This is a genomic window from Shimia fortis, from assembly GCF_040225985.1.
GTDB lineage: Bacteria > Pseudomonadota > Alphaproteobacteria > Rhodobacterales > Rhodobacteraceae > Shimia.
In genome coordinates this window covers 1-55625 of the sequence record NZ_JBBPEU010000002.1, presented here as the reverse complement: position 1 = coordinate 55625, position 55625 = coordinate 1, and the positions used below count along the sequence as shown (strand labels likewise).

59 protein-coding genes and 1 other RNA gene (1 of these 60 running past the window's edge) are annotated in these 55625 nt (G+C 61.6%); 41 read left to right on the top strand and 19 right to left on the bottom strand.

The window, feature by feature from the left end:
* The 16 genes from WNE31_RS03475 to WNE31_RS03400 form a co-directional block, all read left to right on the top strand.
* Positions 1 to 977, top strand: the 3' portion of a protein-coding gene (locus WNE31_RS03475) for a phage portal protein (protein WP_349978312.1). It extends 205 nt beyond the left edge of the window; the window shows 977 of its 1182 coding nt (coding positions 206–1182); the start codon falls outside the window, past its left edge; it ends in the stop codon at positions 975 to 977.
* Entirely contained in the window at positions 970 to 1197 is a 228-nt protein-coding gene (locus WNE31_RS03470) for a GTA head formation protein, RCAP_rcc01685 family (protein ID WP_349978311.1), read from the top strand. Before WNE31_RS03475 ends, WNE31_RS03470 begins: the two co-directional genes overlap by 8 nt.
* Positions 1198 to 1220: 23 nt before the next feature.
* Entirely contained in the window at positions 1221 to 1775 is a 555-nt protein-coding gene (locus WNE31_RS03465) for an HK97 family phage prohead protease (RefSeq protein WP_349978310.1), read from the top strand.
* 33 nt (positions 1776 to 1808) lie between these two features.
* Positions 1809 to 2990, top strand: coding sequence for a phage major capsid protein (locus WNE31_RS03460; protein WP_349978309.1), 1182 nt, complete (start codon positions 1809 to 1811; stop codon positions 2988 to 2990).
* A 146-nt stretch (positions 2991 to 3136) separates the two neighbouring features.
* Entirely contained in the window at positions 3137 to 3727 is a 591-nt protein-coding gene (locus WNE31_RS03455) for a head-tail connector protein (RefSeq protein ID WP_349978308.1), read from the top strand.
* An 11-nt stretch (positions 3728 to 3738) separates the two neighbouring features.
* Complete coding sequence (locus WNE31_RS03450; protein WP_349978307.1) at positions 3739 to 4077, top strand: head-tail adaptor protein; 339 nt, start codon at positions 3739 to 3741, stop codon at positions 4075 to 4077.
* Complete coding sequence (locus WNE31_RS03445; protein WP_349978306.1) at positions 4074 to 4484, top strand: DUF3168 domain-containing protein; 411 nt, start codon at positions 4074 to 4076, stop codon at positions 4482 to 4484. The genes WNE31_RS03450 and WNE31_RS03445 overlap by 4 nt, the downstream gene beginning before the upstream one ends.
* An 18-nt stretch (positions 4485 to 4502) precedes the next feature.
* Positions 4503 to 4916, top strand: a complete 414-nt coding sequence (locus WNE31_RS03440) for a phage major tail protein, TP901-1 family (RefSeq protein WP_349978305.1) — start codon at positions 4503 to 4505, stop codon at positions 4914 to 4916.
* Positions 4917 to 4918: 2 nt separating this feature from the next.
* A complete protein-coding gene (locus WNE31_RS03435; protein ID WP_349978304.1) occupies positions 4919 to 5242 on the top strand; it encodes a gene transfer agent family protein in 324 nt (107 codons plus the stop codon).
* Positions 5239 to 5448 (top strand): rcc01693 family protein, encoded by a 210-nt coding sequence (locus WNE31_RS03430; protein ID WP_349978303.1) that lies wholly within the window; start codon positions 5239 to 5241, stop codon positions 5446 to 5448. Before WNE31_RS03435 ends, WNE31_RS03430 begins: the two co-directional genes overlap by 4 nt.
* A complete protein-coding gene (locus WNE31_RS03425; protein WP_349978302.1) occupies positions 5435 to 6097 on the top strand; it encodes a phage tail tape measure protein in 663 nt (220 codons plus the stop codon). The genes WNE31_RS03430 and WNE31_RS03425 overlap by 14 nt, the downstream gene beginning before the upstream one ends.
* A gap of 15 nt (positions 6098 to 6112) precedes the next feature.
* Complete coding sequence (locus WNE31_RS03420; protein WP_349978301.1) at positions 6113 to 6745, top strand: DUF2460 domain-containing protein; 633 nt, start codon at positions 6113 to 6115, stop codon at positions 6743 to 6745.
* Positions 6745 to 7632 (top strand): DUF2163 domain-containing protein, encoded by an 888-nt coding sequence (locus tag WNE31_RS03415; protein WP_349978300.1) that lies wholly within the window; start codon positions 6745 to 6747, stop codon positions 7630 to 7632. Before WNE31_RS03420 ends, WNE31_RS03415 begins: the two co-directional genes overlap by 1 nt.
* Positions 7629 to 8066 carry a C40 family peptidase gene (locus tag WNE31_RS03410; protein WP_349978299.1) on the top strand — a complete coding sequence of 146 codons (438 nt, stop codon included), beginning with the start codon at positions 7629 to 7631 and terminating at the stop codon, positions 8064 to 8066. Before WNE31_RS03415 ends, WNE31_RS03410 begins: the two co-directional genes overlap by 4 nt.
* A 1-nt stretch (position 8067) precedes the next feature.
* A complete protein-coding gene (locus WNE31_RS03405; RefSeq protein WP_349978298.1) occupies positions 8068 to 11994 on the top strand; it encodes a baseplate multidomain protein megatron in 3927 nt (1308 codons plus the stop codon).
* Between the two features lie 3 nt (positions 11995 to 11997).
* Entirely contained in the window at positions 11998 to 12306 is a 309-nt protein-coding gene (locus WNE31_RS03400; protein WP_349978297.1) for a DUF7742 family protein, read from the top strand.
* Here the strand turns inward: WNE31_RS03400 and WNE31_RS03395 are convergent.
* Complete coding sequence (locus tag WNE31_RS03395; RefSeq protein WP_349978296.1) at positions 12287 to 12625, bottom strand: TraR/DksA family transcriptional regulator; 339 nt, start codon at positions 12623 to 12625, stop codon at positions 12287 to 12289. The genes WNE31_RS03400 and WNE31_RS03395 overlap by 20 nt on opposite strands.
* 86 nt (positions 12626 to 12711) lie before the next feature.
* On the opposite strand from WNE31_RS03395, the gene cysE reads away from it, so the two are divergent.
* The gene (cysE, locus tag WNE31_RS03390) at positions 12712 to 13515 is read left to right on the top strand and encodes a serine O-acetyltransferase (RefSeq protein ID WP_349978295.1); all 804 of its coding nucleotides are present in this window, start codon (positions 12712 to 12714) and stop codon (positions 13513 to 13515) included.
* Positions 13516 to 13581: 66 nt separating this feature from the next.
* Here the strand turns inward: cysE and WNE31_RS03385 are convergent, their stop codons facing one another.
* From WNE31_RS03385 to pdhA, 3 genes are read right to left on the bottom strand one after another with little or no spacing between them, the layout of a single operon-like run.
* On the bottom strand, positions 13582 to 14901 hold the full coding sequence (locus tag WNE31_RS03385; RefSeq protein ID WP_349978294.1) for a pyruvate dehydrogenase complex dihydrolipoamide acetyltransferase: 1320 nt from the start codon (positions 14899 to 14901) through the stop codon (positions 13582 to 13584).
* Positions 14902 to 14913: 12 nt separating this feature from the next.
* The gene (locus WNE31_RS03380) at positions 14914 to 16281 is read right to left on the bottom strand and encodes a pyruvate dehydrogenase complex E1 component subunit beta (protein ID WP_349978293.1); all 1368 of its coding nucleotides are present in this window, start codon (positions 16279 to 16281) and stop codon (positions 14914 to 14916) included.
* Between the two features lie 22 nt (positions 16282 to 16303).
* A complete protein-coding gene (pdhA, locus tag WNE31_RS03375; protein ID WP_349978292.1) occupies positions 16304 to 17293 on the bottom strand; it encodes a pyruvate dehydrogenase (acetyl-transferring) E1 component subunit alpha in 990 nt (329 codons plus the stop codon).
* Between the two features lie 289 nt (positions 17294 to 17582).
* Between pdhA and WNE31_RS03370 the strand changes: the two genes are divergently transcribed.
* Positions 17583 to 19409, top strand: coding sequence for an amidohydrolase (locus WNE31_RS03370; protein ID WP_349978291.1), 1827 nt, complete (start codon positions 17583 to 17585; stop codon positions 19407 to 19409).
* Positions 19410 to 19418: 9 nt separating this feature from the next.
* Here the strand turns inward: WNE31_RS03370 and WNE31_RS03365 are convergent, their stop codons facing one another.
* Positions 19419 to 19721, bottom strand: a complete 303-nt coding sequence (locus tag WNE31_RS03365) for an FtsB family cell division protein (RefSeq protein WP_349978290.1) — start codon at positions 19719 to 19721, stop codon at positions 19419 to 19421.
* A gap of 176 nt (positions 19722 to 19897) precedes the next feature.
* Here WNE31_RS03365 and WNE31_RS03360 point away from each other — a divergent pair, with 176 nt between their 5' ends.
* Both WNE31_RS03360 and WNE31_RS03355 read left to right on the top strand, forming a co-directional pair.
* Positions 19898 to 21517, top strand: coding sequence for an acyl-CoA dehydrogenase family protein (locus WNE31_RS03360; RefSeq protein WP_349978289.1), 1620 nt, complete (start codon positions 19898 to 19900; stop codon positions 21515 to 21517).
* A gap of 50 nt (positions 21518 to 21567) precedes the next feature.
* Entirely contained in the window at positions 21568 to 22050 is a 483-nt protein-coding gene (locus WNE31_RS03355; protein ID WP_349978288.1) for a bacterioferritin, read from the top strand.
* 75 nt (positions 22051 to 22125) lie between these two features.
* On the opposite strand, the gene WNE31_RS03350 is transcribed toward WNE31_RS03355, so the two are convergent.
* The gene (locus WNE31_RS03350) at positions 22126 to 22290 is read right to left on the bottom strand and encodes a hypothetical protein (RefSeq protein WP_349978287.1); all 165 of its coding nucleotides are present in this window, start codon (positions 22288 to 22290) and stop codon (positions 22126 to 22128) included.
* On the bottom strand, positions 22287 to 22538 hold the full coding sequence (locus tag WNE31_RS03345) for a YdcH family protein (RefSeq protein ID WP_349978286.1): 252 nt from the start codon (positions 22536 to 22538) through the stop codon (positions 22287 to 22289). Before WNE31_RS03345 ends, WNE31_RS03350 begins: the two co-directional genes overlap by 4 nt.
* 134 nt (positions 22539 to 22672) lie before the next feature.
* On the opposite strand from WNE31_RS03345, the gene WNE31_RS03340 reads away from it, so the two are divergent.
* Positions 22673 to 23611, top strand: coding sequence for a hydrogen peroxide-inducible genes activator (locus WNE31_RS03340; protein ID WP_349978285.1), 939 nt, complete (start codon positions 22673 to 22675; stop codon positions 23609 to 23611).
* On the opposite strand, the gene WNE31_RS03335 is transcribed toward WNE31_RS03340, so the two are convergent.
* Together WNE31_RS03335 and WNE31_RS03330 are read right to left on the bottom strand one after the other, a co-directional pair.
* Positions 23608 to 24501 carry a fructose bisphosphate aldolase gene (locus WNE31_RS03335; protein ID WP_349978284.1) on the bottom strand — a complete coding sequence of 298 codons (894 nt, stop codon included), beginning with the start codon at positions 24499 to 24501 and terminating at the stop codon, positions 23608 to 23610. The genes WNE31_RS03340 and WNE31_RS03335 overlap by 4 nt on opposite strands.
* A 141-nt stretch (positions 24502 to 24642) precedes the next feature.
* Positions 24643 to 25833, bottom strand: coding sequence for a phosphoglycerate kinase (locus WNE31_RS03330; protein WP_349978283.1), 1191 nt, complete (start codon positions 25831 to 25833; stop codon positions 24643 to 24645).
* Positions 25834 to 25962: 129 nt separating this feature from the next.
* On the opposite strand from WNE31_RS03330, the gene WNE31_RS03325 reads away from it, so the two are divergent.
* The 4 genes from WNE31_RS03325 to rnd all read left to right on the top strand — a co-directional run bounded on the left by WNE31_RS03325 (position 25963) and on the right by rnd (position 29336).
* A complete protein-coding gene (locus WNE31_RS03325; RefSeq protein ID WP_349978282.1) occupies positions 25963 to 26475 on the top strand; it encodes a peptidylprolyl isomerase in 513 nt (170 codons plus the stop codon).
* Complete coding sequence (locus WNE31_RS03320) at positions 26462 to 27016, top strand: peptidylprolyl isomerase (RefSeq protein ID WP_349978281.1); 555 nt, start codon at positions 26462 to 26464, stop codon at positions 27014 to 27016. Before WNE31_RS03325 ends, WNE31_RS03320 begins: the two co-directional genes overlap by 14 nt.
* Positions 27017 to 27106: 90 nt before the next feature.
* Positions 27107 to 28090, top strand: a complete 984-nt coding sequence (locus tag WNE31_RS03315; protein ID WP_349978280.1) for a DUF3179 domain-containing protein — start codon at positions 27107 to 27109, stop codon at positions 28088 to 28090.
* A gap of 88 nt (positions 28091 to 28178) precedes the next feature.
* Positions 28179 to 29336 carry a ribonuclease D gene (gene rnd, locus WNE31_RS03310; protein WP_349978279.1) on the top strand — a complete coding sequence of 386 codons (1158 nt, stop codon included), beginning with the start codon at positions 28179 to 28181 and terminating at the stop codon, positions 29334 to 29336.
* A 17-nt stretch (positions 29337 to 29353) separates the two neighbouring features.
* Here the strand turns inward: rnd and WNE31_RS03305 are convergent, their stop codons facing one another.
* On the bottom strand, positions 29354 to 29848 hold the full coding sequence (locus WNE31_RS03305) for a hypothetical protein (RefSeq protein WP_349978278.1): 495 nt from the start codon (positions 29846 to 29848) through the stop codon (positions 29354 to 29356).
* A 126-nt stretch (positions 29849 to 29974) separates the two neighbouring features.
* Here WNE31_RS03305 and WNE31_RS03300 point away from each other — a divergent pair, with 126 nt between their 5' ends.
* Positions 29975 to 30385: a SufE family protein gene (locus WNE31_RS03300; protein ID WP_349978277.1), complete on the top strand. Its 411-nt coding sequence runs from the start codon at positions 29975 to 29977 to the stop codon at positions 30383 to 30385.
* A gap of 56 nt (positions 30386 to 30441) precedes the next feature.
* On the opposite strand, the gene WNE31_RS03295 is transcribed toward WNE31_RS03300, so the two are convergent.
* The 9 genes from WNE31_RS03295 to WNE31_RS03255 all read right to left on the bottom strand — a co-directional run bounded on the left by WNE31_RS03295 (position 30442) and on the right by WNE31_RS03255 (position 36420).
* Positions 30442 to 30672: a ribbon-helix-helix domain-containing protein gene (locus WNE31_RS03295; protein ID WP_349978276.1), complete on the bottom strand. Its 231-nt coding sequence runs from the start codon at positions 30670 to 30672 to the stop codon at positions 30442 to 30444.
* A complete protein-coding gene (locus tag WNE31_RS03290) occupies positions 30669 to 30848 on the bottom strand; it encodes a DUF4169 family protein (RefSeq protein WP_349978275.1) in 180 nt (59 codons plus the stop codon). The genes WNE31_RS03295 and WNE31_RS03290 overlap by 4 nt, the downstream gene beginning before the upstream one ends.
* Positions 30848 to 32242: a class II fumarate hydratase gene (gene fumC, locus WNE31_RS03285; RefSeq protein WP_349978274.1), complete on the bottom strand. Its 1395-nt coding sequence runs from the start codon at positions 32240 to 32242 to the stop codon at positions 30848 to 30850. Before fumC ends, WNE31_RS03290 begins: the two co-directional genes overlap by 1 nt.
* Positions 32243 to 32380: 138 nt before the next feature.
* Entirely contained in the window at positions 32381 to 32860 is a 480-nt protein-coding gene (locus WNE31_RS03280) for an SspB family protein (protein ID WP_349978273.1), read from the bottom strand.
* A gap of 84 nt (positions 32861 to 32944) precedes the next feature.
* Positions 32945 to 34195 carry a chromate efflux transporter gene (gene chrA, locus WNE31_RS03275; RefSeq protein WP_349978272.1) on the bottom strand — a complete coding sequence of 417 codons (1251 nt, stop codon included), beginning with the start codon at positions 34193 to 34195 and terminating at the stop codon, positions 32945 to 32947.
* A gap of 63 nt (positions 34196 to 34258) precedes the next feature.
* Positions 34259 to 34684, bottom strand: coding sequence for an ester cyclase (locus tag WNE31_RS03270; protein WP_349978271.1), 426 nt, complete (start codon positions 34682 to 34684; stop codon positions 34259 to 34261).
* 92 nt (positions 34685 to 34776) lie between these two features.
* Positions 34777 to 35126: a transfer-messenger RNA gene (ssrA, locus tag WNE31_RS03265) on the bottom strand.
* Between the two features lie 68 nt (positions 35127 to 35194).
* Complete coding sequence (locus WNE31_RS03260; RefSeq protein WP_349978270.1) at positions 35195 to 35686, bottom strand: P-loop nucleotide/nucleoside kinase family protein; 492 nt, start codon at positions 35684 to 35686, stop codon at positions 35195 to 35197.
* Positions 35683 to 36420, bottom strand: a complete 738-nt coding sequence (locus WNE31_RS03255) for a FadR/GntR family transcriptional regulator (RefSeq protein WP_349978269.1) — start codon at positions 36418 to 36420, stop codon at positions 35683 to 35685. Before WNE31_RS03255 ends, WNE31_RS03260 begins: the two co-directional genes overlap by 4 nt.
* Before the next feature lie 146 nt (positions 36421 to 36566).
* Between WNE31_RS03255 and WNE31_RS03250 the strand changes: the two genes are divergently transcribed.
* The 15 genes from WNE31_RS03250 to WNE31_RS03180 all read left to right on the top strand — a co-directional run.
* The gene (locus WNE31_RS03250; RefSeq protein WP_349978268.1) at positions 36567 to 37082 is read left to right on the top strand and encodes a DinB family protein; all 516 of its coding nucleotides are present in this window, start codon (positions 36567 to 36569) and stop codon (positions 37080 to 37082) included.
* Positions 37073 to 38176 carry a dimethylsulfoniopropionate demethylase gene (locus WNE31_RS03245; RefSeq protein ID WP_349978267.1) on the top strand — a complete coding sequence of 368 codons (1104 nt, stop codon included), beginning with the start codon at positions 37073 to 37075 and terminating at the stop codon, positions 38174 to 38176. Before WNE31_RS03250 ends, WNE31_RS03245 begins: the two co-directional genes overlap by 10 nt.
* Positions 38177 to 38263: 87 nt before the next feature.
* Positions 38264 to 39256, top strand: a complete 993-nt coding sequence (acuI, locus tag WNE31_RS03240) for an acryloyl-CoA reductase (RefSeq protein ID WP_349978266.1) — start codon at positions 38264 to 38266, stop codon at positions 39254 to 39256.
* A gap of 96 nt (positions 39257 to 39352) precedes the next feature.
* Positions 39353 to 39922: a peroxidase-related enzyme gene (locus WNE31_RS03235; protein WP_349978265.1), complete on the top strand. Its 570-nt coding sequence runs from the start codon at positions 39353 to 39355 to the stop codon at positions 39920 to 39922.
* Positions 39923 to 40036: 114 nt separating this feature from the next.
* The gene (locus WNE31_RS03230) at positions 40037 to 40453 is read left to right on the top strand and encodes an HIT family protein (RefSeq protein WP_349978900.1); all 417 of its coding nucleotides are present in this window, start codon (positions 40037 to 40039) and stop codon (positions 40451 to 40453) included.
* 166 nt (positions 40454 to 40619) lie between these two features.
* Positions 40620 to 41054: a DsrE family protein gene (locus tag WNE31_RS03225; protein ID WP_349978264.1), complete on the top strand. Its 435-nt coding sequence runs from the start codon at positions 40620 to 40622 to the stop codon at positions 41052 to 41054.
* Positions 41055 to 41185: 131 nt separating this feature from the next.
* Positions 41186 to 42406, top strand: coding sequence for an aminotransferase class V-fold PLP-dependent enzyme (locus tag WNE31_RS03220; RefSeq protein ID WP_349978263.1), 1221 nt, complete (start codon positions 41186 to 41188; stop codon positions 42404 to 42406).
* A gap of 93 nt (positions 42407 to 42499) precedes the next feature.
* Positions 42500 to 43708 (top strand): cyclopropane-fatty-acyl-phospholipid synthase family protein, encoded by a 1209-nt coding sequence (locus WNE31_RS03215; protein ID WP_349978262.1) that lies wholly within the window; start codon positions 42500 to 42502, stop codon positions 43706 to 43708.
* Entirely contained in the window at positions 43708 to 44148 is a 441-nt protein-coding gene (locus tag WNE31_RS03210; protein ID WP_349978261.1) for a TrgA family protein, read from the top strand. Before WNE31_RS03215 ends, WNE31_RS03210 begins: the two co-directional genes overlap by 1 nt.
* Positions 44149 to 44152: 4 nt before the next feature.
* The gene (locus WNE31_RS03205) at positions 44153 to 45277 is read left to right on the top strand and encodes an NUDIX domain-containing protein (RefSeq protein ID WP_349978260.1); all 1125 of its coding nucleotides are present in this window, start codon (positions 44153 to 44155) and stop codon (positions 45275 to 45277) included.
* Positions 45278 to 45334: 57 nt separating this feature from the next.
* Positions 45335 to 46366 (top strand): cysteine synthase A, encoded by a 1032-nt coding sequence (locus WNE31_RS03200; RefSeq protein ID WP_349978259.1) that lies wholly within the window; start codon positions 45335 to 45337, stop codon positions 46364 to 46366.
* 4 nt (positions 46367 to 46370) lie between these two features.
* Positions 46371 to 48779: a DUF3772 domain-containing protein gene (locus tag WNE31_RS03195; protein WP_349978258.1), complete on the top strand. Its 2409-nt coding sequence runs from the start codon at positions 46371 to 46373 to the stop codon at positions 48777 to 48779.
* Complete coding sequence (locus WNE31_RS03190) at positions 48776 to 49495, top strand: alanyl-tRNA editing protein (protein WP_349978257.1); 720 nt, start codon at positions 48776 to 48778, stop codon at positions 49493 to 49495. Before WNE31_RS03195 ends, WNE31_RS03190 begins: the two co-directional genes overlap by 4 nt.
* 786 nt (positions 49496 to 50281) lie before the next feature.
* Positions 50282 to 50506: a hypothetical protein gene (locus WNE31_RS03185; RefSeq protein ID WP_349978256.1), complete on the top strand. Its 225-nt coding sequence runs from the start codon at positions 50282 to 50284 to the stop codon at positions 50504 to 50506.
* Between the two features lie 14 nt (positions 50507 to 50520).
* Positions 50521 to 55625, top strand: a 5105-nt coding sequence (locus WNE31_RS03180; protein WP_349978255.1) for a beta strand repeat-containing protein, incomplete at its 3' end; no start/stop codon positions are given.

Sequence of the window (55625 nt, the reverse complement as noted above, 5' to 3'; positions counted from 1 at the left end):
CGCTTGTTTTGCAGGACGGGCGCCAGCGGTTTGATGCGCATCCTGTGCTGTCTTTGCTGGCGGCCCCGAACCCCGCGCAGGGGCGGGCCGAGCTGTTCGAGGCACTGTTCGGGCAATTGTTGCTGTCGGGGGATGGCTATCTTGAGGCCGTGGGCGGCGAAGATACGATGCCTGCAGAACTGCATGTGCTGCGCTCGGACCGGATGCGGGTTGTGCCGGGGGCGGATGGTTGGCCGGTCGCCTATGAGTACAAGGTCGGCGCGCGGGCGCACAGGTTTGACGTGTCCGAGACACCGACCGTGTGTCACCTGCGCAATTTCCACCCGCAGGATGACCATTACGGGTTTTCGCCCTTGCAGGCGGCGGCGATGGCGGTGGACGTGCACAATGCGGCTTCGCGCTGGTCAAAGGCGTTGCTGGACAATGCGGCGCGGCCTTCGGGGGCGATTGTCTACAAGGGGATGGATGGCGCGGGCAGCCTGTCGTCGGACCAGTATGACCGCTTGGTAAACGAGATGGAAAGCCACCATCAGGGCGCCCGCAATGCGGGGCGACCGATGTTGCTGGAAGGGGGGCTGGACTGGAAACCGATGGGGTTCTCGCCCAGCGACATGGAATTCCAGAAGACCAAGGAATCTGCAGCGCGCGAGATCGCGCTGGCCTTTGGGGTGCCGCCGATGCTGCTGGGGATCCAGGGGGATGCGACCTATGCCAATTACCAGGAGGCGAACCGTGCGTTTTACCGTTTGACGGTGGTGCCGCTGGCGACGCGGGTGGCGGCGACGGTTGGGACGTGGCTGTCGCGGTTCGCGGGTGAAGCACTGGAGCTGAAACCTGATCTGGATCAGGTGCCGGCGCTGGCGGGGGAACGGGATGCGCAATGGGCACGGGTGCGCGAGGCGGATTTCCTGAGTACGGCCGAAAAACGCCGCCTGTTGGGCCTGCCGGCGCAGGCGGATGGGGCTGCGGATGGGTGAGCAGAAATATGGGTTCGAAGCCTTTGATTGCGCGCCGGCGCTGCGGCTTGAGGCGCATGAGAGAGTGGCCAAGTTGCAGTTCGACAGTTTGAACCGGCGGCTCGACAAGATTGAAGAGCTGATCGAGCGGCTGGAGCGGCGGTTGTGGCTGACGGTGTATGGCGTGGTCGGGGTGATATTGGCACAGGCGTTCCAGTCTTTGTTGAACGCGACGCCCTGAAAGATTTCGGGAAAGGATCGAGAATGGATATGCAAGAGCGGCTTGAACACAAGTTCGCGCGGTTCGGCGACGGGCTGGACGTGACCGACGGCACCCGGATCGAGGGTTATGCCAGCCTGTTCGGCAAAACCGACCAGGGCGGCGATATCGTCCAGACGGGGGCCTATGCAGCGTCGCTGGCGCGGTTGGCGGCGTCGGGGCGGGCGGTCAAGATGCTGTGGCAGCATGATCCGGCCCAGCCCATCGGTATCTGGGACGAGGTGCGCGAGGACGCGCAGGGCCTCTGGGTCAAGGGGCGGCTGCTGAGCGATGTCGCGAAAGGCCGCGAGGCGGCGGCGCTGATCGGGGCGGGGGCCATCGACGGGCTGTCGATCGGATACCGCACCGTAAAGGCGGGCAAGGATGAAAAGGGCCGCAGGCTCTTGCAGGAACTGGAGCTTTGGGAAGTGTCGCTGGTGACATTTCCGATGCTGCCCAGTGCGCGTGTGGCGGCCAAGGGCGAAGCCCCGGATGCCGAGACATGGCGCGAATTGGCGGCGGCCTTCGAGGGCGCCCGTCAGGAATTGAGACGCCGCTAGGGCGTTTCGAACAACCAAATCAAGGAAGAACCGATGGGTAAGACCGAGACCAAGTCTCGGACCGGGGAAGATGTGTCTCCGGTCACCGAGGTGAAGTCTGCCGTGACGGGTTTCATGAGCGACTTCAGTGACTTCAAAGATGATATTCACGCACGATTTCAAAAACAGGAAGAGCGACTGACCATGCTTGATCGTAAATCGCAACATTTTGCACGCCCGGCGCTGGCCGTGGAATCCGAGTTTGATGCGCCGCACAAGAAGGCGTTCAATGCCTATCTGCGCTCGGGCGAGGATGACGGCCTGCGCGGCCTTGAGATCGAAGCCAAATCCCTGTCGACTGCGGTCAACAGCGATGGCGGATATCTGGTGGACCCGCAGACCAGCGACGAGATCAAGTCGGTGCTGAACGCTACGGCCTCGGTGCGGGCGATTGCCAATGTGGTGAATGTCGAGGCGACCTCGTATGATGTGCTCATTGACTCGACCGATGTGGGCGCGGGCTGGGCGGATGAAACCTCGGCCACCTCGGAAACCGGCACGCCAACGATCGAGCGGATCACCATTCCGCTGCATGAATTGTCGGCCCTGCCCAAGGCGTCGCAGCGTCTGCTGGATGACAGCGCGTTTGACATCGAGGGCTGGCTGGCGGGCCGCATTGCCGACAAGTTTGCCCGCGCCGAGGCCGCGGCCTTTGTGAACGGTGACGGTATCGACAAACCGACCGGGTTCCTGACCCATCCGGATGTGGCCAATGCAAGCTGGGCCTGGGGGCAGCTGGGCTATGTGGCGACCGGTGCCGACGGGGCGTTCAATGGCGGCGATGCGCTGATCGTCCTGGTTTATGCGCTGGGGGCGGAATATCGCGCCAATGCGAGCTTTGTCATGAATTCGAAAACTGCGGGTGCGGTGCGCAAACTCAAGGACAATGACGGGCGCTTCCTGTGGTCGGACGGTCTGGCCGCCGGTGAACCGGCGCGTCTGCTGGGCTATCCGGTGCTGATTGCCGAGGACATGCCGGACATTGCGTCGGGTGCAAACGCGATTGCCTTCGGGGATTTCTCGGCCGGGTACACCGTGGCCGAACGCCCCGATCTGCGCGTGCTGCGTGATCCGTTCTCGGCCAAGCCGCATGTGCTGTTCTATGCCACCAAACGCATCGGCGGCGACGTGAGCGACTTTGCCGCGATCAAGCTGCTGAAGTTCTCGGTCGCGTAAGCGGTCGGGTGGGGCAGGCGGCATCGGTCGCCTGATCCCGGGGGCGCGTGTCCGCTGATTTGCGTTGTCTGGCTGTCCCCTCCGTTCGAGCGGCGCACAGGACACGCGCCCGATCTGTCGGAGGGGCGCATATTCGGAGTAATTCCATGATGTTAGTCGAAGAGACCCCGGTGCCGTCGGCGGCGCTTCCGGTTGAAGAGTTCAAGGCGCATCTGCGGCTGGGGAGCGGATTTTCCGATGACAGCCTTCAGGACAGCGTATTGGAGAGTTTTCTGCGTGCTGCACTGGCGGCCATCGAGGCGCGCACCGGCAAGGTGCTGATCGAGCGGTCGTTTAGCTGGGCGCTGACCGAGTGGCGCGATCCCACGCGCCAGCCCTTGCCGGTTGCACCGGTGAACGCGATTGAAAGCGTGACGCTGGAAGACCGCGCGGGCGAGCAGGCGATTGTCGCGCCGAGTGCCTATCGATTGTTTCCCGATCTGCAGGCGCCCGAGTTGCGCCCTGCGGGGGCGTGTTTGCCGACGGTGCCAACGGGCGGGCGCGTGATCCTGGCCTTTATGGCGGGCTATGGCCCCGAGTGGTGGGATCTGCCTGCGGATTTGCAGCAGGCGGCGCTGCTGCTGGCGGCGCATTACTATGAATACCGCGACGACACGGCGCTGAGCGGGGGATGTATGCCGTTTGGCGTGACCTCGTTGATCGCGCGCTATCGTCCGGTGCGACTGGGGGCGATGTGATGAGAGATGTGATGAGAGATGTGCACCTGTCGCGAAAACTGGTTCTTGAGGCGCCCGCGCGTGTGCCGGACGGGGCCGGTGGCTTTGCCGAAAGCTGGACCGTGCTTGGCACGGTTTGGGCCGATATCCGCGCCCGCACGGGTCGCAAGCGCGATGGCGGAGAAGTGTCCCTGTCCAGCACCGCCTATCGGATCGTGTTGCGCGGCGCCCCTCAAGGTGCGCCGTCCCGTCCGGTCGCGGGGATGCGGTTTCGCGAAGGCACGCGCCTGTTCGCCATTGACGCGGTGTCCGAGCGCGACCCGCAAGGGCGGTACCTGACCTGTTTTGCAACCGAGGAGGCAGCGCGATGAGCTATGCCCTGGCCGAGCCGCTGCAGGCGGCGATCTATCAGCATTTGCAAGCCGATGCGACCCTTGCCGCCCTGATCGGGGATGCGATTTACGATGCGGTGCCTGCGGGTGATCTGCCCGAGACTTATGCGGTTTTGGGGGCTGAAACCGTGCGCGACCGCTCGGACGGCAGCCATGCGGGGGCGCTGCATGCTTTGACCGTGTCGGTGATGTCGTCGGTGGCGGGGTTCACGGTGGCCAAATCGGTAGCCGGACGGATCAGCGACCTGTTGCACGAGGCCGATCTGGGCCTTGCGCGGGGGCGCCTTGTTTTCCTGAAATTCGACCGTGCCACGGCCCGGCGCGAAGGCAGCGCCAATGCGCGGCGGATCGACCTGCGTTTTCAGGCGCGTGTCGAAGACAATTAACTAAGTGGAGTAGATGATATGGGTGCACAGAACGGCAAGGACCTTCTGATCAAGGTGGATCTGACCGGCGACGGCCAGTTCGAGACAATCGCGGGGCTGCGGGCCACGCGGATCAGTTTCAACGCGGAAAGCGTGGATGTGACCAGCCTTGAAAGCCAGGGCGGCTGGCGTGAACTGCTGGCGGGGGCCGGTGTGAAATCGGCAGCGATTTCGGGCTCGGGTATCTTCAAGGACGAAAGCACGGATGAACGCGCGCGTCAGATCTTTTTCGACGGGGAGATGCCGGATTTTCAGGTCATCATTCCAGATTTCGGCACCATCGAAGGGCCGTTTCAGGTCACCGCCATCGAATATGCGGGCAGTCATAACGGTGAGGCCACATATGAATTGTCGCTGGCGTCGGCTGGCGCGCTGAACTTCGTGGCGCTGTGACCATGGCCAACCCTTACGCAGGCGAGGTCGCGCTGGTGATCGACGGGCAGCGTCACGTTCTGAAACTGACGCTTGGGGCGTTGGCGGAACTGGAGGCGGGGCTGGACAGTGGATCGCTGGTCGATCTGGTCGAGCGGTTCGAAGGCGGGGCGTTTTCCTCGCGCGATGTGGTGGCGCTGATCGTGGCGGGCCTGCGCGGGGGGGGCTGGCAGGGCGACGCGGGGGCGCTGTTGCAGGCCGATATCACGGGTGGGCCGATGCAGGCGGCACAGGTGGCGGCACAGCTTCTGGCGCGGGCCTTTGCGTTGCCCGGTGATGCGGCATGAGCCTGTTTGACTGGCCCGCCCTGATGCGGGCGGGGATTGCGGGGTTGCGCCTGTCCCCGCAGGCGTTCTGGGCGCTGACCCCTGCGGAATTGCGCATGATGCTGGGGCAGGGGCAGGCGCCTGCGGCCCTGTCACGCGCGGGGTTGGACGCCCTTTTGGCGGCCTACCCGGACAAGACGGAAGGATCACGAGATGAGCGAGACTGAGGCAATTGGCGATTTCGAGGCGCAGGTGGATGCGCTGGAGATGTCGCTGGCGCAGGCCACCACGGTGGCGGCGGTGTTCGACACCGAGCTGCGCAATATGCGCCGGGCGCTGGCCGACACCGGTAAGGACGCCAAGACACTGGAGCGGGGCCTGAGCCGTGGTTTGCGCCGCGCTTTTGATGACGTGGTGTTTGACGGGGCCAAGCTGTCGGATGCGCTGCGCGATGTCGGGCGGTCGCTGATGAACACGGCCTACAACGCCGCGATGAAGCCCGTGACGGACCATATCAGCGGATCGATTGCCAACGGGATTGGCACGTTGATGCAGGGCATCCTGCCCTTTGCCGACGGGGGCAGTTTTTCGCAGGGCCGTGTCATGCCCTTTGCCAATGGCGGCGTGGTCTCGGGGCCTGTGACCTTTCCGATGCGGGGCGGGATCGGCTTGATGGGTGAGGCGGGCCCCGAGGCGATCATGCCGCTCAGCCGTGGCAGTGACGGCAAACTGGGGGTGCGCGCGGCAGGCGGCGGACGGCCCATCAATGTGGTGATGCACATCCAGACGCCGGATGTCGAAGGGTTCCGGCGCAGCCAGGGACAGATGGCTGCGCAGATGGGGCGCATTCTGGGGCGCGGACAGCGCAATCGGTAACAGGGGAGAACAGACATGGGATTTCACGAGGTCCGGTTTCCGGCAAATCTGAGCTTTGGCTCGATCGGCGGTCCCGAGCGGCGCACCGATGTGGTGACACTGGCCAACGGGTTCGAACAGCGCAACACGCCTTGGGCGCATTCGCGCCGGCGCTATGACGCGGGGATCGGGCTGCGGTCGCTGGATGATATCGAAACGCTGATCGCGTTTTTCGAGGCGCGGCGCGGACAGATGTATGGCTTTCGCTGGAAAGACTGGTCGGATTACAAATCCAGCAAGGCCTCGGGAGAGGTGGAATACCGCGACCAGGTCATCGCGGTGGCCGATGGTGAAAGTGCCACTTTCCAGTTGCACAAGACTTATGTCTCGGGCGATGCGCGTTATGCCCGTCCGATTGCCAAACCCGTGGCAGGCACGGTGAAGGTGGGTATCGCGGGTGATGAATTGCAGGAAAGCCTGCATTTCACGGTGGATTACGCCACCGGCAAGGTCCGGTTTATCGAAATTCCCCCGCCAGACGCTGAGATCACAGCGGGGTTTGAATTCGACGTGCCGGTCCGCTTTGACACGGACCGCATCCAGACCAGCGTGGCCAGTTTCCAGGCAGGGGATGTGCCAAATGTGCCGGTGGTGGAGGTGCGGGTCTGATGGCGGTTCAGAATGCCCTTGTGCAGCACATGAAATCCGGGCTGACCACCGTCGCGCGCTGTTGGAGCGTGCGCCGCAAGGATGGTGTCGGGTTCGGATTTACAGACCATGATTGTGATCTTGTCTTTGAAGGTATCACCTTTCGCGCCGAAACCGGCGTGACGGCGGCGGCGCTGGACCAGTCGACGGGTCTTTCGGTGGACAACACCGAGGCGCTTGGCGCGCTGAGTGATGCCAGCATCAGTGAAAAAGACATCGAGGCGGGCCGGTTTGACGGGGCCGAGGTGGTCTGTTGGCTGGTGAACTGGGCGAATGTCGCCGAGCGCAGCATCCTGTTTCGCGGGGCCATCGGAGAGCTGCGGCGCGCGGGTGGCGCGTTTCACGCCGAGCTGCGGGGCCTGACCGAAAGCCTGAACCAGCCGATGGGGCGCGTGTTCCAGAAAGCCTGTGCTGCTGGCGAAGACTGTGCCTGTCGTCGCAATTTTTCGGAGACGCCGGGGTATTTCGACCTGCGCGACGTGGTCGACGTAACGGACAACTGGATTCTGACCTGGGACAACATGGCGGGTTTTGAGCCCGGTTGGTTCCAGCGTGGCAAGCTGACGGTGTTGTCGGGCGAGGCCGTGGGTCTGACCGGCAGCATCAAGGCCGATACGTTCGCGGATAACAAGCGCATCATCGAGCTGTGGGAGCCGATCCGCGCGCCGCTGGTGCCGGGGGATCGCGTGCGGCTGGACGCGGGCACGGACGGGCGGTTTGAAACCTGCCGTCTGAAATTCGGTAATGCGGTCGATTTCCGCGGCTTTCCCGACATTCCCGGCGATGACTGGATGACTGCCTATCCGTCGCGCAACGGCGTGAATGATGGCGGGAGCCTGCGCGAATGAGAGAGGACGTTGTCACCTTGGCGCGCCGCTGGATCGGTACGCCTTATCTGCATCAGGCCGCGTGTCAGGGGGCAGGGTGCGATTGTCTGGGGTTGATCCGCGGGGTGTGGCGCGACCTGATCGGGCAGGAACCCGAACCTGTGCCCGCTTATAGCATGGACTGGTCCGAACCACAGGGCGACGAGGTGCTTTGGCGTGCTGCTGCGCGGTGGTTGCGCGCCAAGCCCCTGGTTCACGAGGCCCCTGGGGATGTGCTTTTGTTCCGGATGCGCGCGCGCGGCGTGGCCAAGCATCTGGGGATTGCGGGCCGGATCGGGCCAGAGGCAAGTTTCATCCATGCCTATTCGGGCCATGCGGTCATGGAAAGCCCGCTTGGCCCCGCGTGGCGCCGCCGGATCGTGGCGCGGTTTGCATTTCCAGTGAAAGGAGAGTGATATGGCGACCATGTTGTTGTCGGCTGCCGGGGCAGCCATTGGCGGGTCCATCGGGGGCACTGTTGCCGGATTGTCGTCGGTCGCTCTTGGGCGGCTGGCGGGGGCCACGTTGGGGCGGGCCATCGACCAGCGTATCCTCGGGCAGGGCGGCGAGGTCGTGGAAAGTGGCCGCGTGGAACGTTTTCGCCTGTCCAGTGCCGCCGAAGGCACCGCCATTCCGCGCGTCTTTGGACGGATGCGGGTGGCCGGTCAGGTGATCTGGGCCACGCGGTTCAAGGAAAGCGTCACGCGTCGTGGCGGTGGCAAGGGCATGGCCCCCCAGCCGGAGGTTGCGGAATACAGCTACTCCGTGTCGATCGCGCTGGCCCTGTGTGAGGGGGTGATTTCGCATGTGGGCCGGGTCTGGGCCGACGGGCAAGAAGTATCGCCAGAAGACTTGAACATGCGGGTCTACAAGGGCAGCGAGGACCAGATGCCCGATGCGCTGATGGAGGCGGTCGAAGGCGCTGGCAAGGTGCCGGCCTATCGCGGCACGGCCTATGTGGTCATGGAAGATCTGCCGCTGGCCCAGTTCGGAAACCGGGTGCCGCAGTTTTCCTTTGAGGTCAGCAAGCCCGCGCAGCGCACCCAGACCGATGCCGAGTGGGAGCCGACCCATGCCGTGCGCGGTGTTGCGCTGATCCCCGGCACGGGGGAATACGCCCTTGGCACTACACCCGTACATTACGGCAAAGGACCGGCCAGCACCGCCGTGGCGAATGAAAACACCCCTGCGGGCATCACCGACTTTTCAAGCTCTTTCAAAGCGTTGGAGAACGAACTTCCGAATTGTGACGCGGTTTCCCTCGTAGTCAGCTGGTTCGGAAGTGATCTGCGCTGTGGCGCTTGCGAGGTGCAGCCCAAAGTCCTGCAAGATGAACACGATGGGCGCAAGGCGCCCTGGCGTGTGGCAGGGGCAACCCGTGCGCAGGCAGGCGCGGTGCCCCGCCAGAATGACCGCCCCGTCTATGGCGGCACGCCGTCAGATGCGTCGGTGATCGAGGCGATCCGGCACATGAATGACGCGGGCAAGGACGTGATGTTCTATCCCTTCATCCTAATGGAGCAGCTTCCCGGAAACGGCCTGCCTGACCTATGGAGCGACGCGGTCGACCAGCCGGTTCTGCCCTGGCGCGGGCGGATCACGCTGGACAAGGCGCCGGGGCAGGCGGGCACGACCGACCAGACAGGTGCAGCCCTTGCCGAGGTCGAGGCGTTTTTTGGCAGCGCTTCTGCCGCCGATTTTGCGGTTTCGGACGGCAAGGTGACCTATTCCGGCCCGCAAGACTGGCGGTATCGCCGGTTTATCCTGCATTACGCGGCGCTGTGTGCGGCGGCGGGCGGGGTATCGTCGTTCTGTATCGGATCCGAGATGCGCAGCCTGACCCAGGTCCGCGACGGGCGGACCAGTTTCCCGGCCGTGGCCGCGCTGCGGGATCTGGCCGCCGAGGTGCGTGCGATCCTAGGGCCGGACACGAAAATCGGCTATGCCGCCGATTGGAGCGAATATTTCGGCTATCACCCGCAGGACGGGACGGGCGATGTGCTGTTCCATCTCGATCCGCTTTGGTCGGATGACAATATCGACTTTATCGGTATCGACAATTACATGCCGCTGTCCGACTGGCGTGACGGGGATGCGCATGCCGATGCCGAATGGGGCAGTCTTTACAATCCCGACTACCTGCGGGCCAATGTGGCCGGCGGCGAAGGATATGACTGGTACTATTCTTCGGCCGAGGCCCGCGATGCCCAGCGGCGCAGCCCGATCACAGATGGCGCGCATGGCGAGCCTTGGGTTTTTCGTTACAAGGACATCGCGAACTGGTGGCGCAACGATCACCATGACCGGATTGACGGGGTACGGCAGGCTGGGGCGACGGGCTGGGTGCCGCAATCCAAACCGGTCTGGTTCACCGAACTTGGCTGTGCTGCGGTCGACAAGGGCACCAACCAGCCCAACAAGTTTCTGGACCCTAAATCCTCGGAGTCGGCCTTGCCCCATTATTCCAACGGGCAGCGGGATGATTTTATCCAGCAACAGTATCTGCGCGCCATGCTCAGCTATTGGGAGGCATCCGAGAACAACCCGATTTCCGAGGAATATGACGGGCCCATGGTCGACATGTCACGTGCCCATGTGTGGGCTTGGGACGCGCGACCCTATCCGTTTTTCCCGAACCTGTCCCAGCTTTGGGACGATGGGGAAAACTATGCGCGTGGGCATTGGTTGAATGGGCGGTCCACCTCGCGGCCCCTGGCGTCGGTCGTGCGTGAAATCTGTGATCGCGCCGGGGTGACGCAGTATGATGTGAGCGGTCTTTACGGCGTGGTGCGTGGCTTTGTCCTCAGCCAGACGGCGGATGCGCGGGCGGCGTTGCAGCCACTCATGTTACGCTATGGGTTTGATGCGGTCGAACGGGACGGCCAGTTGCAGTTCCGGATGCGCAAACACGCGGATATCTTCGATGTCGATCCTGAAATATTGTGCGATACAAATGCGTTACACGGGGGTATTGAATATACCCGCGAGGCCGAAGCTGAGATTTCCGGCCGTGTGCAGCTGAGTTTCATACAGGCGGATGCGGATTTCGAGGTGATCTCGGAAGAGGCGTCCCTGCCGGGCGAAAAAAACGTTAGCCTTGCCATCACCGATCTGGCCCTGTCGATGAGCCGGGCCGAGGGGCGCCAAACTGCCGAACGCTGGCTAATCGAGGAACGCGTCGCGCGTGACGGCGTGCGCCTGTGTCTGCCGCCATCGGAAATCACGATTGGGGCCGGAGATGTGCTGTCACTGCCGTCCGAGAGTGACTCGGCGCGCAACCTTTATCGCGTGGATCGTCTGGAACAGGGGCCTTACCTGATCGCCGAGGCAGTACGTATCGATCCGTCGGTGTACCAGCCGTCGGACCTAGCCGAGGATCTTTTGACCCTGAAACCCTTTGCTGCGCCGACACCGGTGCAGCCGCTATTCATGGATCTGCCGCTGTTGACCGGCGACGAGGTGCCCCATGCACCCTATCTGGCGGTGACGGCAAGTCCATGGCCGGGCAGCGTGGGCGTTTACGATTCCGCAATTGATTCCGATTATCGTCTGAATAAGGTTGTGTCGTCCCGCGCCACGGTTGGCGTCACAGAAACACCGCTCAGGAGGGCGGCAAGCGGTATCTGGGATATGGGTGCGCCTTTGCAGGTGCGTCTTGTGTCCGGCGCCTTGGAAAGTGTGTCGCCGGCTGCGGTGTTGGGGGGTGCCAACCTTGCCGCGATCGGGGATGGCTCGCCCGATGGCTGGGAAGTGTTCCAGTTCGCTCAGGCCGAGCTTGTGGACGCGCAAACATGGCACTTGGGCCAAAGACTGCGGGGGCAGGGTGGCACGGATGCGTTCATGCCGGATGTCTGGCCTGCGGGGTCGTGGTTTGTCTTGCTGTCCACCGGTGTGGAGCAGATTGATCTTGCAGCGTCGCAACGCAATCTTGCACGCCATTTCCGAATTGGGCCTGCACGCCGGGGCTATGATGATCCGAGCTACGAGCATCAGGTACACGCCTTTGCCGGCAATGGCCTGCGCCCCTATGCCCCGTGCCATCTGCGGGCAGAACCGAACGGGACGGGCGGGGTTGACCTGAACTGGATCCGGCGCACGCGGATGGATGGCGACAGCTGGGATCTGCCCGAGGTACCGCTCAATGAAGAGCAGGAGTCCTATTCCCTGCGTGTGCTGCGCGGCGGCCAGTTGCTTCGGGAAGCGGTGCTAAACGTGCCCTTTTGGACCTACACTTCCACCCAGATCGCGGCGGATGGGGCGTCGGGCGGTATCACGGTGCAGGTGGCGCAGAACTCGGCGCGCTACGGGCCGGGTGCCTGGGCAGAGATTGCGCTGCAGGTCTAGGTCATGCGTAGGGTCATGCACGGGGATGTTGTGGCGGTGGCGCGGGTTTTGCTGACCTGCGCCCCACCGGTCCGGCAAGGGCTATGTCGGACGCTGATCGAAAAGGCCGACGCGGCGCATCGGTTTTTCAAGCGCAAGGGCCGCGCGCATCCGCTCTGGGGCGACGGGTCGCTGATGGTGCTGGCGCATTGTTATCCGATGCGGCCCGAACCGGGGTTCAGCGATACCGATTATTGCACCTGTATGGAGATGGTGCTCAGCGAACTTGTCGCGTGGCGCACCGCCCGCCAGATCACCCGGCGGCACAGCTGATACAGCGCAGGGCGGCGGGATCGAATTCCAGCCGCTTTAGTGCAATTTCTTCGCCACAATCCTCGCAATAACCGAAATCTTCGGTGTTGATCCGTGCCAGTGCAGCTTCCAGTGCCTTCGCCAGCGCATCGCGACGTGTTTGGTTGGCCTTGGCCATCGCCTGCGATTGCAGTGCGTCCATCCGGCTTAGCCGTCCGACCGCCTGCTGATCGAGTGTCACAACCGCCTGTGCCTCTTGCCCCAGTCTGTTTTCCTCGGTCAACGCGGCCAGTTTTTCAAGGATCACCGCGCGCAAATGTAATTTGTCTTTTTCATTCATGGCCGTGATCCTGACGTTCATCTCTTTGAATTTGTGTCCCCTGCATTATGTAGTGTACCCTGACATCAGCAAAGGACGGAAAAACCATGGCTGAAACGCGCGCACATATCACCGAGATCGATCCGGTCTGGCAACGCATCACCACCGAAGCCGAAGAGGCGGTCCGGCAAGAACCCCTGATGGGCGGGTTGGTGCATGCCTGCGTTCTGCACCACAAATCCATTGAGCGCGCGCTGAGTTACCGCTTTGCCGCCAAGCTGTCGTCGAACGAGATGTCGATGGTGATCCTGCGGGAAATCGCGGACGAGGCCTTTGCGGCCGATGCCAGCCTTGCAAAAGCGGCGCGCGCCGATCTTATGGCCGTGCTGGAACGCGATCCGGCCTGTCACCGCCTGTTGCAGCCGATTCTGTATTTCAAAGGGTTCCAGGCGATCCAGGCTTATCGCATCGCGAATTGGCTCTGGCGTCAGGGGCGGACCGATCTGGCCTATTTCATCCAGATGCGCACCTCAGAGATTTTCGGGATCGACATTCATCCCGGTGCAAAAATCGGACGCGGGATCATGATCGACCATGCCCATTCGATCGTGATCGGCGAGACCGCCGTGGTGGGCGACAACGTGTCGATGTTGCATTCCGTGACACTTGGCGGCACCGGCAAGGAAGAAGAGGACCGGCATCCGAAAATTGGCGATGGAGTCTTGATCGGGGCCGGGGCCAAGGTGCTTGGCAATATCAAGGTCGGCCATTGCAGTCGTATCGCCGCTGGATCTGTCGTATTGCAGGACGTGCCGCCCTGTTCCACCGTGGCAGGGGTGCCGGCCAAGATCGTGGGCGAGGCGGGCTGCGATCAGCCGTCGGTCGAGATGGACCAGCTTCTCAAGCACTGAACCGCTTCAATCCTCATATGAAAAAAGCGCCGCAAGATGTTGCAGCGCTTTGTTTTTTCATAGGGATCATACCAGCATGGTCATCGGGTTTTCCAGCAGATCAACAATGTGCTTGAGCAGTTCCGCCCCCAGCGCACCGTCGATCACGCGGTGATCCACAGACAATGTGACGGACATGACCGTCGCCACCTCAAGCGCACCGTCCTTGCCGACGACGGGTTTCTTGACCCCGGCCCCGACGGCCAGAATGGCGCCATGGGGCGGGTTGATCACGGCGTCGAAATTGTCGATCCCGAACATGCCGAGGTTTGAAATGGCAAAGCTGCCGCCCTGGTATTCGTGCGGCGCGAGCTTGCGGTCACGGGCGCGGGTGGCAAGGTCTTTCATCTCGGCGCTTAGCGCAGAGAGAGATTTTGTCTCGGCATCTTTCAGAACCGGCGTAAACAGACCGCCTTCGATCGCCACGGCCACGGCCACGTCCGAGGGTTTCAGCTTGAGCATCCGGTCCCCCGCCCAGACCGCGTTGGCATCGGGCACAGCCTGAAGCGCAAGGGCACAGGCCTTGATGATGAAATCATTGACCGACAGCTTCACGCCACGGCTTTCCAACTGGGCATTCAGGTCACCCCGGAATTTCAAAAGCGCGTCCAGACGGATGTCGCGCCGCAGATAGAAATGCGGGATGGTTTGCTTGGCCTCGGTCAGGCGCGCAGCGATGGTTTTGCGCATCCCGTCAAGCGACACTTCTTCATAGTCGCGCCCTTCATACATGCGCGCCACACTGGCGGCATCGGCGCTTTGCGGCAGGGCTGCCGGGGCGGCAGGGGCCTGCGTCGCAGGGGCGGCGCTGTCGGTTTTGGGGGCGGGTTTGGCGGCGGTCCCGCCTGCAATGGCCGCTTCGACATCCTTTTTCACGATCCGCCCACGCGGGCCGGTGCCGGAGATGCTGCCCAGATCAACACCCGCATCGGCGGCGATCCGGCGCGCAAGGGGCGAGGCAAAGACACGTTCACCGCTTGCCGAAACGGGCGCCACGGGCGCTGCAGCAGGGGCGGGTTGGGGTGCGGAGCCGGAGTCCGGCGCGGGGCTTTCCTCTTTGGCCATGCTGGCAGGTGTAGCGGCCGCAACATCCCCGGCGTCCTCGCCGTCTTCCAGCAAGAGCGCGATCACCGTGTTTACCTTGACCGCCTCGGTGCCTTCGGCCACCAGGATTGGGCCCATGATGCCCTCGTCCACGGCTTCGAATTCCATCGTCGCCTTGTCGGTTTCGATCTCGGCAATCACGTCGCCGGATTGGACTTCGTCGCCCTCTTTGACCAGCCACTTGGCCAGGGTGCCTTCCTCCATGGTTGGCGACAGGGCAGGCATGAGAATTTCTACTGGCATTGTCCTGTCTCCTTACCGATAGGTGACGTCTTTGACGGCGGCGATCACCTCGTCGGTGGTCACCAGCGCCATTTTCTCGAGATTGGCGGCATAGGGCATCGGCACGTCCTTGCCCGTGCAGTTGATCACCGGCGCATCAAGGTAGTCAAAGGCGCGCTGCATGATCGTCGCAGACAGGTGATTGCCAATGGATCCGACCGGCCAGCCTTCCTCGACCGTTACGCAGCGGTTGGTTTTCATGACCGAGTTGATCACCGTGTCATAATCAATCGGGCGCAGGGTGCGCAGGTCGATCACCTCGGCGCTGATCCCATCTTCTTCAAGCTTTTCAGCGGCTTCCAGTGCATATTGCATCCCGATGCCAAAGCTGACGATGGTCACGTCCGAGCCTTCCCGCCAGATCTTGGCCTTACCGAAGGGGATGGTGAAGTCCTTCATCGCGGGTACATCGAAAGACCGACCATAGAGGATTTCATTCTCAAGGAAGATCACCGGATTGGGATCGCGGATCGCCGATTTCAGAAGGCCTTTCGCATCGGCGGCGGAATAGGGCATCACCACTTTCAGTCCCGGAATCTGCGCATACCATGCGGCGTAATCCTGAGAGTGTTGCGCGCCCACGCGGGCGGCAGCCCCGTTCGGGCCGCGGAACACCATGGGGGCGCCCATCTGGCCGCCGGACATATAGAGCGTCTTGGCGGCGGAATTGATAATCTGGTCAATGGCTTGCATGGCGAAGTTGAACGTCATGAACTCGACAATCGGCTTCAATCCACCAAAGGCCGCACCCACTGCGATTCCGGCAAAGCCGTGTTCGGTGATCGGGGTGTCGATCACCCGTTTCGATCCGAATTCATCCAGCAAGCCCTGGCTGACCTTGTAGGCGCCCTGGTATTCGGCGACCTCTTCGCCCATCAGGTAGACGTCTTCGTCCTCGCGCATTTCCTCGGCCATGGCATCGCGCAGCGCTTCGCGCACGGTCTGTTGTTTCATCGGGGTGCCTTCGGGCCAGTCCGGTGTCAGATCCGCCGGGGCCGCGGTTTCGGGCGCGGCGGGGGCAGCGGCCTGTGCGGGGGCCGACGGGGCATCACTGGCTGCGGCGGGTGCAGAGGCAGCAGGGGCTTCACCCGCCTCTTCGCCTTCTTCCAGAAGGGTAGCGATCGCGGTGTTGACCTGCACGTTCTCGGTGCCTTCGGGCACAAGGATATGCCCGATCACACCATCATCAACCGCCTCGAACTCCATGGTGGCCTTGTCGGTTTCGATCTCGGCGATAATGTCGCCAGAGGACACGCTGTCCCCTTCTTTCACCAGCCATTTGGCCAGTTTGCCTTCTTCCATCGTGGGCGACAGGGCGGGCATCAGGATTTCGGTTGCCATCTCTCAAATCTCCTCTGTCAAATCACGCATAGATATCTGTCCACAGCTCTTCGGCTGCGGGCAGGGGGCTTTCCTTGGCAAAGTCGGCGCTGGCGCTGACGATGGCCTTGATGTCCTTGTCGATCGCCTTGAGATCGTCCTCGGTCGCGTGTTTGCCTTCGATCAGCATATGGCGCACATGTTCGATTGCGTCGCGTTCCGAGCGCATTTTCTGCACCTCTTCGCGGGTACGGTACTTTGCCGGGTCCGACATGGAATGGCCGCGATAGCGATAGGTCTTTACCTCGAGGATGTAGGGCCCTTTGCCCTTGCGGCAGTGCGCGACGGCGCGTTCGCCGGCATCTTTGACGGCCAGCACGTCCATGCCGTCCACGGCTTCGCCCGGGATGCCGAAGCTTTCGCCACGGGTATAGATATCGGGGGTCGAAGTTGAACGTTGCTGCGCCGTGCCCATGGCGTACTGATTGTTTTCAATGACAAAAATCACCGGCAAATCCCAGAGCGCGGCCATGTTGAAGGTCTCGTAAACCTGGCCCTGGTTGGCGGCGCCATCGCCGAAATAGGTAAAGGTCACGCGACCGTTGCCCTTGTATTTGTCTGCGAATGCCAGCCCGGCACCCAGCGGCACCTGCGCACCCACGATGCCGTGGCCGCCGTAGAAATGTTTCTCTTTCGAGAACATGTGCATCGAGCCGCCCTTGCCCTTGGAATAGCCGCCCGCGCGGCCCGTCAGTTCGGCCATGACGCCGTTCGGGTCCATCCCGCAGGCCAGCATGTGCCCGTGATCGCGATAGGACGTGATGCGCTTGTCGCCTTCCTCGGCGGCGGCCTCAAGGCCGACCACCACGGCCTCTTGCCCGATATAGAGGTGGCAGAACCCCCCGATGAGCCCCATGCCGTAAAGCTGGCCCGCCTTCTCCTCGAAACGGCGGATCAATAGCATGTCGCGGTAATATTGCTTGAGTTCGTCGCCCGACACATTGGTCTTGGCGGCAGGTTTCTTGGCAGCCATCCAGAGCCTCCCAGCAGATGGAACAAATGCACCGTCATGGGGCCGGACCCTAGGGGGAAAAGGGAGCATCCCTTGAAAAAGCCCATGAGGCCGACCCGCCCCGGAGCATTTTAGTTTAGTATTAAACAATATGTTAACGCATTCCGTGAGAGCGTGCGAGGGGAAAGTTCTGATTTTTTTTCGACGGTTCAGTCTGCGCCATGCCACGTGTTTTTCTTGCCAAAGGCAGGCGGCGGCCCCACCATTCCCCCGATAACTGCCCGTTTTTGGTCTGTGAGAGGAACATCCCATGCCCCGAATGCCTGCCTGTCTGGCGTCTGTCGCCCTTATCTCGGCCCTGTCCGGACCTGCCCTTGCGCAAGAAATGGCTGATACGATTTATCTAGGTGGGCCAGTTCTGACGATGAATGACGCCGCGCCGCGTGCCGAGGCGGTTGCCGTGCAGGACGGGCGCATTCTGGCGGTCGGGTCCGAGGCCGAGATCATGGGCCTGAAAGATACAAACACCAAAACGGTGGATCTTGACGGACGCGCCCTGTTGCCGGGATTCGTCGACAGCCACGGCCACGTGATCCTTGGCGGGCTTCAGGCGCTTTCGGCAAACCTCTTGGCGCCGCCAGATGGCGAGGCGCGCGACATCGCAGGGGTGCAGAAGGCGTTGCGCGACTGGATGGCGGATCAAGAGACCAAGGGCCAAAGCGTGACGATGGTGATCGGCTTTGGGTATGACGAAAGCCAGCTGGCCGAACAGCGCGCGCCCACCCGCGACGACCTTGATGCCGTGTCCGCCGAACTGCCGGTCTATATCGTGCACCAGTCGGGCCATTTCGGCGTGGGCAACAGTCGCGCGCTGGAACTGGCCGGGCTGACCGCCGACAGCATGGACCCGCCGGGCGGCGTGATCCGGCGGCAAGAGGACGGCAAGACCCCGAACGGCGTGCTGGAAGAGAACGCGCATTTCATGGCACTTGGGGCGATGCTGGGCGATTTGGGGGAAAACGGGTTCAAGACCTTTGCCCGCGCCGGCAGCGCGCTGTGGGCGCGGTTCGGTTATACCACGGCGCAGGAAGGGCGCGCCTCGCCGGGGTTGCTGGCGGTGGCGCAATCTGTGGCGGCCGATGGCGGGCTGCTGAATGATGTGGTGATTTATCCCGACGTGCTGATCGACCGCGACAGCATCAAGGCCACCGCCTCGCGCACGTACGACAACGGGGTGCGGGTCGGTGGGGCCAAGCTGACCATCGACGGCTCGCCGCAGGGGTTCACGGCGTGGCGCGACCGGCCCTATTATGATCCCATCGGGAATTTCCCGCCCGCCTATGCCGGCTATCCCGCAGCCACCAACGAACAGGTGATTGATGCCGTGGATTGGGCGTTCGAGAACGGCATCCAGATCCTGACCCATTCCAATGGCGAGGCCGCGTCGGACCTTTTGATTGCCGCGATTGATGCAGCCACGCGCAAACATGGCGCGGCGGACCGGCGCGCGGTGCTGATCCACGGCCAGTTCCTGCGCGAGGATCAGGTCGCCGATTTCCATCGGTTGGACGTGTTCCCGTCGCTGTTCCCGATGCACACGTTTTACTGGGGGGATTGGCACCGGGATCGCACGGTGGGGCCGGTGCTGGGCGATGACATCTCTCCGACGGGCTGGGTGATGCAGCGGGGCATGAAATTCGGCACGCACCATGACGCGCCGGTGGCCTTTCCCGACAGCATGCGCGTGCTGGATGCAACTGTGACGCGGCGCTCGCGCTCAGGTGACATCATCGGCCCCAGTCACCGCGTCGACGTGATGACCGCACTCAAGGCGATGACCCTGTGGCCTGCGTGGCAGCATTTCGAAGAAGATCGCAAAGGGTCGATCGAGGTGGGCAAGCTGGCGGATTTCGTGATCCTGTCGGACGACCCGACCGCCGTGAATCCAGAAGAGATCGACCGGATTTCGGTCGAAAAGACAATCAAGGAAGATCGCGTTGTCTATGATTCCGGCGCCGAGGACACAAGCGCGCCCGCAGCGTTGAGACACGCGGGCTATGTGCCGGTCGGCCCGCACGCGGCGCACCATCTGATTGCGTTGGCAAGCCAGGCCAGCCGCACGGCGTCGGAAAAATAACGGGGGGGATCAGCGGATGACCATCTCGTCCGAGCGGATCAGGCCCAGCACGTCACGGGCCTGCTGGTCCAGAAGGTCAAGGTCAAGATAGGTGTCCGAAAGGCGCTGGGTCAGGTTCTCCATGCGGGCCACCTCGGCCTGCAACACGGCCAGTTCGGCGGCCAGATCCTGTTTCTGCGCCTCGATTTCCACACGGCGGAACAAGCCGTAATCGCCCTGAACCGCGGCAAAGGTGAAATAGGAGGAAAGCGCAAAGGCAATCGCGAAAAACGCGAACACGCCAAGTGCCGGACGGGATTTCTGTGTCGTCATGTCTGCCTCAAACTGCACCCGTTTGCCGGATGTCTGCGGGCACTATGCCACAGGCGGCGGGGCCTGTGAATCAAAAAATCATGCGCGCGGCGCAGGTGGTTGTGACGCAACGGTGTTCTGGCGCAATGGGAAATTCCGCGCTTACCCTGTCGCCATGAGGGAGAGGAGATTTCATCATGACACAGCCACAGGCGACGCGTGATCTTGGCACGCACGAGGTCAGCAACCAACCCGAGTTTCGCACCTCCTGCGATTACTGGGCGGATGATCTGCCGCTGCGCGAGGCCGCGCTGGCCGCAGGGGCGCGAGGGGATCATCTGGCGCGATCAGGCGCGCGGCTGGGTGGGTCCGACATGCAGGAGGCGGCGGCGGATGCGCGCCGTGATCTGCCACGTCTGAAACTGTTTGACCGGGGCGGGCGGCGACTGGACGAGGTCGCCTTTCATCCCGGTTATCATCAGGTGATGCAGGCCGGTCTGGAAGAAGGCTATGCCGCCGTCGCCTGGGACGGGCAGCCGGGCGGGCACGCGACCCACGCCGCGCTGGTTTACATGCAGATGCAACTGGAACCGGGCGCGGGCTGTCCGATGACCATGACCTATGCCGCCGTGCCTGCGCTGCGGCACGATCCGGCGCTTTTTGACCAGTGGGCGCCCAAACTGGCCTCGGGGCTTTATGATCCCGCGACGCGCCCCATCTGGGAAAAACAGGGCGCGACGCTGGGCATGGCCATGACCGAGAAACAGGGCGGGTCCGACGTGCGCGCCAACACCACGCGGGCGGTGCGCGACGGCGACCAGTATCGCCTGACCGGACACAAGTGGTTCTGCTCGGCCCCGATGTGCGACGGGTTCCTGACATTGGCGCAGGCCGAGGGCGGGTTGACCTGTTTCCTCGTGCCGCGCTGGCTCGAGGGCGACCGCAACGGCATCCGCCTGCAACGGCTCAAGGACAAGCTGGGCAATCAGGCAAATGCCAGTTCCGAAATCGAATACCACAACGCGCTGGCCTATCGGCTGGGCGAGGAAGGGGCCGGAGTGCGCACGATCATCGAGATGGTGCATCACACGCGGTTGGATACCGCGATTGCACCTGCCGCCCTGATGCGCGCGGCATTGGCCGAGGCGCATCATTGGGTCAGCCACCGCAACGCGTTTCAGCGCCGCCTGATCGACCAGCCCCTGATGCGCACCGTACTGGCCGATCTGGCGCTGGATTGGGAGGGCGCGCTGGCGGTGGCGATGTATCTGGCCCGCGCCTTTGACCGCGACGACGATGCATCGCGCGCGCTGGCCCGGATCGGCGTGGCGCTGGCCAAGTACCTGTCGAACAAGCGCTGTATCTCCGTGGTGGGCGAGGCGATGGAGGTGCTCGGCGGCATGGGCTATGTCGAGGACACGCCGATGCCGATGTATTACCGCGAGGCGCCGCTCAACTCGATCTGGGAAGGATCGGGGAATGTGATCTGTCTGGATATTCTGCGCACGCTCGCGCGCGAGCCCCGCGCCGCCGAGGCGCTGGATCTGGTGCTGGACGGCGCGCGCGGACAGGACCGGCGCTATGACGCCGCGCTGGCCGACCATCGCGCCCGGTGGCCTGCCATCCCGCCCGAGGCCGAGGCGCGCTGGTTTGCGGAAAGCCTTGCGTCCCTGATGACCACGGCCGCCCTGATGGAAACCGCGCCCGCCGCCGTGGTGGACGGGTTCGTGACCAGCCGGATTGCTGCGCAACGCGGCTTTGCGCCGGGTGCAATTGCAGGGCTCGACACCGACACTATATTAGGTCGACTAGCTTGAAACGCCGCTTTGGCGGCGAGATTTGCAACAGTTTGGACAAGGAGATTTCCATGACGGACAAAGCGACGAGCCTTGAAAACCTGCAAAAGGCCCTTTCGATGGAGCTGACCGCAGCGAACCAGTACCTTCTGCACGCCCATGTGCTCGAGGATTGGGGGCTTGACCTGCTGGCGGCCAAGATGCGCGAGGAAATGCAGGAAGAACTGGGCCATGCCGGGCTGTTCATCGAACGTATCCTTTTCCTGGGCGGGGACCCGATCCTGACGCCTGAAAAGACCCCACAACGCGCGCAATCGCTTAAAGACATGTTCGAGGCCGACCGCGCTGATGAAAAAGACGCGATTGCCTTTTACACATCGGCCGCTCGCGCGGCCTATGAGGGCGATGATATCGGCAGCCGCAAACTGTTCGAGAGTATCGCGCTGGATGAGGAAGGGCACTGGGGCTGGCTGGACCTGCAGCTTGACCTTCTGGACCGCATGGGGGAGCCGGCGTTTATCTCGAAATACATGAGCATCGATTCGGAAGCATAAGATATAAAAGAAAAACTCCCGCCGGGGGCGATCCGGCGGGAGTGTAGGGGGCAAGTGGCGTTCGAAGGGGGGACTTTACGAACGCCGGGCTGCAGGCTGTTGGCCCTTGGCACGCTTGCGGTGCAGGGCGCTGCCCCCATCGGGACCGTCATCATCTTCGTTCAGCGCGTCGAACAGTTCGTCGATGTTGCGACTTTGGAACAGGCGGCTGGCGGTCATAAGATCATCAAGACGCATCATGCCAGACCACCTTTCCGAGCCAGCGCATGCCCCGCGAGTGGCTTCACGTTCTTGAGCAGGCTTTCATAGTGACGCAACTGGTCGCGCAGCACGAGACGTCGGGCCTTAAGCCAGCGCAGCTTGGCATGGTCGGGGGCCGGGCGGGTGTGCTCCTGCATGATCTCCGAGTCGAGCTTGCGATGCCGCTTGCGTAGCGACGTCACATGCGACGAAAGAGATGCGGCACGCTGGAGTAGTCTGTTGGACATGGTTTGGCCTCCTGTTCTTGTATGATCCAAACGGCGTTTTTCACCGTTGTCATCAACATGGGGTTGAAAAGAGATAAGTGAATGCAAAACTTCCATTAAGTACGATAGGAAAATCCAATACGTGATATGCGCCGATGAGTGATGCCCAACCGACCCTGAAACAGCTGCGTTATTTCGTGGCGCTGGCCCATGGCGGGCAATACCGGCGCGCGGCGGAACAGCTGGATCTGAGCCAGCCCTCGCTGAGCCAGCAGATCGCCGCGCTGGAATCGGTGCTGGGCCTCAAACTGGTGGAACGGGGGCGGCGGGGCGTGATCCTGACCCCTGCAGGGCGCGAGGTGTTGGCGCAGGCGCAGTCGATCCTTGACGGGGTCGAACGCCTGATGGGATCAACCCAGACCTTGCAGGAAGGCATTTCCGGCACGCTGCGCCTGGGGTCCACCTCGACCATCGGGCCCTATGTGCTGCCCCGGTTCCTGCGCCATTTGCATGCCGAACATCCCGACCTGAAACTGGTGGTGCGGGACGGCCCGCCGCGTGACCTTTTGGACGAACTGGCCAGCGGCGTGCATGACGTGGTGATTTCAGAGGTGCCGGTGCGGGCCGAGGATTTCCAGTCAGTGCCGCTCTATCGCGAACCGTTGTTGCTGGCCGTGGCGCGTGATCACCGGCTGGCGGGGCAGGCGCTGGTCACGGTCGAGGATCTGGCGGACGAGGATTTGCTGGCGCTGGGGTCGGCCTATGCGCTGCGCGCGCAGGTGGCCCGTCTGGGTGCGGCGTCGGGGGCACGTCTGCGCGACGACTACGAAGGCACCAGCCTTGATGCACTGCGCCAGATGGTGTCGATGAATATGGGGGTGACGCTGTTGCCGTCGCTTTATATCCGCTCAGAAGTGCCGGGCGATGGCGGCGACGTGGCGGTGGTGCCGGTCAAGGGCGGGCTTTATCGCACGGTCGGCCTGATCTGGCGGCGGACCACGGGCAAACCCGCGTTGTTGGAACGGTTCCGCGAGATCGCGGAAACCGTCATTTCAGAGGTCTTCAAAGACCGTGTGCAACCGATGCGGCGTTAGCCCGCGACCGAGGCGTCATAGATCGTTTTGATCGTGCCCGCGATGGCCGCGTTGAACGCGTCGTCGGACTGTTGGGCCGACAGGCCTTCGGTCAGGGCGCGGCTGAACGAGGCGATGACGCCAGTATTCTTGGACAGGCGGTCATTGGCTTCTTCGCGCGAATAGCCGCCCGACAGCGCCACGACACGCATCACGCGCGGGTGGTCAACCAGCGGCTTGTAGTGGTTGGCGGTCTCCGGCAGGGTCAGCTTCAGCATGATCTGCTGATCGGCGGGCAGGGCGTCGAGCTGTTTGGTGATCTCAGCCAGCAGGATGTCTTCGGCTTCGGCCTTGTCGGCGATCGAGATGGTCACCTCGGGCTCGATGATCGGCACAAGGCCGTGACCCAGGATCTGTTTGCCTACTTCGAACTGTTGCGCAACGATGGCGGCGATGCCTTCCGCGTTGGCCGCGTTGATGACCGAGCGCATCTTGGTGCCGAAAATCCCGGCCTTGACCGCACGTTCACACAGCGCGTCGAGATCCGGCATCGGCTTCATCAGCTGCACGCCGTTTTCCTCGTCGGCCAGACCTTTGTCGACCTTCAGGAACGGCACGACGCCACGCTCTTCCCACATGTAGGTGGCGGTGGGCTTGCCGTCGATTTCTCGGTCCATGGTCATTTCGAACAGGATCGCGCCGATCACCTGATCACCGGTAAAGGCCGGAGCCTTGGCAATGCGCGAGCGCATGGCGTGGATCATGTCGAACATTTCTTCTTCGCCGTTATAGGCGTCTTCTTCGACGCCATAGAGGCGCAGCGCCTTGGGAGTCGACCCGCCGCTCTGGTCAAGGGCGGCGATAAAGCCTGCGCCAGAGGTCATCTTGTCGATTTGTGCTTGATTGGACATGTCGTGTTCCGCCCTTGTAAATGTCAGTTTCCGCAGCTGCATAATGAATGCGCTCCGCTTCTAGGCCAGCGGGGCGCGCGTTGCAATCGTGGTGGCGCTAACGAACGGTCGGACCGTCCGAATTTCGCGCAACCGTCACGTTTATTGGTCAAGCGCCGCCACGCCGGGCAGAACCTTGCCTTCCATCCATTCAAGGAAGGCGCCGCCTGCGGTCGAGATATAGGTGAAATCGCCCGCCGCGCCCGAGGCGTTCAGTGCCGACACCGTGTCGCCGCCACCGGCGACCGAGATCAGCTGACCCGCGCGGGTCAGGGCCGCCGCCTTGAGCGCCGCCGCATTGGTGGCCGCGTCAAACGGTTCTTTCTCGAAGGCACCGAGCGGGCCGTTCCAGATCAGGGTCTTGCTGTTTTTCAAGACCTCGGTAATCGCAGTCACGCTTTCGGGACCGGCATCAAGGATCATCGAATCCGACGGGCAGGCATCCAGCGCGACGGTTTCATGTGCGGTGTTGGCCTCGAATTTCTTGGCGACGACGATATCGACGGGCAGAACGATGTTGCAGCCGTTGGTTTCGGCCTTGGCCATGATCTCGTTCGCGGTATCGACCATCAGGCGCTCGGCCAGCGAGATGCCGATGTCATAGCCCTTGGCGGCAAGAAAAGTGTTCGCCATGCCGCCACCGATGACGAGGTTGTCGACCTTCTCGATGAGGTTCGACAAGAGTTCAAGCTTGGTCGAGACCTTGGCGCCGCCGACAACGGCGGTGACCGGGCGGACCGGCTTGCCCAGGGCACTTTCGAGCGCGGTCAGTTCGGCCTGCATCAGGCGCCCGGCACAAGCGGGCAGCAGACGCGCCAGACCTTCGGTCGAGCTGTGCGCGCGGTGGGCGGCGGAAAAGGCGTCGTTGCAATAGACATCGCCCAGCTTGGCCATGCCCGCGGCAAGGTCGGGGTCGTTTTTGGTTTCGCCCGCGTGAAAACGGGTGTTTTCCAGCAGCAGCACATGGCCCGGTTGCAGGGTCTCGGCGGCCATCTCGGCTTCGGTGCCAACACAATCGGCGGCGAACTTGACCGGCGCTTCAAAGGCGCGTTCCAGCGTCGGGATCAACTGTTTCAGCGACAGATTCTCGCGGCGTTCGCCCCCGGGGCGGCCGAAATGGGCCAGCAGGATCGGGCGACCGCCAGCCCCGAGGATATGTTTCACGGTCGGCGTGATGCGGCGGATACGGGTCGAGTCGGTCACGATGCCGTCCAGCATCGGCACGTTGATGTCGACGCGCGTCAACACGCGCTTGCCGTTCAAATCCATCTCGTCGAGTGTTTTCCAGCCCATTTTCCAACTCCGAAACTAAAATCCGTTGCCGCGTTCCTTATAGGAAACCGCCCACAGGTCAATGGGGCGACTTGGCATTCCGGTCGCGCATGATTAACTGTGGCGCAAAGAGAAAACAGGAGACCCCCCATGGCCGAGATCAAAGATCCCGAAAACACCATCCTGATGGAGCTGAAAGACGGCACCGTCACCATCGAACTGATGCCCGAGATTGCCCCCGGCCATTGCGAGCGCATGAAAGAACTGGCGCGTTCGGGACAGTATGACAATGTCTGCTTTCACCGCGTGATCGACGGCTTCATGGCCCAGACCGGCGACGTGGCCAATGGCGACATGGAAGACAACTTCAACCTGGGTCGCGCCGGTACCGGTGGATCGGACCTGCCGAACCTCAAGGCTGAGTTTTCGCGCATCCCCCATGATCGCGGCACCCTGGGTGCGGCCCGTTCCGCGATGCCCGACTCGGCCAACTCGCAGTTTTTCATCAACTTCAAGGACAACCACTTCCTCAACGGTCAGTATACCGTCTATGGACGTGTGATCGAAGGCATGGAGCATGTCGATGCCATCACCCGCGGCGAGCCGCCCGCGAACCCCGACCGCATGATCAGCGTGAAAGTGGCTGCCGATGTCGACGCTTAAACTTGCCGCGGCATTCGCCGTGTTGGCTGCGCCTGCGCTGGCCACCAACCTCGAAATCCAGATCGAGGGCGAAGGGGCCAATGGTACCGTCGTCATCGACCTGTTTGAAGATGTCGCACCACAGCACGTCGCGCGTATCACCTCGCTGGCGGAATCCGGGCAATACAACGACGTGGTGTTTCACCGCGTGATCGAAGGTTTCATGGCCCAGACCGGCGACGTGCAGTTCGGCAAGATGGGGCAGGACATGCGCTATGCCGGCCGTGGTGGCTCGGACATGGGCGACCTGCCGGCCGAATTTTCGGACATCAACTATGACCGCGGCATCGTGGGCATGGCGCGGTCTCAGGATCCGAACTCGGCCAATTCGCAGTTCTTCATCATGTTCGCCGAAGGCAGCTTCCTGAACGGGCAATACACCGTTGTGGGCAAGGTGACCGACGGTATGGATGTGGTTGACCAGATCAAGCGCGGCCACAGCCGCACCGGCGCCGTTACAGGCCAACCTGACCGCATGGTGTCGGTGAAAGTGACCGAATAACTGGTCACCACCGGTCAACAAGACGTGAGGGGGGCTAGGCGGCCCCCCTTTTTTTGCGCGACGCTGGATGTGTTCTGAAGGAGCGCGCCGATGACCCGCACGAGAGTGATCCTGAGCCTTGTTCTTGGCCTGTGGGCTGGGATATCCGCAGCCGATCCGACCTTTTGGAAACACGAATGGCCGCAGACGGATTTCACGCGCACATCGGTGGACAACTGGGTCGAGATCCTCTCTGGCGGCCCGCCCAAGGATGGCATTCCGGCGCTGGATGCCCCGAAGTTTATTCCGGCCACAGAGGAAACGCGCATCGGCGGCAGTGAACCCGTGGTCACGGTGGCGTTTGACGGCGCGCCCGCGCGGGCCTATCCGCTGCGGTACCTGACATGGCACGAGATCGTGAACGACACGGTGGGCGGTGTGCCGATCGCGGTCACATTCTGCCCCTTGTGCAATTCGGCCATGACGTTTGACCGCAGGGTGCAGGGCAGGGTGCTCAGCTTTGGTGTGTCCGGCAAGCTGCGTCATTCGGACATGGTGATGTATGACCGAGAAACCCAGAGCTGGTGGCAACAGGCCATCGGCGAAGGCATCGTGGGCGAGATGACCGGTGTCACCCTGCGCCAGCTGCCCACGTGGCTGGACAGCTGGGACCAGTTCCGCGCGCGCCATCCAGACGGGCTGGTGATGGCGGAACCCGCCTTTAACCGGCGCTACGGGGTCAACCCTTATGAAAACTACGACCGTTCGAAACGGCCCTTCCTCTATAGCGGCGATCCACCCCCGCATGGCATTCCGGCACTGGCGCGGGTCGTGCGCGTCGGTGACAGGGCGTGGCCCCTGGACAGGGTGCGCGCGGCGGGGGCGCTGCGCGAAGCAGGGGTGGCGATCGACTGGCGGCCCGGCCAGGCTTCGGCGCTGGACAGCGCGCGCATTGCCGAGGGGCGCGATGTGGGGTCGATCCGCGTGCGTGACGGGCAGGGGCGCGATCTGCCGCATGACGTCATGTTTGCCTTTGCCTTTCACGCCTTCTGGCCCGAGGGCACATGGATGCTGGGGGATGCGACCAAACGTTGACGTATCGGCAATTTGCAATTCTGCGGTTTTGGCCGTAAGCGTGGGGTCAACGGGATGACACAGAAAACCGACAGAAGAAAAACCCTATATGAAAACCTTGAAAACCACCGAAGAGCTTGCCCAGTTTTGCGATCTGGCACGGGGCAAGCCCTATGTGACGATTGACACCGAATTCCTGCGCGAACGGACCTATTATTCGAAACTCTGCCTGATCCAGATGGCGGTGCCGGATCATGACGGCGACGACGCGGTTCTGGTGGATCCGCTGGTGGACGGGTTGTCGATGGAACCGCTCTATGACCTGTTTCGTGACAAAAACGTGGTCAAGGTATTCCACGCGGCGCGGCAGGATCTCGAGATCTTTTTCCACGAGGCGGGCGTGTTCCCGGACCCATTGTTCGACACGCAGGTTGCGGCCATGGTCTGTGGCTTTGGCGAACAGGTCGGCTATGAAACGCTGGTGCGCAAGATCGCCAAGCAAAGCCTTGATAAGTCAAGCCGTTTTACCGATTGGTCCCGCCGTCCCCTGACCGAGGCGCAACAGAAATACGCCATTGGCGACGTCACCCACCTGCGCCGGATTTACGAATTTCTGGCCGCCAAGCTGGCCGAGAATGGACGCGAACGCTGGGTGCAGGAAGAGTTGCAGATTCTGACCAACCCCGACACCTATACGATCAAGCCCTCGGATGCGTGGCAGCGGGTCAAGACGCGCACGACCACGCCAAAGTTCCTGGCCGTGGTGCGTGAACTGGCGCGGTTCCGCGAAGGCTATGCGCAAAGCCGCAACATTCCGCGCAACCGTGTGTTCAAGGATGACGCGCTGATCGAACTGGCCTCGACCAAGCCCAAGACCCAACAGGATCTGGGCCGGTCGCGCCTGTTGCTGCGCGAGGCCCGCAAGGGCGAAATCGCCGAAGGGATTCTGGCCGCGGTCGAGGCAGGGCTGGACTGTCCGGCCGAGGACATGCCGCGCGTCGACAAGAGCCGCGAGAAGCTGCAGGTCAACCCGGCGCTGGCCGATCTGTTGCGGGTGCTTCTGAAGGCCAAAACCGAAAGCTCGGGCGTGGCGTCCAAGCTCATCGCGAGTGCGGCCGATCTGGATGCGATTGCCGCCGGTCAGCGCGACCTGCCGGCGCTGCGGGGCTGGCGGAACGAGGTGTTCGGCGAAGATGCGTTGCGCCTGTGCAACGGAGAAATCGGCCTTGCCGCCAAGGGCAACGCCGTCACCACCGTCGCACTGTGATGTAAGCGGCGCGCGCCCTAGCGGCGCGCCTGCATTGCGTTCTGGAAGGCCTGCACGCGGATTGTGCGCACCCCCTGCAATTGCTGGTCGGTCAGGGCATGGGCCACGATCACGCGGCGCGACGCTTCTGATCCGACGCCGGGCGGGTATTTCGGGTGCACGCCCAGAAATTCATAGGTCAGCACCCCGTCCACGGGTTCGCCGTCGTTCAGCGGGCGCAGTTTCAGGTCGAACACCCCGTGCCGGTCGGCGGTGCCGGTGGCGCGGATGATCGCCCCGTCGGCGACGCGCTCGATCTTGAGTTCGTCTATCCGGGTCACGGGCACACCGGGATAGGCCTCTTCCGGGCGGGCCAGTGCGCTGCGCTCGGGCAAGAGCGGGTTTGGCGGCTCGGCATTGGGGTCGACCACGACCTCTTCGCCATTTCCGAACCAGTTGAACGGGTTATAGCGCGACTGGCAGGCGCTGAGCGCCGTTGCAGACACCAGAAGAAGCAATATTGTTTTGCGCATGGCTCGACCTCGTAATCCTCGGTCTCTGGGTTACCCCATTGCGCCGCGCTTGAAAAGCGTCAAGGCAGGGGTGGACCTTTGCCATGCAAAGCCCTAGGTCCATTTCAACAACAGACGGAGCAGATCATGGCCACCGAAGCATTCGAGGAAATTGTCGAAGATTTCGAATTCATGGACGATTGGGAAGACCGCTATCGCCACGTGATTGATCTGGGCAAGGCGATGGACCCGCTTGACGAGGCGTTCAAAGTGCCCGCCACCAAGGTGGACGGCTGTGCCTCGCAGGTCTGGTTGCAGCCCAGGATCGAAAACGGGGTGTTTTCCTTTGACGGTGACAGCGACGCGATGATCGTCCGCGGTCTGATCGCGGTGCTGCGCGCGCTGTATAATGACCTGCCTGTGGGCGAGGTCGGCAAGGTTGATGCCCGCGCCGAGATGGAACGGTTGGGCATGAACGACCATCTGTCATCGCAGCGCTCAAACGGGCTGCGGGCGATGATTGACCGGATTCGCCTGGTCGCGGCCGAAGCGGCGTAAATCGCGCAAGCGCGATGCCTGCGGCGCGAGTATTTTTGACAAGATGAAGCCGGGATTCAGCGCGCGTCGCTGCTGGTGCGATAGTGGTTGAGGATATAGAGCCGGATCGCGGTGGCGAGGCCGGTTTCAATATCCCGTTTTGCATCAATTTCCGCCGCCAATGCGTTGATTGGCATATCTTTTTCGTCTGCGATTTCGCGAAAGGCGCGCCAGAAGTCATCTTCGAGGGATACGCTGGTGCGGTGACCGCGCAAGGTGAGCGAGCGTTTGACCGGGCGGGCGTTCATGTGTCGTCCCGCTTGTGGCCATCAAGATGGGTTGTGGCCTTGTCGGCGTCCAGCTTGTCGCGCTGTTTTTCCGCCTTGGTGCGGCCGAATTTCACCGCGTTCTGATCAGCGCGGGCCTTTTTGGCAGCCCGCGCTTTTTCTTTTCGAAACCGGTTCAGGTTGACCGGCTGTGCCATCAGGCCTTGGGGCCGATCATGTCTTCGGGGCGGACAACGGCATCAAAGGTTTCTTCGTCCACAAAGCCCAGTGCGATCGCCTCTTCCTTGAGGGTCGTGCCGTTCTTGTGTGCGGTCTTGGCAACCTTGGTGGCGTTGTCATACCCGATGGTCGGGGCCAGTGCCGTGACCAGCATCAGCGATTCCTTCATCAGCTTGTCGATGCGCGGCTCGTTGGCCTGAATGCCCAACAGCATGCGCTCGGTAAAGCTGTCGGCGACGTCGCCCAGAAGCTGCATGGATTGCAGCAGGTTGTAGGACATCATCGGGTTGTAGACGTTCAATTCAAAGTGACCCTGCGAGCCTGCAAAGGTCATGGCGGCGTTGTTGCCCATGACATGCGCGGCAACCTGGGTCATGGCCTCGGCCTGGGTCGGGTTGACCTTGCCCGGCATGATCGAGGAGCCGGGTTCGTTTTCCGGCAGGATCAGTTCGCCCAGACCCGAGCGCGGGCCCGAGCCGAGGAAGCGGATATCGTTGGCGATCTTGTACATCGCGCCCGCCACCGTGGCCAAGGCGCCCGACATAAAGACCATCGCGTCATGCGCGGCCAGCGCCTCGAACTTGTTGGGCGCGGTGACAAAGGGCAGGCCGGTGATTTCGGCCATGTTGGCGGCCACGGCTTCACCCCAGCCTGGCTGGGTGTTCAGACCGGTGCCGACGGCGGTACCGCCCTGTGCCAATTCATAGATGCCGGGCAGGGCGGCCTCGACGCGGGCGATGCCCTGACGGATCTGGTGCGCGTAGCCCGAGAATTCCTGTCCCAGCGTCAGCGGGGTGGCGTCCTGGGTGTGGGTGCGGCCGATCTTGATGATGTCTTTGAATTCTTCCGACTTCTGCTCAAGCCCCTCGGCCAGCTTGTTCAGGCCGGGCAGCAGCACATCGCGCACGGTCATCGCGGCGGCAATATGCATCGCGGTCGGGAAGGTGTCGTTCGAGGACTGGCCCATGTTGCAGTGGTCGTTGGGGTGTACCGGATCTTTGGAGCCGATCACGCCGCCAAGGATTTCGATTGCGCGGTTTGCGATGACCTCGTTCGAGTTCATGTTCGACTGCGTGCCCGAACCGGTCTGCCAGACCACCAGCGGGAAATTGTCATCGAATTTGCCCGCGACCACTTCGCTGGCGGCCTGAATCACGGCGTCGGCGATTTTGGGGTCCATTTTACCGGTCGCCTTGTTCTGCATGGCGCAGGCCTGCTTGATCACGCCCAGCGCGCGCACGATGGCAACGGGCTGTTTTTCCCAGCCGATGGGAAAGTTCATGATCGAGCGCTGGGTCTGGGCGCCCCAGTACTTGTCGGCGGGGACTTCGAGCGGGCCAAAGCTGTCGGTTTCGGTGCGGGTGTTGGTCATCGGTGTAGCTCCGTAACATGTGTCACGTCGTCTCTTATCGAAACGCGTGGAAAATTCAATGCTGTATACCGTTGGATACAATACTTGGGCGGCGGCAAATTGGCGCAAACCTATCCCGAGAGCGCGGTTACTTCGTGGTTACTTGCGGAAACTGTCCAGGCTGACCACTTCGGCGGGTTTGGGTTTGTCCTCTTCCACTTCGATCGAGCCAACATGATCGGCCGCGTCGGCCTCGTCCTCAAGGTCCAGATCGTCGAGGTCATCTTCCTGGGTCTCGAAGCGCAGCCCGAACTCCACCGACGGGTCAACGAAGGTCTTGATCGCGTCATAGGGGATATAAAGTGGTTCGGGCGCGTCGCCAAAATTCAGCGTGACGGAAAACCCGTCATCGGTGACATGCAGATTTTCGTACCAGTGCTGCATCACCACGGTCATCTCGCCCGGGTACCGATCAACCAGCCAGTTGGCAATTTTCACATCCGGGTGATGGGTGTCGAAGGTGATGAAAAAATGGTGTTCCCCCGGCAGGCCATGCGCCTCGACATCGGTCAGAACTTCCTGAATCAGGCTGCGCATGGCGCGGTGCATCAGGTTTCCGTAATCAATCGTGCGCGACATGGGGCGACCCTCTGGTTTGCATTTCCCTTACCATAGAAGATTCGGCGCGAAACAAAAGAGATCACGGCAAAAATCGGGTGGATTTCAGAGCAGTGCCCCAAGGGTGGCCAGAACGGTTGTCGCCGCCAGCGTGCCCAAGAGCGGCAGGCGCAATCCGATGAGCAGTCCAGAGGCCACCAATACCAGGATAGCAGGCAGGGACTGGAAGGTTTCCAGCCGTGGCCAAAGGCCGAAATTCGTGGTGATCAGATCGTCAAACAGCAGGTGCAGGGTGAACCAGAGGCTGAGATTGGCGATCACCCCGAGCACTGCTGCCGAGATAATCTGCAATGCGCCGGTCAGGCGGGGTTGCGCCAGCAGGCGGTCGACATAAGGCGCGCCCACGAAAATCCACAGAAAACACGGCACGAAGGTGCACCAGAGCGTGATCAGACCGGCCAGCACGGCCATGCCGGCACCGCCCTGTTGATAGCCCGCAAGGTGGCCCGTGAATTGCGTCACGAGGATCAGCGGGCCGGGCGTGGTTTCGGCAAGGCCCAGCGCGTCCATCATCTGGGCGGTGGTCAGCCAGCCATGGTCCGCCACCACGGCCTGTACCATATAGGCCAGAACCGCATAGGCCCCGCCAAATGTGACCACGGCGAGTTTCGAGAAAAACACTGCCAGAGACAGCAGGAAGTCGGCGTTTGCCAGCCAGAGCAGCAGGACAGGGGCGGCCCAGATGGCCAGCCAGATCGCAGCGGTGCGCATTGTTCCGGCCGTGCGCTGCGGCGGCGGGGCGATTGCAGGCGCGGGTGCGGGGGGGGCGCCTTGCAGGGCGCCGATCAGGCCTGCGCAAAGGATCACCACCGGAAAGGGCAAGAGTCCGGTGAACAACACCGCAAAGGCCAGTGCGCAGATGACCCATGCCAGCGCCGAGGTTACGACCTTGCCCGAAAGCCGCACCAGCGCCTGCAGGATGATCGCCACCACAGCCGCCTGCACACCGACGAACCCTGCCGAGACAAGCGGCAGGTCGCCATAGGCCAGGTATAGTGCTGCAAGCAGCGCAATCACCAAGGCCCCCGGTAGCACGAAAAGCCCGCCGCCGATCAGGCCGCCCAGCGTGCCGCGCAGTTTCCAGCCGGTGAAGGTGGCCAGCTGCATCGCTTCAGGGCCCGGTAGCAACATGCAAAAGGACAGTGCGCCGAGAAATTCCTTTTCCTCAAGCCAGCCCTGATCCTCGACCAGTTCGCGGTGCATCAGGCTGATCTGGGCGGCGGGACCGCCAAAGGACAACAGACCGATCCGTCCGAACACGCGGAAAAGGTCGGCAAGGGATGGGGCGCTTTGCATGGGGCAAGAGCCATCACAGTGGCGCGATTCCCGCAAGCGCCAAATCCGTGTCGCACAGACCGGTCAGGCGATCTTTTGTCCGGTCAGGCACAGGGCAAGACACTGTTCCGGCAAAAGGCCGACCTGTTCAAAGAAGCTCATGAAATCGAAGCTGTTATAGGTCTCGACCATCTTGTCGCCCTCGAACCGTGCAAAAAGCTGGCCCGAGCCGATCACCGGTTTGCCGGTGGCCGAATCCGTGACCCGCATCGAATACAGCGCCGAGGCCCAGTCGCCATCCTCCATCACCTTGTCGAGGCTGACATGGGGGTCTTCGACCATATCGAGGAACATCGGCACAAGTTCACGGAAATCATCCGGCCCCACCTGCATTTCGGGCACGAGGCCTGCGGCCTGTGTGTCGGGGCTGAACAATTCGTCGATGGCGTCCAGATCCCCTTCGATCCAGACGCGACGATACCATTCCGAGAGAATTTCACGTTTTTCCATGAGGACACCCGTTTCCTGAACAAGTCGCGCAATCCAGACATACCGCGCGAGGCGTGAGGATTCGGTTAATGATCGTGAATGTCGGGGAAGGAAGTGCAGGCTTCTGTTGCCAGGTGCCTGCGAACCCCGCCTGACGCGGCTAGGCATCAGGACTTAGATTTCGGTGTTAGGAACTGCTTACGCAGCTACTGCAACCGGAGCACGATTGTCATTTGCAATTGTACAGTTTTCGCCGGTAACGGTGGCAGACAGCCGAGACAAAGCTAACCCCTTTAGACGTTCGTCGATCCTATTTCGGCCCCATGATCCCCAAATGAAGGATGTTTGGTGGAGCCGCCGGGTACCGCCCCCGGGTCCGATCCGCTTATTACGAGCGCGTTTATGTCCATAGTTCCCGAGGGAACGCAGCAAATATAATCGCTGCGCGCAGGGTTGCAATGGGCAATGCTGACTCGGGCGAGGATTTTCTGTTGTTGGGGTGTTTGGAAGCGTAGGTTTGAAAACACGTTTTTAGTCAGAGTGATAAACGGTGATATTAAACCCTTCTTCTGCCTTCGGGGGGACAAAATGCGCGGTAATGCGGTCGAACTGGGCGTCACTGACCTTAAACGGGTGGCGGCCCTCGGCGTTGCGCCGATGCAGACGGGCACGGCAGGTTTCGGTGGGGACATCCAGATAGTGCAAAACATGGTCGCAGCCGGAATCCTTCAATACATCGTGCAGCCAGGCACGGCTTTCCAGCGTGTTGGCCCCGAAATCCAGCACCACCGACAGGCCCGCCCGCAACAGATCAACCACATGTACTGTCATCCTCTCGCGCAGGCGCGCCGAATAGGTGACGTAGTCGTTCAACGTCTGCATCTCGGGGCCATAGAGCGTGGAGAGCCAGTCATCTTCGGCAATCACCACGGTGGCGGGGGGCTCGGCCAGACGCCGGGCGAGGGTGGATTTGCCCGAAGCGACATGGCCGACAAGGATATGCAGGGTGCCGCAACCGGTCATGGCGTTTTGCGCGCGGCCCGTGCCGCCATCGCCGCCTCGCCAAGTTGCAGCGTATAGCCGGTCAGTTCGGACAGGGCCGCATCGGCTCTGGCGGCATCCCGCGCCTCAAGTGCGTCGGCAATGCGCGTGTGCAATCCGACGATCATATCGCGGTTGCGCTGGGTGAAGGTGATCATGTTCATCAACGGTTGCATCGCCTCGACCGCGCCGGCCAGTTGATAGGACAGGACCGGGTTCTGCGCCCCGTCCACCAGCGCGCGGTGAAAGGCGACGTCGCTGTCGCAGAAGCTTTCATCCGACAGACCCGGTTGCGACTGGCGGTGAATCTCGGCCCGCATCGTGGCAAGGTGATCGGCCGTGCGCCGCGTTGCCGACAGGGGGGCGCAGGCCCGTTCCAGCGCAAACCGCGCCTCGCAGGCGGTTTCGAAATCCACGTCATTCATCGACAGCAATAGCGTCGAGGTGGTGATGTGGTTGGCATAGGCCTCTTCATAGGAGAGGCGGCGCACAAATGCCCCGCCCGAGGCCCCGCGCCGCGTGCGGATCAGGTTCTGGGCGGCCAGCCGTTTCAGCGCCTCGCGCACGGTCGGACGCGAGACGTCGAATTGTTCGGACAGTTCGGTCTCGGAGGGCAGGCGGGCGTCGACATCCATCTCGCCATTGAGGATGGCGTCGCGAATGGATTTGGCGATCTGGGCCGACAGATCGGCGCGGTTTTTGGGGTCAATTTTCATTTGTCTGACATTTATTGTTTGCGCGAAGTTTAATTGTCTGACAATTTAAGTGCAAGGACTGAGTCGCCGCGAAATGGAGGCGTTGCCTTGCCTTCACGATGTGGCACCCGCCCGTGACGCAAGGCATCCGCAGGGAGAAACGTGTAATGATTGATCCGTCCTATTGCCAGATGATGGCCCGGTATAATGCGTGGCAGAACACGCAGATCCGTACCGCCGCCGAACGCCTGACCGAGGCTGAAATCCGCGCCGATCGTGGCGCCTTTTTCGGGTCGATCATGGCCACGCTAAACCATGTGCTGTGGGCCGACCTTTTGTGGATGGCGCGTTTTGAACGCCTGACCCCGCCCGAGGCGGGCCTGTCGGAAAGCACCACGCTGACGCCGACGCTGGCGGTGTGGAGCGCCGAACGGTTCCGGATGGACGGGCGCATCCGGCAATGGGCGGATCGCTTGCGCGCCATCGATCTGGCCGGAGACCTGCGCTATCACTCGGTCGTTTTGGGGAAGGATTTCTCGCGTCCCATGGCGCAATGCGTCGTGCATTTTTTCAACCACCAGACCCACCACCGCGGCCAGGTGCACGCGATGCTGACCGCGGCGGGTCAACAGACAGGCGACACCGACCTGGTGTTGATGCCGGAGGATGACACATGGCTTTGATCGCACCTTCCCGCCGTCTGCGCCGCACCCCGTTTTCGGACGGGGTCGAGGCCGCAGGCGTCAAGGGCTATACGGTTTATAACCGCATGCTTTTGCCGACGGTCTTCCGTTCGGTTGTCGAGGATTACCATCACCTGAAAAAGGCGGTACAGGTCTGGGACGTGGCCTGCGAACGGCAGGTGGAGCTGCGCGGCCCGGATGCCGGGCGCCTGATGCAGATGCTGACCCCGCGCGACCTGCGCGGGATGCTGCCCGGGCAGTGCTACTATGTACCCATCGTGGACGAAACCGGCGGTATGCTGAACGATCCCGTGGCGGTCAAGCTGGCCGAGGACCGGTGGTGGATTTCGATTGCCGACAGCGACCTGTTGCTGTGGGTCAAGGCGATTGCCTATGGTTATCGTCTGGATGTGCTGGTCGATGAACCGGACGTGTCGCCGCTGGCGGTGCAGGGGCCTCTGGCGGATGAATTGATGGCGCGCGTCTTCGGCGACAAGATCCGTGATGTGCGCTTCTTCCGCTTTGGCTGGTTCGAGTTCCAGGGCCGCGATCTTGCGATTGCGCGCTCGGGTTATTCCAAGCAGGGCGGTTTCGAGATTTATGTCGAGGGCAGCGATATCGGGATGCCGCTTTGGAACGCGCTGTTCGAGGCGGGCAAGGATCTGGACGTGCATGCGGGCTGTCCCAACCTGATCGAGCGGATCGAGGGCGGGCTGTTGAGTTATGGCAATGACATGACCGATGACAACACCCCGCATGAATGCGGGCTGGGCCGGTTCTGCAACACCCAGAGCGCGATCGGCTGTGTCGGGCGCGATGCGCTGTTGCGGGTGGCCAAGGAAGGTCCGGTCAAACAAATCCGCCCGATCGAGATCCACGGCGATGCGGTGGCACCCTGTGACCGGCTGTGGCCGGTGATGGATGGCGATCTGCATGTCGGCAATGTCAGCAGCGCCGCGTGGTCGCCGGATTACAACACCAACGTGTCGATCGGCATGGTGCGGATGACCCACTGGAACGCCGGGACCGAACTGGACGTGATCACGCCGGACGGGGTGCGCCCCGCCACCGTGTTCGAGGCCTTCTGGCAATAGCGCGAGGGGCGGGGGCGGGATGCCTCCGGCAGGAGTATTTTTGGCAAGATGAAGCCGGACCGGCTTTGACGGGAAAGGAAGAGAGAGATGTTCAACGCATTGGTGATGGAGCAGGGTGAAGACGGGCTGGCCACGGCCAACCTCAAGGAGATCGGCGAAGACGCGCTGCCCGAAGGCAACGTGACCGTGGCGGTCGAGTATTCAACGGTCAACTACAAGGACGGCCTGTGCCTGTCGCCCAAGGGGGGCGGGCTGGTGCGCAAGTATCCGCATGTGCCGGGGATCGACTTTGCAGGCACTGTCGAAAGCTCGGAGGATGACCGCTACAAGCCGGGCGACAAGGTGGTTCTGACCGGCTGGCGCGTGGGCGAGGTGCATTGGGGCGGCTATGCCCAGAAAGCGCGGGTCAACGCCGACTGGCTGGTGCCGCTGCCCGAGGGGCTGAGCCCGCAACAGGCGATGGCGGTGGGCACCGCAGGGTTCACCTCGATGCTGGCGGTGATGGCGCTGGAAGATCACGGGCTGGTGCCGGGCAACGGCCCCGTGCTGGTGACCGGGGCTGCGGGCGGTGTGGGATCGGTTGCGACCGCGATTCTGGCCAATCTTGGCTATGAGGTGGCCGGTGTGACCGGACGCCCCGACACCGAAGGCTATCTGACTTCGCTGGGGGCGACGCAGATCGTGCCGCGCGAGGCGTTGAACGAGACCGTCAAGCGCCCTCTGGAGACCGAAACCTGGGCCGGGTGCGTTGATGCCGTGGGTGGCCCGATGCTGGCGCGGGTGCTGGGCCAGATGAAATATGGTGGATCGGTTGCTGCCGTGGGGCTGGCAGGCGGGGCGGCTTTGCCCGCGACCGTGATCCCGTTCCTGCTGCGGGGGGTGAACCTGCTCGGGATCGACTCGGTCATGCAGCCCTATGACAACCGGCTGCGCGCATGGAAGCGGATTGCCACCGATCTGCCCATGGACAAGCTCGAGGCGATGGTGCGGCCCGCCACCCTGTCGGACCTGCCGGCGCTTGGGGCCGACATTCTGAACGGTCAGGTGCAGGGCCGCGTCGTGGTGGACGTGAACGCCTGATACCCCGACACAATTCCGCAAAGATCCCGTGGCAGGAACACGGGGTCTTTGCAGCGTATTTTCCATGACCTGCAGTCTTTGAAAGGATCCCGCCCCATGAGTCACAAACCCATCAGCCGCTATCCCGTGCCTGCCCTGGACGATCTGCCCGAGGACATCCGCGACATGATGCTGGGCGTGCAGGAAAAGGCGGGGTTCATTCCCAACGTGTTCCTGACACTGGCCCACCGCCCCGAGGAATTCCGCGCCTTCATGGCCTATCACGACGCCCTGATGGAGAAAGACAGCGGATTGACCAAGGCGGATCGCGAGATGATCGTCGTGGTGACGTCAAGCGACAACAACTGCCAGTATTGCGTGGTGGCGCATGGGGCGATCCTGCGCATTCGGGCCAAGGATGCGACCATTGCCGACCAGGTCGCCGCCAATTACCGCAAGGCAGATATCACGCCACGCCAGAGGGCGATGCTGGATTTTGCCATGAAGGTGTCGAACGATGCCAAGTCGATCGACGACCCTGATTTCGAAATCCTGCGCACCCACGGGTTCAGCGACGAGGATATCTGGGACATTGCCGGGGTCACGTCGTTCTTTGGCCTGTCGAACCGCATGGCCAATTTCACCTCAATGCGCCCGAATGACGAATTCTATGGCATGGGGCGCTGATCGCGGGCGTCTGTGGGCAAGGTTGCTTGACCTCACTGGCGCCAGCCTCGAAAAAGGATTGGGCAGGGGCGACATGCCCCGGCCTACAGAATTTCAGCGCGACAGAAGGGTGCCCTGATGGCCTATGACAATGACAATATCTTCGCCAAGATCCTGCGCGGCGAGATCCCCAGCGAAAAGCTTTATGAAGACGAGGACACCTATGTTTTCATGGATATCATGCCGCGTGCGGACGGGCATTGTCTGGTGATCCCGAAAACGCCGTGCCGCAACATGCTGGATGCGTCGCCCGAACAGATGTTGGCCTGCATGAAAACGGTGCAGAAACTCAGTCATGCCTGTATGAAAGCCTTCGGGGCCGAGGGCATCACCCTGCAACAGTTCAACGAGGCCGTGGGCGGGCAAGAGGTGTTTCACCTGCATTTCCACATTCTGCCGCGCCATGACGGCGTGAAGCTGCGCCCGCCGGGACAGATGGCGGATTTCGCGGTTCTGAAGGAACAGGCGGACAAAATTCGGGCCGCGTTGTAATTATATTCTAAAAATTGCATTTATTTGATCTGGATCAAGTTGCCAACTCGCAAGAGTTGGCAATTTGCATTTTGTAAGGTGTATCTGGGGTGCATGTTTCCTCCGCAATCCTAAACCGGTGCTCTGGGTACGCCTTACAAGCCCTTATATTTATTTAGGAACTCCAATGATCAAAGCCTTGTCCGCCGCAAGTTTCGCCCTGACCGCCATGACCGGTCTGGCCCTTGCTGACGAAGCTCCGAACCTTGTGACCATTGTCACCGAAGAAAACCCGCAGACCCAGTTGATGGCGATGGTGCTGACTATGCAGGCCGCGCAACAGGGTGCCGCGCCGCATATCCTGCTCTGTGGTCCGGCAGGGGATATCGCGCTGAAAGATGCGCCCGAATCCGCCGTCGCGCCGCAGCCCCCCAAGGGGATGAGCCCGCAAGGACTTATGACCAAGATCATGGGGATGCCCGGGGCCAAGGTCGAAGTCTGCGCCATTTATCTGCCCGCGCGCGGGCAGGGGGCTGATATGCTGCTGGACGGAATCACCGTGGCCAAGCCCGGCGCAATGGCGACCGCCGTTCTGGACGCAGATGCCAGCATGAATTTCTGAACAGGGCGGGCGCGTCCCCAGCGCGCTTTCCTTGACCTGCGCGGTGAGGCCTGGCCTTTCACCGCGCTTTTTTCGTGTGGGGGCGACATGCGCCCCTTGACCCTGCGTGACAGGGTGGCAGTGTACCTCTCATGGAACTGGATATTGATTTCGTGCGGGCACAGTTTCCCGCATTTGAGCAGCCCTCGTTGCAGGGGCAGGCGTTTTTCGAGAATGCGGGCGGGTCCTATACCTGTCGGCCGGTGATCGACCGGCTGACCCGGTTCTACACCCAGCGCAAGGTGCAGCCCTATGCCCCTTACGAAGCGTCGCGCCTGGGCGGGGCCGAGATGGACGAGGCGCGCCAGCGTCTGGCAGCCCTTTTGGGGGTGGATACGGACGAAATGTCCTTTGGTCCTTCGACGACCCAGAACACCTATGTGCTGGCGCAGGCATTTGGTCAATGGATGCAGCCGGGCGAAGCGATCATCGTTACAAATCAGGACCATGAGGCCAATACCGGCCCGTGGCGGCGTCTGGCAGACCGCGGCATCGAAGTGCGCGAGTGGCGGATTGATCCTGACACCGGCCATCTGGATCCGGCAAAGCTCGATACACTTCTGGATGAAAAGGTGCGGCTTGTCTGTTTTCCGCATTGTTCCAACGTCGTGGGCGAGATCAACCCCGTGGCCGAAATCACGGCGCGGGCGCATGCGGCGGGGGCCTTTGTCTGTGTGGACGGGGTCAGTTATGCGCCGCATGGTCTGCCGGATGTGGGCAAGATGGGGGCCGATATCTATCTGTTCTCGACCTACAAGACCTATGGCCCGCATCAGGGCGGCATGGTGATCCGGCGCGCCTTGGGCGAGATGCTGCCCAACCAGGCGCATTATTTCAACGCAGATACACTGTATAAGCGGTTCACACCGGCGGGGCCGGACCATGCCCAGATCGCGGCCTGTGCGGGCATGGCGGATTATTTCGATGCGCTGGCCGATCATCACGGTGTGACCGGCGCGGCCGCCGAACGGGGCGCGGGCGTGCATGATCTCATGCGGGCGCACGAGGAAAAGCTGTTGCAGCCCGTTCTGGATTTCGCCGCGGCGCGCAATTCCGTGCGTCTGCTGGGGCCGTCCGATGCGACGACGCGCGCGCCGACCGTGGCGCTGGCCTGTGAAAAACCGGGTGAAGAGTTGGCCGCGGCTTTGGCTGCGCGAGGGATCATGGCCGGCGGCGGCGATTTTTATGCCGTGCGCGCACTCGAGGCGCAGGGGGTGAACATGGACAAGGGCGTCTTGCGCCTCAGTTTTGTGCACTACACTTCGCAAGAGGAAATCGACCAGTTGCTGAATGCGCTTGAGGCGGTGCTTTAACGGGCCCGCCTTGCCCGCAGGCACTGGGAAAGTCTTGCCCGAACGCGGAAATCCGTCCTAGCATTGCGGAACAACCGCATGGGGAGGACGCGGATGATCCTGACGACAACCGAGGGGCAGGCGGATCTGCCACGTTATTTTGCAAACGTGTTCGACGTGGCGCGCCTTATCACCACGGGCCGGATCGACTTTGTGATGCCCGACGGGCGTCGGTTTCGGGCCGAAGGGCCAAAACCCGGTCCTGTGGCGGAACTGATCGTGCATGACGACGATACCTTTGCCCGCCTGGTTCGAGAGGGCGATCTGGGGTTCTGCGATGCCTATATCGAAGGCGGCTGGAGCACGCCGGATTTGCAGGCCTTTCTCGATTTTCTTCAGGCCGACAATGATGTGCTCTATGACGGGTTCCCCGGCATGTTCTTCGTGCGTCTGTATGAACGGATGCGCCACTGGATGAACCGCAACACCAAGGAACAGGCCAAGAAGAACATCTCGTACCATTATGACCTTGGCAATGAGTTTTATGCGCTGTGGCTGGACGAAACCATGACCTATTCCTCGGCCCTGTTCGAGACCGGACAGGAAAGCATGGAGCGCGCGCAGATCGCCAAATATGCCTCGCTGGTTGATCAGATGGGCGCCAAGCCGGGGGATCACGTGCTGGAGATCGGCTGTGGCTGGGGGGGCTTTGCCGAATACGCCGCGAAAGAGCGGGGTCTTCGGGTCACGGGGCTGACCATTTCAGAGGAGCAGTTGAAGTTTGCGGCGGAACGAATTGAAAAAGCGGGGTTATCTGATCGGGTGGATTTCAAGTTGCAGGATTATCGCGACGAAAAGGGCCAGTATGACGGCATCGCCAGCATCGAGATGTTCGAGGCAGTGGGTGAGAAATACTGGCCCGCCTATTTCGACACGGTGCGCGCGCGGCTCAAACCTGGCAAAAACGCGACCTTGCAGATCATCACCCTGACCGAGGCCCGGTTCGAGGCCTATCGCAAGGGCGTGGATTTCATCCAGAAATACATTTTTCCAGGCGGCATGTTGCCCAGCCCGACCGCCCTGCGCGAAGAGATCTCGCGCGCGGGTCTGGATCTGGTACGCTCGGTCGAGTTTGGAGAGAGCTACAGCCTGACTTTGCGGCGCTGGCATAACACGTTCAATGCCCGCTGGGACGAGGTTCAGAAACTGGGCTTTGACGACCGGTTCAGGCGAATGTGGAACTTTTATCTGACCTCTTGTGCTGCGGGCTTTCACAGCGGAAACTGTGATGTAACGCAAATCACCATGAGCAGGCCCCGCTGATGCCCACCACGAACCGTCTTGTCGCTGCGATCTGTCTGGCCATTCTGGGTGCGGTCGTCGCCGAATTGATTAAGCCCCTGATGCCCGAGGGCACGGGGTTCGGCAAATTCACCTGGGTCTGTGCCGGGCTGGGGGTGCTGGTGGGGTGGTTCACGCTAGGACCGCGGGCCGGGGGCAGTTACACCAATGCGATCAATAACGGGGTCACCTCGGTGGTGATGTTCGTGCTGATCGGGCTGTTTACCTTTGGTGCGATCGAGATGCTGACGCAGGCCCTGCGCCACCGGTTTGATGATCCGATGGTGGCGCTTAAGGCGATTCTGGAAGAGGCCATTGACTATGGTCAGTACCTGTTGGATTGGAGGGTGGCGACAACCCTTGTGATCGGCGCCGTGGTGTCGGGGCTGTTGACCGAGTTCACCTATCGCCGCTGGAGATAAGATTTTGAAATCCCTGTTTTTTTACGGCACGCTGCGCTATGTGCCGCTTTTGTCGCTTGTGTTGGGACGCGCGGCGGATGACCTGGACGTGACCGAAGCCCGGCTGGCAGGACATGGCGTGTTCTGGGCCAAGGATGAGGCGTTTCCGACCCTTGTTGAAAGGGAAGGCGTGGCACAAGGGGTTTTGGTGCGCGGTCTTTCGGCTGACGATATTGCACGGCTCAACTTTTACGAAGGCGGGTTTGACTATGCCCTGAAACCCGTCACGGTCGAGACAGGGCAGGGTGCGGTGGCGACCGAGGTCTATTTTTCAGACCCTGGCCTGTGGCAGGTCGGTGCGCCGTGGTCTCTGGACGATTGGGCCGCGGCATGGGGGGCCATGACACTGGAAGCGGCGCAGGAGGTCATGGGCTATTTCGGCGCCAAATCCGCGGCCGAGGTTGCCCGGATGTTTCCGATGATCCGGGCGCGGGCCTCGGCGCGGGTCAATGCCGCCACCGTCAACAGGGCCTACAGTCCTTCGGGGTATACCGCTCAGGATGTGCAGGAAAACGGTCGGCTTCGGCCTTATGTCAATTTCTTTGCGCTGGATGAATATGACCTGCGGTTCCGCCGTTATGATGGCGGTCAGAGCGATATGGTGCGCCGTGCTGTGTTCGTGGCCACGGATGCGGTGATTGTTTTGCCTTATGATCCTGTACGCGATCGCGTGCTTCTGGTGGAACAGTTCCGGCCCGGGCCTTATGTGCGCGGCGATGACCTGCCCTGGCAGCTTGAACCGATTGCCGGACGGGTAGATGCGGGCGAAACGCCCGAGGCAACCGCCCATCGAGAGGCGCGGGAAGAGGCGGGTCTGACATTGCAGGCCCTGCATGACGTGGCCCATTGCTATGCCTCACCGGGCTGTTCAACTGAGTACTACAACATCTATCTGGGGCTCGCCGACCTGCCCGACGATGTCGCGGGTGTTGCCGGTCTGGAGTCCGAGGCCGAGGATATCCGCTCTTACCTTTTCGATTTCGACACGCTGATGCAGATGGTGGACGACATGCGCATGGTGAACGCGCCGCTGGTTCTGGCGGCGCTATGGCTTGCACGACATCGTGATCGGCTGCGCAAGGTTGCTTGAGTTCCCGCGGTGGGACGCCTACACATCTAGATAAGATTTACAGAAGGGACCGCGCCAATGCGTATTGCTGCCGATCTGGCCGCCGCCGTGGGGAACACCCCGCTTATCCGCCTCAACAAAGCCAGCGAGATGACGGGGTGTGAAATCCTCGGGAAGGCCGAGTTCATGAACCCCGGTCAGTCGGTCAAGGACCGCGCGGCGCTTTACATTATACGGGATGCAATCGCCAAGGGCACCCTGCGCCCGGGCGGCACGATTGTCGAAGGGACGGCGGGCAATACCGGCATCGGGCTGGCGCTTGTCGGGGCCTCGATGGGGTTCAAGACGGTGATCGTAATCCCCGAAACCCAGAGCCAGGAAAAGAAGGATATGTTGCGCCTTGCGGGTGCCGAGCTGGTGCAAGTGCCTGCCGCTCCTTATAAGAATCCGAACAATTATGTTCGGTATTCTGGGCGGCTTGCGGAAGAACTTGCCAAAACAGAACCAAATGGCGCAATCTGGGCCAACCAGTTCGACAACGTGGCCAACCGTCAGGCGCATATCGAAGGCACCGGTCCCGAAATCTGGGAACAGACCGGCGGCAAGGTCGACGGCTTCATCTGTGCGGTTGGTTCGGGCGGGACGCTGGCCGGTGTCGGCATGGCGTTGCAACCCAAGGGCGTCAAGATCGGTCTGGCCGATCCCGAAGGTGCGGGGCTGCTGAAGCTGTATACGGGCGAAGACAACCCCGGCAACTCGATCACCGAAGGCATCGGGCAGGGGCGGATCACCGCCAACCTCGAAGGATTTACGCCCGATTTCTGCTGTCGGATCGCCGATTCAGAAAGCCTGCCCGTAGTTTTCGACATGCTGCAGACCGAGGGCCTTTGCCTTGGCGGGTCGGCCGGCGTGAATGTGGCCGGGGCCATCCGCATGGCCAAGGAAATGGGGCCGGGGCACACGATTATTACCGTGCTGTGCGACTATGGCACCCGCTATCAGTCGAAACTGTTCAACCCCGCTTTCCTCAGGGAAAAAGGACTGCCGTCGCCCGATTGGCTGGGTGATCAGGGGCCGTCCAGCATTCCCGGTGTTTTTGTAGACGGATAAACCGATGCGTGGTCTTCGCCAGTTCCTTCTTGTTGTTGTGCTGCTTGCCCTGACCGGTGTGTCTGTGGCGTTTGCGCAGACCCAGGCGCCAAATTACGAGGAATGGAACAAGACGGTGGTGCGCGCCACCGAAGCGATCGAGGCCGGTCGGGCCTCGGACGCGGCGATGGATACGCTGCGCAACCAGTTGATCGCCTGGCGCGATCGGTTTGCGGAGGCCTCAAGCGGCTACAACGTCTCGGTACAGACACTTCAGGCGCAGCTCAACACGCTGGGGCCGGAACCTGAAGGGGGCGAGCCCGAGGCGATTGCCACCCAGCGCGCGGAAATCAAAATGCGCCTGTCCGAGGCGCGCGCACCCATCTTGAAGGCCGAACTGGCGATGAGCGCGGCGGAAGAGCTGATTGCAGGCATCGACAAGCTGCGTCGCGAACGCCACACCGAGGCACTGCTTGAACGCGGGCCGGTGCCGGTTAATCCCGCCTATTGGGATGATGCCATCGGTACGGTAAGCCGGTCGGTCTCGCATATCATCAGCGAGTTCACCGCAGCCTGGGTTTATGTGCGTCATAGGGATGATTTCAACGCAAACCTGCCGCGTTTCGTGATCCTTCTGGCGCTCGGGATCGTGTTGATCGCGCGCGGGCGAAGCTGGACCGGACGCATTCTTGAACGGGTGCGCAAGGCCAACATGTCCGGCACACGCGATTTCGCGATGCTGGTGCTGTCGCTGGGCACGGTGCTGATCCCGTTGATGGGGGTCTTTGCGCTGACCGAAGCGATTTATGCGACGAACCTTGCCGGGTTGCGAGGCGACCAGATCCTTTCGACCCTGCCTTTGGCGGTGTTCCTGTTGCAGATGTCGGTCTGGATCGGGAACCGCATTTTCCCCGCCAAGGAAGAGGACCAGCGTATCCTGTTTCTGCCGGAACGCCGCCGTCTTGAAGGGCGTACGGACTCGCTGTTGATCGGGATTCTGCTGGCGTTTAATGTTTTGATGGCCGAGATCGCGCGGTTCGACTCTTGGCCGGCCGAGGTGCGTTCGGTCGTGTTCTTCCCGATGATCGTGATCGCGGCCTTGCTGATGCAGCGGATCTCGTCCCTGTTGCTGGCGCATCTGCGCATAGCCAAGGCCGAGCAGGAACAGGGCAGCGGGGCCTATTACCTGCCGTCGATTTCCATCGCGGCGCGGGTGTTCCAGTTTGGCGCGCTGGCGGCGATCGTGCTTGGCGCGCTTGGGTTTTCCAGCGCGGCGGAACAGCTGGCCTTTCCGGCGATTGCCACGGTGCAGTTGCTGGCGTTCATGTTGCTGCTGCACCAGAGCCTGACAGGCGTTGCGCTCAAGGTCACGGGCGTGGGGCAGGAGGGGCGTGAAAAATCCCTCTGGCCGGTGGTGATCGGGTTCTGCCTGTTGATGCTGGCCATCCCCGCGACCCTGCTGATCTGGGGCGTGCGCGTGCAAGAGGTTGTGGATTTCTACCGCCAGATCGGTCAGGGCATGCGGGTGGGGGATGTGCGAATTTCCCCGCGTGAAATCCTGATTTTCTTCCTCGTGTTCGGGGCCGGTGTGGTCATTACGCGCTTGATGCAGTCCACGCTGAAAAACACCGTCCTTCCAAAAACCAAGCTGGATATCGGCGGGCAGAACGCCGTGGTGTCCGGTGTCGGTTATGTCGGGATTTTCCTCGCCTCGCTGATCGCGATCAACAACACCGGCATCGACCTCGGGTCCATTGCGCTGGTGGCTTCGGCCCTGTCGGTCGGGATCGGTTTTGGCCTGCAAACGATCGTGTCGAACTTTGTCAGCGGGATCATCCTGCTGGTGGAACGCCCGATTGCCGAGGGTGACTGGATCGAGGTGAACGGCCAGATGGGTTATGTGCGCAATATCTCGGTACGCTCAACCCGGATTGAAACCTTTGACCGTACTGATGTGATCGTGCCCAACGCCGACCTGGTGGCGGGCACGGTGACGAACTATACCCGTGGCAACACTGTGGGCCGGGTGATCGTGCCAGTCGGTGTCGCCTATGGCACCGATCCGCGCAAGGTCGAGGAAATCCTGCTCAAGGTGGCCAAGGCGCACCCGATGGTTCTGGCCGTGCCGCCGCCCTATGTGGTGTTTCAGGGGTTCGGCGCCAGTTCGCTTGATTTTGAAATCCGCGCTATCCTGCGGGATGTGAACTGGGTGCTGTCGGTCCGCTCGGAAATGAATTACGAAATCGCGCGCCTGTTCAAGGAAGAGGCGATCGAGATCCCGTTCCCGCAGCAGGATATCTGGCTGCGCAACCCGGACAGCCTGAACCCCCAGCAGCGCGCCGAACCGGTTGAGCCTTCGGACGACACAGAGACCGAAACCGATCAGGGCGCACCGGACACGTCCGGCGGGGCCCCCGGAGGACAAGACACATGACGCACCCCCTTTTCCGCGACGACGCCTATCTGCGCGAGAGCACGGCAACCGTAACCGACCTGACGCCCGAGGGCGGGATTATCCTTGATCAGGCGCTGTTCTACCCGACCGGCGGCGGTCAGCCAGGCGACAGCGGCGCGTTGTCCTGGGGCGGGGGGCATCTGCCTATCGCGACCACTGTGAAGGGCGACGCTGACGCCATCATCCTTGTCCCGGCCGCGCCCCAGCCCCTGCCGGCTGTGGGCACCAAGGTGACGCAGAGCCTCGACTGGGAACGACGCCACCGCCACATGCGCATTCACACGGCGCTCCACCTGTTGTCGGTCGTGATCCCTTTGCCGGTGACGGGCGGAGCCATCACCGCCGAAAAAGGGCGGCTGGATTTCGACATGCCCGAGGCCCCCGAGGACAAAGAGGCGCTGGCCGCAGCTCTGAACGACCTGATCGAGCGGGACCTGCCGGTCAGCGAGAGCTGGATCACCGACGAAGAACTGGCCGCCAATCCCGGCCTCGTGAAAACCATGTCCGTGAAACCGCCGATGGGATCGGGGCGCGTGCGTCTGGTCAGCATCGGGCAGGGCGCCCAGCAGATCGACCTGCAACCCTGTGGCGGCACCCATGTGGCCCGTACAGCCGAAATCGGGCGCATCCGCATTGGCAAGATCGAGAAAAAGGGGCGTCAGAACCGACGCGTGAACCTGTTTCTGGACGATTGAAAGGCGCGCCTGACCGCCGGTGCACGCGCCTTTTCTGCGTGGCGTGGGCCGTCAAATTTCTGGCTGAAACCCATCTCTGGCGCTTGAGCCTTCGACCCCGCGCACAAGCGGGCTTTAGGGGCGTGTAGATATACCAAAGATGGAAGAAAAACCGGCTTGGTATCCCGTGAAAAGTGGCAGAAAAGTCGACGCGATCGGGCGTCGGTCTGGCACGAGAATCACTTTATTGGGAATTTTGGGATTATTTGCATTTTTACGTCATCTTTTCTCGGGGTAACTAACTGAACTTTATAAGGTTTTCCCCTCATTGGTGTGACGCGCATTGGCGTAAATCCCAAATTCTGGCGAAATGGCGCCTGCTGCCCGGTTCGACGTTATTTTTCCGTTTAGGCAAAAAAATCAAAAAACTGATTATGTTTTTTCTGAGGCCAAATCCACTGTTTCAGGCAATTCAGGCGCGGCAACTGAAGCGGGTTCTTGCGCGCTTGTGGGAAAATTCCGAGAAGTTTCAGTGAGTTTGCAGATATTCCGGAAGCCCAATATTTTATGGTAGAAATGTGGCAAGCCGCATCTTTTCTTTAAGAGAAAGCGCCATTTTTCAGGGGTATCCTGCGGCTGTTGCCAGCTGCATGCGAAATACTGTCAAGGAAAAAGTTAACAAACCTTTATGACGTTAACGCCTCGTTAATGCCTGTTGACAAACGCCAGATATCTTTCTTTGCTCGTTAACGTTGTATCAAGAGACCGTCAATTTTTGGTCTTTTATTTCTTTATCTGGGGGAGCGGATGACATTTTGTTCTTTCGCCGGTGACCCCGAAGTGTGTGTTGTTTTGGGTCACCACGAAATCGGCCGCCATTTCGGCCTGAATCGTGATCTCAACGGGTGCTCTGCGCCCGCGATCCTGTCCGTGCCCTCGGGTATTTCCCAACAGATCCATCTTGCCGCGCCTGATGCGCGTCGCGCTGTCGCCAATCGGCGTCTGTCTCAATCCAATCTCGTGAAATTCTAGTCCCGGAGAAAATCATGCCTGTAGCCATCTTTACCGTCACCACCAACCTGACCAATGATCTGGTCAACGAGTCCCACGCAGGGACGCTTGCGAACCTGTCGATTACAGGGGACGGACAGCTGCAGTTGATCGTGCAATTCGATCAGTCGATGAATACACAGGCGGCGGTCACGCCGGTCATCAGTTTTCCGGGCGCGACCAGCGACCTGACCAGCTCGATTGCTCTGGACACTGGCTATTGGCAGACGACCACGAACCCGAACGACACCTACGTGTTTGTCTTTGACGTGCTGGATGCGGATGTTGATCTTGTTGGGGTGGATATCGAAATTTCGAATGCGCGCAGCCTGATCGGGGATGATCTGGCCGACACCACCGTTTCGGACGTATTCGACATTGACACCCTGATCCCCGATGTGCCCGGGACGGCACCGGATCTGACCGATGGCACCGACCTGGGCAACAACACGACCGATGACCTGACCAGCGACAACACCCCCACCTTCACTGTGACCCTGCCGGGATCGGGTCTGGAAGCGGGCGACATCGTACAGCTGGTGTCGGGCGGGACGATTTACGCCGAGTATGAAATTGACGGAATGGAAGGCGCCACCGTCGATATCACGGTCGGCAGCACCGTTGCCGGTAGCAGCAGCTCCGTCGAGGCCACCCTGCCGGAGACTGTCACGACCCTGACCGTCGACTTCCTTGACAACGCGGGCAACACCCGCGCGGGGTCTGCGTCGATTGACGTGGATGTGGATGTCACCGCCCCCACTGTCGTGTCGATGACTCTGGACGATACCAGTCTTATTTCGGGTGAGTCCGCGACCCTGACCGTGGTCTTCAGCGAAGCGGTCGAGAACCTCAACGCTGCCGATTTCTCTGTCGATAGTGGTACCATTTCGGAACCCGTATCCACTGATGGTGGCACGACATGGACGGCTATATTCTCGCCCGCAACTGACACGCAGGCGCCGGTCAATGCGATCGCGCTGAACACCACCTATAACGACCTTGCCGGAAACACCGGGACAAGTGCGTCTACCGCCAACTATGCCGTTGATACGCTGTTGCCGACCGTGACCGACGTCAGCATCAGCGACCCGTTGATCAACGAGGCCGACGCCGAAGGGGGCATGACACCGGTCACGATCACGGTGACTTTCTCGGAAGACATGGACCAGACGGTGGACCCAACGGTTGCCCTGAACGGGGCCGGTGCCAACAATACCCTGTCCGCGACAGGGGGCAGCTGGACCAGTGCGACGACCTATGAGGTCAGCTATCTCGTGCTCGACAACAATGTGGAGGTGCCCAGCATATCGGTCGACGTTCTGAGCGCACGGGACGTGGCAGGCAATGTCATGACCAACGTGTTGAGCCGTCCGATCGATAATCCAAGCGAGATTGACACACTGGCGCCGACAGCGTCGATCACGCTCGATACCGAGATCACAGCCGATGACATCGTGAACTCGGCGGAGTCGTCGGGCCTCATCGACATCTCGGGCATCGTCGGCGGCGATGTTCAGGACAATGACACGGTGACGCTGACCGTGGATGGCAGTGTCGTTGGCACTGGTCTGGTATCCGGCGGAGCGTTCACGATTCTTGTGGACGGCATGACTCTGGCGGCAGCGACAAGCCCTGAAATCACGGCTTCGGTCACGACGTTTGACGCAGCGGGCAACAGCACGACCGTGACGGATACGGAAACCTATTCGGTTGATTTGCGCGCCGATGATCCGGCGGATCTGAACGTCACTTCGACCATGGTTGCCGATACCTTTGTGAACGCGGCCGAGCGGGCAGCCTTCGAATATGTTGTGAATGGTATTGATGGGGACGCGACTGCGACCGTGACCTTCTCGAACGGGGTAGAGAGCGACATCACCGCCACCTTCACCGATGTCGATAACGGCACTCTCCAAACCATCGACCTTTCGGCCTTGACCACCGATGGCCCCCTGACCGTGACGGTCGAAGCCACGGACATCGCAGGCAATACCGATAGCGGCACCGGATTCTCTGCAACGCTGGATACCACGGCGGATGCAGGCGGTGACGTGGCTGTGCTGCTGAGCGGTGATGAATCCGGTTCCACCATTTACGTGAATGACAGCGATGATGGTAGTCGCCTAGACTTTACCATCACTGGAATGGATGATCCTGCGGATGTTGCAACGGTGACCCTCACAGATTCCGTGGGAACCTCGCAATCCTATTCCTATACCGGTGCAAATCCCGGGCCGCATCTGGTTGATCTTTGGAATCTCGGTTTTGCGGACGGTGTGGTAACGGCGACCGTGTCCGTGACAGATGCTGCAGGCAATACCGCGACAGGTACGGGTGACACGATCATCCTTGATTCTGATGGTGATGTCGGAGACGATTTCGCCATCACGATCAACGACACGGATGGTCTGCTCAGCAACGCAGAACTCGGCTCGGTCAGCTTTACCATCACCGGTGTTGATCCGGATGTATCTGCAGGCGCGAGCGCCGAGTTCTTTGCCGGCGGCCAAACTGTCTCGGTACATAACCTTGGTAATGGTACCCACACCGTCGATCTGTCATCTCTGCCGGACGGGCCCCTTCATGCCTCTGCTTACCTGGTGGATGACGCCGGGAACGATGCAATTAGCGCTAATGACACCTCGGTCATCGACACCACCGCCGATGTGGGCGGTGACGCAACGGTCGTTATCAATGACGGCGACAGCCTTGTCAGCCAGGCAGAGAGTGGCGCGGTCAGCTATACCGTGAGCGGCCTTGACGCGGATGCCACCGCCACCGTGCGCTTTACCGACGGGTACACCAACGTAGATGTTGCGGTGACGGCAAACGGCACCTTCACCAACGCTGATCTCAGCACCCTTATGGATGGTCCGATCACGGCCAGCCTTCTGATTGGTGATGCCGCAGGAAACTCGGCCAACGGAACCCCGGACAGCACTACGCTGGATACCACGGCCGACCTGAACGCGGATCTCACGGTTGCGCCCGACACCGGCTATGACGTCATCAACAACGCCGAAAGCGGGATGGCGACCTTCGTGGTCAGCGGTCTGGATACGGCGGATGCGACTGGCATTATTACCATCACCGACAGTCTTGGTGGCTCTGTGCAATCCGGTCCCATCTCTGACAATGGGACTGTGATGGTTTCTGTGTCCACGCTGGCAGACGGGGCGCTGACCATCACTCTGGATGTGACAGATGCCGCGGGCAACACCGCACAGGCGACCTCGTCGGCCACGCTCGACACCACAGCAGACGTGGCGGATGGCGCTGGGGCCGATGCGCCGCTTGCGGTTGTGGTGGATGACGCCAACGGCCTGATCAACGCGGCCGAATTCGGCAGCGTTTCTTTCACCGTCAGCGGTGTGGATGGCGATATTCCGGCGGGCGCAACCGTGACCTTCAGCGACTCGGATTCGCCAGCCAATGAAGTTGAAGTCACTGGTTTGGCCAATGGCAGCCACACCGTCAACCTTGCGGGACTGATCGACGGACCTTTGACCGTCACGATCGAGGTGACCGATGCGGCGGGGAACACCGCGACCGGAACGCCGGATACCTCGGCCACGATCGACACCACGGCCCCCGACGCCCCGATCATCACCGGCTTTGACCATGACACCCAAGGCACCGGCATCAATGATGCGACGCCGACGATCAACGGCACCGGTGAAGCGGGTGCCACCGTCACGGTGACCTATACCGTGGACGCCGGGTCCGGAGCGGGTGCCCCCATGACCATCGCAGAGACCGCAGTGGTCGACGGCATGGGGCAATGGACCATCACCCCAAGCGCCTCTCTGGTTGCGCTCTTCGAAGGCGAACAGACCCTGTCCTTTACCGCGACGCAAACCGATCCGGCGGGCAACACGAGTGCGGCCTCTATGGCCTCGACGCTTTACCTCGACTTTGCGCCGGAATTCATCGACGTCACACAGGACGCGGGCACCGCGACCGAACTGGCGGATTCCGTCTCTCCCCCGGAGAGTGGCCTGTCAGAAACGTCAGGTGTGCTGACCTTTGAGGATATCCCCAGCGGCCAGACTTATGGTATCGGCATTTCACCGAACGGGGCCCCCTTTATCGGCACGTTCGAAGCGGGTATTTCCGACGGTACGCTGACCGACACCCAAGGCTCGGTCGAGTGGACCTTTGAAGTCGACAATGCCCTGATTGACAATCTGGCCGTGGGCGAGAGCATCGTCCAGACCTACAACCTGACCCTGATCGACGGCGGAGGGCTGGGGGATGCCAGCGATCCGCTGACCGTGACGGTGACCATCGAAGGCACCAATGACGCGCCGCAGATCACCGTGACAGCAACCGAAGATCAGGCCGCAGTCACCGAAACCAACTTGCCCCTGATCGCCACCGACACCTTGGCCGTGTCGGATGTGGACACCAGCGATACTGTCACCGCGACAAGCAGCTTCCAGTCGTCGGTTGGCGATGCCGGAACCCTGGACCCGATGGATTTCGATGGCATGTTCTCGGTCACTGCCGGTGATGTCATCGGCGACATGGCAACCACCGGAAATATCGTCTGGACCTTCAACAGCGGGATGGAGGCGTTTGATCATCTGAATGCCACCGAAACCCTGACGCTCAACTTCCTCGTGACGGCCACGGATACCCAGATGGCGACTGATACGCAGGTGGTGACCATCACGATCACCGGCACCAATGACGCCCCGACTCTGTCTGCCGGCACGGGTGCGGCTGTTGAAGACGGCCCAACCGTCAATGTGAGCCTCGCGGCGCTTGCAAATGATCTGGATGCCGAAAATGACGGCACGAACCTGACCTACAATGTGGTGACCCAGCCTGGCGAAGGCTCGGCCACGATTGTCGGCACCGATCTGGTGTTCGATCCGGGCAACGATTTCCAGGACCTGTTTTTTGGGGAAACCCGTGACGTGACCGTGCGGGTCAGTGCGACCGATGCAGAGGGGGAGTCCGTCGAAAATGACGTGGTCATCACCGTCACTGGCGTGAATGACGATCCGACCCTCGGCGCTGGCACGATGAATGCCACCGAAGGTGATACCGGTGGCGTGACCCTCGATATTTCGACCCTTGCGGATGATATCGACAA

Excerpts from the sequence above, each read along its gene's own strand:
- WNE31_RS03470 (WP_349978311.1), top strand. The coding sequence starts at position 970 with ATGGGTGAGCAGAAATATGGGTTCGAAGCCTTTGATTGCGCGCCGGCG.
- WNE31_RS03465 (WP_349978310.1), top strand. The coding sequence starts at position 1,221 with ATGGATATGCAAGAGCGGCTTGAACACAAGTTCGCGCGGTTCGGCGAC.
- WNE31_RS03460 (WP_349978309.1), top strand. The coding sequence starts at position 1,809 with ATGGGTAAGACCGAGACCAAGTCTCGGACCGGGGAAGATGTGTCTCCG.
- WNE31_RS03455 (WP_349978308.1), top strand. The coding sequence starts at position 3,137 with ATGATGTTAGTCGAAGAGACCCCGGTGCCGTCGGCGGCGCTTCCGGTT.
- WNE31_RS03450 (WP_349978307.1), top strand. The coding sequence starts at position 3,739 with ATGAGAGATGTGCACCTGTCGCGAAAACTGGTTCTTGAGGCGCCCGCG.
- WNE31_RS03445 (WP_349978306.1), top strand. The coding sequence starts at position 4,074 with ATGAGCTATGCCCTGGCCGAGCCGCTGCAGGCGGCGATCTATCAGCAT.
- WNE31_RS03440 (WP_349978305.1), top strand. The coding sequence starts at position 4,503 with ATGGGTGCACAGAACGGCAAGGACCTTCTGATCAAGGTGGATCTGACC.
- WNE31_RS03435 (WP_349978304.1), top strand. The coding sequence starts at position 4,919 with ATGGCCAACCCTTACGCAGGCGAGGTCGCGCTGGTGATCGACGGGCAG.
- WNE31_RS03430 (WP_349978303.1), top strand. The coding sequence starts at position 5,239 with ATGAGCCTGTTTGACTGGCCCGCCCTGATGCGGGCGGGGATTGCGGGG.
- WNE31_RS03425 (WP_349978302.1), top strand. The coding sequence starts at position 5,435 with ATGAGCGAGACTGAGGCAATTGGCGATTTCGAGGCGCAGGTGGATGCG.
- WNE31_RS03420 (WP_349978301.1), top strand. The coding sequence starts at position 6,113 with ATGGGATTTCACGAGGTCCGGTTTCCGGCAAATCTGAGCTTTGGCTCG.
- WNE31_RS03415 (WP_349978300.1), top strand. The coding sequence starts at position 6,745 with ATGGCGGTTCAGAATGCCCTTGTGCAGCACATGAAATCCGGGCTGACC.
- WNE31_RS03410 (WP_349978299.1), top strand. The coding sequence starts at position 7,629 with ATGAGAGAGGACGTTGTCACCTTGGCGCGCCGCTGGATCGGTACGCCT.
- WNE31_RS03405 (WP_349978298.1), top strand. The coding sequence starts at position 8,068 with ATGGCGACCATGTTGTTGTCGGCTGCCGGGGCAGCCATTGGCGGGTCC.
- WNE31_RS03400 (WP_349978297.1), top strand. The coding sequence starts at position 11,998 with ATGCGTAGGGTCATGCACGGGGATGTTGTGGCGGTGGCGCGGGTTTTG.
- WNE31_RS03395 (WP_349978296.1), bottom strand. The coding sequence starts at position 12,625 with ATGAATGAAAAAGACAAATTACATTTGCGCGCGGTGATCCTTGAAAAA.
- cysE (WP_349978295.1), top strand. The coding sequence starts at position 12,712 with ATGGCTGAAACGCGCGCACATATCACCGAGATCGATCCGGTCTGGCAA.
- WNE31_RS03385 (WP_349978294.1), bottom strand. The coding sequence starts at position 14,901 with ATGCCAGTAGAAATTCTCATGCCTGCCCTGTCGCCAACCATGGAGGAA.
- WNE31_RS03380 (WP_349978293.1), bottom strand. The coding sequence starts at position 16,281 with ATGGCAACCGAAATCCTGATGCCCGCCCTGTCGCCCACGATGGAAGAA.
- pdhA (WP_349978292.1), bottom strand. The coding sequence starts at position 17,293 with ATGGCTGCCAAGAAACCTGCCGCCAAGACCAATGTGTCGGGCGACGAA.
- WNE31_RS03370 (WP_349978291.1), top strand. The coding sequence starts at position 17,583 with ATGCCCCGAATGCCTGCCTGTCTGGCGTCTGTCGCCCTTATCTCGGCC.
- WNE31_RS03365 (WP_349978290.1), bottom strand. The coding sequence starts at position 19,721 with ATGACGACACAGAAATCCCGTCCGGCACTTGGCGTGTTCGCGTTTTTC.
- WNE31_RS03360 (WP_349978289.1), top strand. The coding sequence starts at position 19,898 with ATGACACAGCCACAGGCGACGCGTGATCTTGGCACGCACGAGGTCAGC.
- WNE31_RS03355 (WP_349978288.1), top strand. The coding sequence starts at position 21,568 with ATGACGGACAAAGCGACGAGCCTTGAAAACCTGCAAAAGGCCCTTTCG.
- WNE31_RS03350 (WP_349978287.1), bottom strand. The coding sequence starts at position 22,290 with ATGATGCGTCTTGATGATCTTATGACCGCCAGCCGCCTGTTCCAAAGT.
- WNE31_RS03345 (WP_349978286.1), bottom strand. The coding sequence starts at position 22,538 with ATGTCCAACAGACTACTCCAGCGTGCCGCATCTCTTTCGTCGCATGTG.
- WNE31_RS03340 (WP_349978285.1), top strand. The coding sequence starts at position 22,673 with ATGAGTGATGCCCAACCGACCCTGAAACAGCTGCGTTATTTCGTGGCG.
- WNE31_RS03335 (WP_349978284.1), bottom strand. The coding sequence starts at position 24,501 with ATGTCCAATCAAGCACAAATCGACAAGATGACCTCTGGCGCAGGCTTT.
- WNE31_RS03330 (WP_349978283.1), bottom strand. The coding sequence starts at position 25,833 with ATGGGCTGGAAAACACTCGACGAGATGGATTTGAACGGCAAGCGCGTG.
- WNE31_RS03325 (WP_349978282.1), top strand. The coding sequence starts at position 25,963 with ATGGCCGAGATCAAAGATCCCGAAAACACCATCCTGATGGAGCTGAAA.
- WNE31_RS03320 (WP_349978281.1), top strand. The coding sequence starts at position 26,462 with ATGTCGACGCTTAAACTTGCCGCGGCATTCGCCGTGTTGGCTGCGCCT.
- WNE31_RS03315 (WP_349978280.1), top strand. The coding sequence starts at position 27,107 with ATGACCCGCACGAGAGTGATCCTGAGCCTTGTTCTTGGCCTGTGGGCT.
- rnd (WP_349978279.1), top strand. The coding sequence starts at position 28,179 with ATGAAAACCTTGAAAACCACCGAAGAGCTTGCCCAGTTTTGCGATCTG.
- WNE31_RS03305 (WP_349978278.1), bottom strand. The coding sequence starts at position 29,848 with ATGCGCAAAACAATATTGCTTCTTCTGGTGTCTGCAACGGCGCTCAGC.
- WNE31_RS03300 (WP_349978277.1), top strand. The coding sequence starts at position 29,975 with ATGGCCACCGAAGCATTCGAGGAAATTGTCGAAGATTTCGAATTCATG.
- WNE31_RS03295 (WP_349978276.1), bottom strand. The coding sequence starts at position 30,672 with ATGAACGCCCGCCCGGTCAAACGCTCGCTCACCTTGCGCGGTCACCGC.
- WNE31_RS03290 (WP_349978275.1), bottom strand. The coding sequence starts at position 30,848 with ATGGCACAGCCGGTCAACCTGAACCGGTTTCGAAAAGAAAAAGCGCGG.
- fumC (WP_349978274.1), bottom strand. The coding sequence starts at position 32,242 with ATGACCAACACCCGCACCGAAACCGACAGCTTTGGCCCGCTCGAAGTC.
- WNE31_RS03280 (WP_349978273.1), bottom strand. The coding sequence starts at position 32,860 with ATGTCGCGCACGATTGATTACGGAAACCTGATGCACCGCGCCATGCGC.
- chrA (WP_349978272.1), bottom strand. The coding sequence starts at position 34,195 with ATGCAAAGCGCCCCATCCCTTGCCGACCTTTTCCGCGTGTTCGGACGG.
- WNE31_RS03270 (WP_349978271.1), bottom strand. The coding sequence starts at position 34,684 with ATGGAAAAACGTGAAATTCTCTCGGAATGGTATCGTCGCGTCTGGATC.
- WNE31_RS03260 (WP_349978270.1), bottom strand. The coding sequence starts at position 35,686 with ATGACCGGTTGCGGCACCCTGCATATCCTTGTCGGCCATGTCGCTTCG.
- WNE31_RS03255 (WP_349978269.1), bottom strand. The coding sequence starts at position 36,420 with ATGAAAATTGACCCCAAAAACCGCGCCGATCTGTCGGCCCAGATCGCC.
- WNE31_RS03250 (WP_349978268.1), top strand. The coding sequence starts at position 36,567 with ATGATTGATCCGTCCTATTGCCAGATGATGGCCCGGTATAATGCGTGG.
- WNE31_RS03245 (WP_349978267.1), top strand. The coding sequence starts at position 37,073 with ATGGCTTTGATCGCACCTTCCCGCCGTCTGCGCCGCACCCCGTTTTCG.
- acuI (WP_349978266.1), top strand. The coding sequence starts at position 38,264 with ATGTTCAACGCATTGGTGATGGAGCAGGGTGAAGACGGGCTGGCCACG.
- WNE31_RS03235 (WP_349978265.1), top strand. The coding sequence starts at position 39,353 with ATGAGTCACAAACCCATCAGCCGCTATCCCGTGCCTGCCCTGGACGAT.
- WNE31_RS03225 (WP_349978264.1), top strand. The coding sequence starts at position 40,620 with ATGATCAAAGCCTTGTCCGCCGCAAGTTTCGCCCTGACCGCCATGACC.
- WNE31_RS03220 (WP_349978263.1), top strand. The coding sequence starts at position 41,186 with ATGGAACTGGATATTGATTTCGTGCGGGCACAGTTTCCCGCATTTGAG.
- WNE31_RS03215 (WP_349978262.1), top strand. The coding sequence starts at position 42,500 with ATGATCCTGACGACAACCGAGGGGCAGGCGGATCTGCCACGTTATTTT.
- WNE31_RS03210 (WP_349978261.1), top strand. The coding sequence starts at position 43,708 with ATGCCCACCACGAACCGTCTTGTCGCTGCGATCTGTCTGGCCATTCTG.
- WNE31_RS03200 (WP_349978259.1), top strand. The coding sequence starts at position 45,335 with ATGCGTATTGCTGCCGATCTGGCCGCCGCCGTGGGGAACACCCCGCTT.
- WNE31_RS03195 (WP_349978258.1), top strand. The coding sequence starts at position 46,371 with ATGCGTGGTCTTCGCCAGTTCCTTCTTGTTGTTGTGCTGCTTGCCCTG.
- WNE31_RS03190 (WP_349978257.1), top strand. The coding sequence starts at position 48,776 with ATGACGCACCCCCTTTTCCGCGACGACGCCTATCTGCGCGAGAGCACG.
- WNE31_RS03185 (WP_349978256.1), top strand. The coding sequence starts at position 50,282 with ATGACATTTTGTTCTTTCGCCGGTGACCCCGAAGTGTGTGTTGTTTTG.